Consider the following 57,671-nt stretch of genomic DNA (forward strand, 5'->3'; position numbering starts at 1 on the left):
ATATAAGTTAGGGATATTTTTTGAAGATTTATTTAATCCCAGAGCCTTCTCACATCTATTCCCGCTAATATATCTATTTCCATTTGAAAAAGTATGAATTGACAGTAAACAATTGTTTCCGCAACCTCCACACCTTGTCATCTTAGTATTGTAATTAAAATTGTTTAGATCTTCTATTTTTAACAATGAAGTTTCTTTTCCGTCTTCATATCGTTCTTTTGCTATCAGTGCAGCTCCCAGTGCTCCCATCAATCCTGAAATATCTGGTCTCACAACTTTTCTATGGGATATCAACTCAAAACTTCTCAATATAGAATCTCCATAAAAGGTTCCCCCCTGTACAACTATTTTTTCTCCCATTTCTTGAGGGTCCCTTATTTTTATTACTTTCTGAAGAGCATTTTTTATAACAGAATAGGAAAGGCCTGCCGCAATATCTCCTATAGTTGCTCCTTCTTTTTGAGCCTGTTTAACTTTTGAGTTCATAAATACAGTACACCTTGAACCTAAGTCCACGGGATTTTCAGCTAAAAGTCCTTCATTTAAAAAATCTTCTACCTTCATATTTAAAGATTGAGCAAAAGTCTCTATAAAAGAACCGCATCCGGAAGAACATGCCTCGTTGAGAAGTACACTGTCGATAACGCCGTTTTTAATCTTCATACATTTCATATCCTGCCCACCAATATCTAATATGAAGTCTACTCCCGGAAGATAAAATTCGGCTGCCTTATAATGAGCTATAGTCTCTACTTCTCCTACGTCTATTCCAAGAGCCTCTTTTATAAGATCCTCTCCATATCCTGTAACTGCAGAATAAACAATCTTACTCTCTGCAGGAAGAACCGAATAGATCTCCTTTAATATTTGTACTACCAATTCCAAAGGTTTCCCCTGATTATTATTATAATATGAATATAATATTTTATCATTTTCATCTATTAATACAGCTTTAGTGGTAGTTGAACCTGCATCAACCCCCAGGAAACACTTCCCTCTATAAGATCTGATATCACCTCTTAAAAGTTTTTTAGTTTCGTGATCTTTCCTGAACTTTTCCAACTCATCCCTGTTATTAAATAAAGGCTGTATTTTCTTTATACTCATATCTATAGGTCTGTCGAAATTTATTAGCTTGTCTATAAATTTTTTAAAGCTTATGGGTATCTCCTCAATAGATTCTATTGCTGCTCCTAAAGCAACAAATAGCTGTGAATTCCGGGGAACTATTATTTCATCATCTTTGAGCCTTAAGGTTTCAATATACCTTTTTCTGAGCTCGGACAAAAAATGAAGAGGTCCTCCGAGAAATGCTATTCTTCCAGTAATTGGTCTGCCGCAGGCTAATGTTGAAATTGTCTGATTGACTACGGACTGAAATACGGAAACAGCTATATCATTTTTTGATGCTCCCTGATTTATAAGGGCTTGTATATCTGTTTTAGCAAATACTCCACATCTGGAAGCTATAGGATATATATGCTCATAATTCTTTGCCAATTCATTCAATCCTTCTGCGTCTGTCTGAAGAAGAGATGACATCTGATCGATAAAAGCACCGGTTCCTCCTGCACATATGCTGTTCATTCTTTGCTCTACATTTCCTCTAAAATAGGTAATTTTAGCATCTTCTCCTCCAAGTTCAATCGCTACATCTGTCTTTGGAATAAATTTTCTGATTGCAGTAGTTGAAGCTACTACTTCTTGAACAAATGGAACATCAAGCCATTTATTAACGGAAAGTCCTCCCGAGCCTGTAACCATAACGGTTATATTTTCATCTTTAAACTTTTTATATGCTCCGAGGATAAGATTTTTTACACTACTTTTAATATCAGAAAAATGTCTCTTGTAATCACAAAAAAGAATTTCCAACTTTTCATTTAATACAACTAATTTTACGGTGGTTGAACCAATATCAATACCTAAATGTAATTTTTTCATACTATTGCAGTTCTCTGCTGCTTTTCCTCCTTTATATAATTTATACAAAAGACTATATACTTATATCTATTAGCAATATTATAATTTATACCCAACTGTCTCTATATAAATTATAACATAACAAAAATACTAAACAAACACTTCAATTAATGAAAAAAGTTTCTATTAAAACATTATAAATTAAGGATGCCTTTTTTGAAACCCATTTAACGGAAAGTTTATATTAAGGAATAATTTGACTTTCCTATGAATTATAGAAAAAAGTTCTTCATAAGTTATAAAATAAAACTGATACCTAATGAGGATAGGTATCAGTTTCATTTACCTTTTCATTTAGAAGGTACACAGATTTTCATTCCTACTGTAAAATCACTTGGTGCAAGATTTGGATTAGCTAACATTAAATCTGATATACTAATTTTAAATTTCATTGCAAGATGAGCCACTACCAATTTCTCCTGCGGAGCATCATGAGATGTAATCAAATAAGGATTTGTGCCAGAAGGACAAATTCCAGATTTATGAGGAGGAATACATAATTTCTGTCCTGCAACTATTTTATGCGGATCAAAATTAGGATTCACAGAAATCAGATCATTAACGGATATATTAAATTTTATCAGTATACTTCCAAGGTTATCCCCTTCCATTATCGTATATAATGTCCCTCCAGGACATGACGGTTGTGGAGGAGTCGGTGCCGGCATACATGGTATACATATTACTTGCCCTATCTGTAGATTGTTCGGATCTATACCTGGGTTTGCTTTCAATATGTCGTCCACGCTTACATTATATCTGTTAGCCAAATTATATATTGTGTCTCCCGCTTTTATTGTATATAACATTCCTCCTGGACATGACGGCTGAGGAGGAGTCGCTGCCGGTATACATATTACCTGCCCTATCTGTAGATTGTTCGGATCTATACCTGGATTGGCTCTTAATATGTCGTCCACGCTTACATTATATCTGTTAGCCAAATTATATATTGTGTCTCCCGCTTTTATTGTATATAACATTCCTCCTGGACATGACGGCTGAGGAGGAGTTGCTGCCGGTATACATATTACCTGCCCTATCTGTAGATTATTCGGATCTATACCTGGATTGGCCTTCAATATATCATTTACGCTTACATTGTATCTGTTAGCCAAATTGTATATTGTATCTCCTGCTCTTATTGTATATAATGTTCCTCCAGGGCATCTGGGTGCCGGTATACATATTACCTGCCCTATCTGTAGATTGTTCGGATCTATACCTGGATTGGCTCTTAATATATCGTCTACACTTACATTGTATCTGTTAGCCAAATTGTATATTGTATCTCCTGCTCTTATCGTATATAATGTTCCTCCTGGACATAAAGGTTGAGGAGGAGTCGCTGCTGGTATACATACTACCTGCCCTATCTGCAAATTGTTCGGATCTACTCCGGGATTTGCCCTTAATATACTCTCAAGGCTTACTTTGTATTGTATGGAAAGTTTATAAAACGTATCTCCTGCTCTTATTGTATGCAATGTTCCTCCAGGACATGATGGTTGTGGAGGAGTATGTGCCGGTATACATACTACCTGCCCTATCTGTAAATTATTCGGATCTACTCCGGGATTTGCTTTTAATATACTTTCAAGACTTACTCCATATTGTATGGAAAGTTTATAAAATGTATCTCCTGCTCTTATCGTATGCAATGTTCCCCCCGGACATGACGGTTGAGGAGGTACAGCCCCCGGAATACATATTACCTGCCCTATCTGTAAATTGTTCGGATCTATAAAAGGATTAGCTCTTAAGATATCTGTTACGGTAACATTATATCTATTGGCTAAATTATATAATGTATCTCCCGCTTTTATTGTATAATAAAATCCACCCGAGCATGGAGGTTTGGGAGGAGCAGAAGCAGGTATACATACTATTTGGCCTATTTGAAGATTATTTGGATTAATTCCCGGATTTATAGCAATTATCGCTTCTACTGTTGTATTGTATTGCTGAGCAAGTTTGTATAAGGTATCCCCTGATCTTATTGTATGGGAAATACTGCCCGAAGGACACTTACCGCTTAAACCATAGAAATCGTACATATTTACCACCTTTCTTTCTAAACTTTGTTCATTATATACTATGCAGTGAAAGCGATAATTGCTTATAGTTTTCATAATATTTTATGTTGCTTTTCTCTTTCCTGTCTCTTTTATTTTTAAGTACATTAGATTCCAGACAGGAATCAGATAAAGATAAAAAGCATAACCTTGATATCCAACACTGCTGATATTAAGAGTTCTTGTAGGAATAAGTCCTCCTATATTCCAAGGAATAAAAGGTGATAATACTACCGCCGTATTTTCTATACTTACTGCAAAATCAGAATTGCTGATATTAAGTTTCTCATATGTACTTCTCATTATTTCCGCCGTAAGGACAATGGCTATAGATTGATTTCCCCCGAAGCTGCTGACTATTATACTCACTAACAAAGTAGCCAGAAAAAGAATTGAATGAGTTGAGATATTATTAAAAATCTTGTATAGTCCATCTAACATATTGGAACTTTCAATTATTCCTGCAAGGCCACAGGATATCAATACTAAAAATGAGGATTTTGCCATAGAAAGAATACCTCCGCCCTTTAATATATTCTTTAAAAAAGTATTCTTATCGATTTTATATCCGAATATTATATATTTTACCAATTTGTAAAAAGATACTTTCTGGATAAACATGGCTATTATGCAAGCTGTAACGATACTCAAAATCATTGATTTATTCACGTTTACTTTAAAACAGCTGAGAAGCAGAATAACTATTGCAGGCAAAAGCATAAGAAAGTTTATAGTAAATAATTTCTCAATCTCAAAATTCAAATTGTTTTCTGCCAGTTTCAAAGGATTGTTCAATGAAATAATAAAATAAATAAAAAAAGAAACGATAAACGGAATTATTGATGTTTTAACCATATTTTTAATATTGGAATAAATATCCGTATCCGTTAAATTTCTGACTAAATGAGCACTGGAAGACATTGGAGAACACCTGTCTCCAAAATATGCTCCCGAAATAATGGCGCCTGATACAATATTAGGATTTAAGTTCCCTCCTTTCGCCATTACCATAAGTGCTACACCTACAGTTCCAACCGTTCCAAAAGCTGTCCCCAGCATATACGAAACAACAGTACATATTAAAAAAGTATATACTATGAAAAAATCGGGATTTATGATTTTTATCCCGTAATATACGATGCTTTGGACAGTTCCCGATGCCATCCACGAAGCTGTGATAATCCCTATCAATATAAGAATTTTCGCTACTACTAAGGACTTCTTTCCTCCTTCATATGCCATTTTCAATACTGATTTAAAAGAATATCCTCTTTTTAAAGCAATGATAAAAAATATAAAAAAACATATCAGAACGGAAAACTCAATATGAAAATCTTTATATAAAAAAAATATTAGTGCAAAAAATGAAAAAGCAATTCCAACAATAAGATCCATTTCCTATATCATCCTCATCTATATCTATTATTTTATAAAGAAGGCCTTTTTGAAACCCATTTCATGGAAAATCTATATTAATGTAAATAGGACTTTCCTATAATCTAAAATTATATCATGGCCAGTAGTTAATGGCATACTATTATATAAATTTAAAGATCATAATTCACTTGAAAAATTTACCCTGATAAGAATTTCTAATACTGAGTTCTTTGTCTATATCAGATAATACCTTTAGTTTGTCAAGGCTCCATTTAGGTTCTATAAGAAGAGCTTTTTTACCATCTCCCGTTAATCTGTGGATAATCATATCCTTTGGAATAATCTCTATACTGTCACAGACCATATTTACATATTCTTCTTGAGTCAATATATGAAAAGGATGTTCCATGTAGAATTTATGCAAATCCGTTCCTCTTTGAATATATAAAAGATGAATTTTAATTCCCCATGTATCCCTTTCGGATACATATTTTACTGATTCAAGAATATCCTGTTTGCTTTCGCCTGGAAGTCCAAATATAAGATGTGTTACAATCCTGATATTCCTCTTTTTTAATTCTTCCACAGTTTTCTCATAACAGCATAAATCATACCCCCGTCTTATAAAATTTGCGGTAGTATCATGGATAGTCTGCAGTCCAAGCTCAATCCACAGGTAAGTTTTTTTATTGATTTCCTCAAGCAAATCCAATGCAGAAGGAGAAATACTGTCGGGTCTCGTGGCTATAGCAAGTCCTACCATTCCTTTCTGAGAAATTCCAGCATAGTATTTCTCCTTTAAATATTCCGTATCCCCATATGTATTGGTAAAGTTCTGAAAATATGCAATATATTTTCCCGTAGCCCATTTCTTAGACATAAATTCCTTCTGCTTTGCTATTTGTTCTGGTATAGAAAGATTCTTTGAAAAAGTAAATTCTCCGGAACCTTCCTCTCCGCAAAATATACATCCCTTATCTCCAGCAGTTCCATCTCTGTTAGGACACGTAAATCCCCCGTCAACAGATAATTTCACTACTTTTGTTCCAAATATTCTTTTCAATTCATAATTTAATGAATGATATCTTTTATCGCCCCAAAGCAAATTATCACAACCTCTAATCCATATAAAAATTATTCTTTAAATTAATTTAAAATTTCTTAATATTATAAAGTGTTTCTTTTATTGCTCCATTGATTTCGTCGTAATTATCTTTATAAAGCAATCTAAAATAAACACTTCTTAAAAAGTTTCTAACGTTTACTTCTAAGTTCATATCTTCGGGATATTTACTTATTTTATTAATATTTTTAAAACTTCTTATCCAGTCTACAATATCTTTATTTCCCAATATTTTTCTATCTATTATGCTCACTATAGGAGTTGTCAATCTCTCATCTTCTCCGCTTATATAAGCATAACTATTAATAAAAATTTTCTTTTTAACCGCTTCCATTATTTCCAACAAATCCTTATATTTCATGTATCGACATTGTACCAGCTCATTTAACGCATCTCCCGTATGAGCTGCCGAATGTGCCCAGCCTTTACCTGAAATATATCCTCTTACATCTTTTTCTTCTGACATATATTTGATAAGCTTTTCTTTAATATTCCTTAAATCCTCTTCCAATCCCGTATTATGTATCCTATAGTAATAGATTATATCCGCAACTATTAAAACTGAAAATGATCTTGTAAAAACCGAATCCGTTCCTTCCTCGCCAATTTTATAAAATAAATGAGAACTATCAAAAATAATATTTAATAATTTACTTAATTGATCGGTTCCAAACATACCATCCATGATCCATCTGTCAAGAACTTCATAAATCAAATTATCTCTAAGGTCCGGATCAGGATCTCCGATATATTCAATCATATTCAGTGTAAAATCAAAAATACTTATGTCATCAGGTGATCTAAAATCATTATTCTTTATTTCTCTCAATCTTTCTTTTAACTCATATTTATCATACACCTTGATATCACCCCTTCATAAAAATTTAAAAAGCCTTATTGGATTTAAACTTTTACTCACATTTCCCCATCTTTTATATATAATTTATTTAATTCATTTTGAAAACAACTTTAAATCCCGATTTATTTTCAACTAATTTAAAAGCTTCTTCCCAATCATCCAAAGTAAAGGAATCAGTAATCATTCTTTCAATAATATGATGATTTTCCTTCATCAACTCCAGTGCTCTTATCCAGCTGGAGGGTTTAGAACTTTGGCTTCCAATCAAAGTAAGCTGACGTCTAAAAACTATTTCAAAATTAAATGGAATTTCTCCCTTCGGAAAGGACCCAAGGCCTATAATTCCATTCTTTCTTGCTAAATTTACCGCCATTTTAAGAGTATGTTCTGATCCAACACAATCTACAGTCACATCAGCACCGATATTATTCGTCATTTCAAATACCCTTTTTTTAACTTCTCCCTCTCCTCCGGATATAGTTTCTATACCTAATTCCGACGCCAATTTTAACCTGTGAGCACTGTGGTTGGTTCCGCTTAAAATAACTTTTCCTCCCAGAGATTTAGCAACTAAGGAAGAAAAAAATCCTATAGCTCCAGGGCCGATTATTAATACATTATCACCTTTTTTAACCTTTATTTGTTCTTCTATTAAATGAACAGCACAGGCCAATGGTTCCATAAGAGTTGCGGTTTTTAGATTTACGCCATCCGGCAATTTATGTAAGGATTCTTCAGGAACTATTACATATTCCGCAAAGGTACCATTTACCTTAGAACCTAATCCCTTACGGTTATCGCATATATTGTATTCTTTAGATTTACAAAACATGCACTTTCCGCATTTTTCAAAAGTAGTTTCAAAACAAACCTCGTCTCCTACTTTGTAATCCTTAATTTTACTTCCCGTTTCAACTATAATTCCGCTCCCCTCATGTCCGATGATAACAGGTGGAATAATCTTCGCTCCAGGACCCATTACCTGATTATAATATTTTATATCAGATGCACAAATACTGGAATATTTAATTTTTATTTTTACGGTATTATCAGATACAATCGGTTCAGGCATATCTTTTAATATCATGTCTCTTTCCTTACTTGTTCTTCTTACCAATGCTTTCATCAATAATATTCCTCCAGATTTTTATATTTAACTTTAAATTCATTTACAACTTTATATGACCATAATTTTGATTATCCTTTATAAGCCAAAGCGTACAATATAATCATACAAAAATTGGTATACAATATATATAAGTTTGTATACCAATTTCTATAAATACTTATTTATAATGCTTTCTTGTATATATTTAGAATATCTTCATAAGCCAAAGGAACAAAGGACCCAACTTTCCCATTTACACCTCTGTTTTTTACAGCTCCTTTAGCCATGTTTTCCAAATTTTCTTCTCCTATCCCTACTTCTCTCAAAGCAGAAGGTATCCCTAACAAATTGAAATACTCCTTTGTTTTTTCTATTGCCCTGTGGGCTATATTGTATTCATCTTCATTTTTATCGATATTCCATACATTTATACCATATTCAACAAATTTATATAATGTATCATCATTTAACACATATTCCATCCAATAGGGTGTAAGTATCGCCAATCCTATTCCATGAGTAACATTATAATATGCGCTCAATTCATGTTCTATAGGATGCACAGTCCATGATGCATCTTTTCCATAACTTAAAAGTCCGTTTATCGCAAGACTTGAAGCCCACATAAGATTTGCTCTTGCTTCATAATTATCGGGTTCCTTTACCGCAATAACCCCATATTTAATACAAGTCTTTAAAACACCTTCCGCTAACTTATCTTGTAAATATGCACTCTTCGTCCTGCTAAAATAATTCTCCAATGTATGACTCATTATATCTGCAGTTCCCGAAGCTGTTTGTCTTTCAGATACCGAAAAGGTATAAGTAGGATCCATTATAGAAAATTTAGGAGCTATTTTGGGGTCTTTCAATCCTATTTTCTGCTTCGTTTCCATATTGGTGATTACCGCCGTTGCATCCATTTCGGAACCTGTGGCCGCTATAGTCAATACCACTCCTACGGGAAGCACATCCTTTACTTTAGCTTTCCCAATCACAAGATCCCACGGATCCCCGTCATAATAATACCCTGCCGCTATTGCCTTGGAACAATCTATTGTACTTCCTCCTCCTACGGGAAGCAAAAAATCTATTTCATTTTCTCTGCACATTTTTATTCCTTTTTTTACAGTCTCTAAGGTTGGATTAGGTTCTACTCCGCTTAATTCTTCAAAAGGTATATTCTCCTCTTTTAATATATTCACTACTTGATCATAAACACCGCTTCTCTTAATGCTTCCCTTTCCATACACTAAAAGTACCTTTTTACCATACTTTTTAATTTCTTTTCTTAAAACTTCAATTTGACCCTTTCCAAAAAAGATTTCAGTGGGTATAGAATAATCAAAATTTAGCATATGATCATCTCTCCTTCATTAAATATTTTTTCTTATTCTTTTTATCTCTTCAGCCAAACTATTAACTTTATATTCTAACGATATAACAGGGTTTAAATCAAATTTCTCTAATAAATCACTCAATAATCTTATATTTTCTTCCATAGGAGGCTTATGTTCATCGTATACCCCGTTATTCCAATGGAAATGAATATACTTTATATCGTCTTTTAAGACTTTAAACCAATTTTTAACTTGATCCTCCCCACTCATCAGTTTAGCATGACCTATATCCAGACAGATTTTAACATTAGATAAATCTATAATATCTATAAGTTCTCTCAACCAGCTTGGATCTCCTTCAAATATATTTTCTATCACTATAGTCCCTTTAAAATTTCCTATTTCTCTTAATATGTCTCTAAAAAATTTCTTATTTAAATCATGATTAAGCTTTCTTATATAAGGCTCATTAAGAAAAGGATTGATTTGACTATGAAAAACTATGTATTGTGCCTTTAATTCCTTGGCAATGTTCAATGCAACTAAATACCTTCTATAACTTGCTTCCCTTATAGTTTTATCAGGACTTATAGGTTTTAAATCCAGAAATGGTCCATGAACTGAACATGCACCATTAAATTTCTCAAACATCATCTTATATTGAGAGACTACGTCTTCCCAACCCTTGTCCAATAAACTTGGCTCAACAAAATCCTGTATTTCAACCCCTATATTCAATTTATCAAATTCTTCTCCGTCAAATTCATCTATGGTACTTACGCATTTATTTATATTTCTTTCCGTTCTCCTCTCCCCTTTATTATTTAATCAATAATAATTATACCATAATACTCATATTTTAATAAATCACTATAATAAAGAATTTAATCCCAATAATTTTTTTGCTTAATAAGGATAGACTATTTCTTCTTTCGGTTTATCCGTAGGTTCAATGCTTTCCACTTTTATAATCGGATTTTTCTCTCCCGCAAAATCATAAGTTTCCAATATTCCTTTAACTTTTACCCATTCTTCCGACTTCAGTTCGGAAGTCTTATCATACTGGCATACGATTCCTACAGGCTGCATATCGGCAGCACAGCATACCATCATTAGCCGTGCAACTACAAATTCATTTTCCTTTAAGGATTCATCATCTTTATAAACAAATCCCACCATCTCTATATTTTTTCCCTCATATTTCTCAACATCATAATATAATTCCATAATCCAAGGTGCAAAATTACTGTCATCTACAATTATGTTATTACCTTCAATTTTCAGTTGTTCCGATCCATAATCCTCTCCGGTGCCGGCAATATTATTTTCATCTGCAGATACATCACCGTTATTTTGAGAAACATCCGAATTTGTACCGTTCGTAGTTGTATCGTCGTCAGTAGTTGTATCATCAGCAGTTATATCAATTGTATCATCAGATTTACTATTTGTATTATCCTTATAATCGGAGCCATAATTTATTCCGTTCACTCCGTTTCCTTTAATGACCGAAGAACTTAAAACTGCCGTTTTAGGAGGTATAACAAATGACAGAAAAAGCGGAATTAAAAAAAGAATATATTTTTTTAGGTTCATACCGGGGCCCTTTGTTCTAAAAATTTCTCCTATTGTAAATAATGAAATGGCTATAAATCCGGCTACAGCAAATTTCATATAAGGTATAATTCTGGGATGAACGTATTTTTTCACATTACCGGTCTTGATTAAAATTATAAAAAATACAGAAAACCCCAAAAAAACTATTAATTTAAATATAATTTCTATATTAATCCTATGTTTTCTCATTGTCTTCATGGAAACTCCCTCCTTCTAAAAAAATACCACCTTAGTAAAACACAAAATGGAAAATATCAAATTAAACACAATAAAAAATAACTTTATTATAAATCTCTTCTTAAAACTTCCCGAAAGCATAAGCATATTTTTTATATCAGCCATAGGCCCTAATACCAAGAATCCCAATACAGAAACAATTGGAATCTGCCTTGCAAAACTTCTGGCAATAAAAGCATCCGAAGATGAACATAAAGACAGAACAAATCCTGCGGCCATCATAATTAATATGAATAATATTTCCTTATTTGTACTTTTAAAAAATATATCCTGGGGAATAAAAGTTTGGGAAATACTTGCAATCAATGCCCCTATAACCAAAAATCTTCCTGAATTTAAAAACTCTTCCCCTGCATGTCTGAATACTATAACAATTTTATCCCATATCCCGATTTTTGATACATCATAACCACTGCAGTATATACAGTTACAAGTGTAATTATCGAAACCGGTAAAAATTGTTTTTTCATCTTCTGGAAAAATCATAAATATAATTCCTGTAAGAATAGCAACTATTATACCTATTCCTATTCTTAAAGCAACTATTAATTTTTGACCTTGGAAAGCATAAATTGTGGAAGCTATAACTATTGGATTAACTATGGGAGCCGCCAATAAAAATGTTACTGCAGCATACATGGGAACTCCCTTTTTGATAAGACGGGTAGCTACCGGAACTATAGCACAATCACATACCGGAAACAATAACCCACCCAGCGAAGCTACAATAAAAGATAATATCTTACTTTTAGGAAAATATTTAATTATCATTTCTCTTGTGATAACAACCTGTATAATTGAAGATATGAACACTCCAATAAGCAAAAATGGAAAGGCCTCTATTAATATACTTGTAAATATTGTACTGATTATTTGAAGTTTGGAGATATCAAAAACTACTCCTTCAGATTTTATAAACCTCATAATAGTAAAACTTAAATATATCATTGCAAAAATCAGGAGTATAATTGATAATTTATCTCCCGGATTTTTCTTTTTATTTTTCTGTTTAAACCTACTATTTTTTATCCCTTCATATTCCGTAAAATCTTTAGGAGTACTGATATTTAATATCTTTCCATACTTATTTATTGCTCTGATCTCTTTCTTTAAATCCTTAAATTTGTGCAGCAATATTTTATCGGAATAATTCAATACTATTAAATCACTATATAAAATATTCGTTATCATATTCTGTCCTACAATACTCATAAGGGAATCAAAATTTCTGCAGTCTATCACATTAACAATCGAATTAATGACACAATGCTTTCGTACTTGAAATTTGTCCAGTACATTTAATAAATCTCTTAAATCAGATATGCCGTTTTCTTCGATAATCATTCGATTAGGTAAAAATTCATTTAAAATTACCATTATATCTTTAATTCTTATCGATTCATCTTTTTTAAATTTTTTCAAAAGTACATTCTCATTATTTATGAACTCTTTATCTACTTCCTTTTCACCGGTCTCTCTCTGTATAACCGCTACCCGCTCATTAAATTCCATAGAATTTTTCAAAACTTCATTAATTAAAGAAGTTTTACCCGAACCTAAAAATCCGGTAAAGATATCTATATAAGTAACCATAGGCCTCACCTGTTTATTTTAAACAGAAAATAATTCAAATAATTTATTTTCGTTAATATTTTTCCCGGTTATCGAAAGTTTGCCTATATAATTGGCAGAAGTAGTTCTTATCTGAATTTCTCCAGGAACATAGTCAAATTGTAACCATTTGCCTCTTTCGCTTTGAAGTATTCCTTTACCTCTTACAATCATGCCAAAGCTATCAGCGTCATTTAACCGTTTCAACATATTTTTTAATTCTATTTTGTCAAAGATTTTAGCCGTTTCCATACTCCATGTTTTAAATATTTCATCGGCGTCATGGTCGTGATCATGATCGTGGTCATGGTCATGACCATGTTTTTCTTCATGATTACAATTTTCTCCATGTATATGTTCTATATGGCCTTCTCCCAATCCGATAATTTGCTCTCCAGTAAGCTGAGCCCAAGGAGTAGTCACAATATCGTATTTAAAATTTAAATTTCGTATGGATTTTATAACAGAGCTGATCTTCTCCTCATCAACCACATCTGTTCTGCTCAAAAGTATTACTTTGGCATTTTTTATTTGGTCTTCGAAAAATTCACCAAAATTATTTAAATACAAATCAAATTTTAAGACATCCACTATTGTTACAATCATATTAACTTCAACTAAATCCCTCAAGTTATTTTCCCTGCAAGCCCTAATCAATTCCGAAAGCTTTGCTACTCCCGAAGGTTCTACTATTATCCTTTGAGGACTAAACTTGTCTATTATTTCTCTTACGGATTCTCCAAAATCTCCGGCAAGGCTACAACAAATGCATCCGGAATTTATTTCTTTAATCTCTAATCCGGCTCTTTTAAGTAATGTTCCGTCTATACCAATTTCTCCAAATTCATTTTCTATAATCGCTATTTTTTCACTGTCTAATTTTTCCTTAAGAAGTTTTTTAATTAATGTAGTTTTTCCGGCTCCTAAAAAACCAGAAACAATATCAATTTTTACCTTCATTAACTCCATCCCCCTTTTTATCTCCCTTACATTCAGAACAGTATCCAAATATTTCAAGATGATGACCCATAATATCAAAATCAGTAGTATTCTCAATAAACTTTTCATAGTCACCCAAAGGGCAACCTTCAATAGGAATCATTTTTTTACATTTTAAGCATATAAGATAATGTTTATGCCCTACGGTTTTCAGTTCAAAAACTGCTTCATCACTATTCATAATATTTAATTTAACAACTATCCCCTTTGATTCAAAAACATTGAGTATTCTATATATAGTCGAAAAATTAATAGAATCGTCCATATTTTTGGCCCTAAAAAAAATTTCTTTTGAAGTAAGAGGATATTCCGCCTTTTTCAGTATATCCAATACGACATTTCTCTGTTTAGTATTTTTTATCTTAAAATAACTAAAAATTTCTTTATTTTCAAATTGCTTCAATCCGATCATCATCCTTTATAACTATAATATACAATATCATGATATCATAGAATAACTTCTTTGAAAAGTCAATTGATATGCAATCTCATATATTACTTTTTTAAAATAGCTAATTATTCGATTTTGTATGTTTTTTTAAAAAGATATATTTTAGAACGTCCTTATAAAAAATAACAATTATTAAAATTGCAATTCCAATTAACACTATTGTACCACCCGGTTTAAAATTTGCATAATAAGATATATATAATCCTGAAATAGTAGAAAAAACAGCAAAAATTATGGAAAGAATTACAGTCTGTTTATAGCTTTTAGTAATCTGCATAGCAGATGCCACCGGGAGTACTATAAGGGAAGATATAACTAATGTACCAACTGCTCTTGAGGATATAGAAATAGTAATGGCAGTAAGAAGAGTAAATACAAAATTTATTGACTTAACAGGAACTCCTGAAAATTTTGCAGATTCTTCATCAAAAGTCGTATAAAATAATTCCTTATATAATAATATAAAAACAAAAATAACCAAAACACTTAACCCAATAACCATAAAAAGTTCAAAATCAGTAATAGCTACAATACTTCCAAAAAGAAAACTGTTAAGGCTGGCGGCATTCTTTACAAACCCCGATAAAATACCGGCAATTCCAACTCCCATAGATGTAATTACAGCTATTGATATTTCTGAATATCTGGGAAAAGACTTTCTTATTCTTTCCATTCCAAAAGCCGACATTATTGAAAAAATTACAGCCGATGCAATAGGATTAATTCCAAAAGCCAAGCCGGCAGTTACACCGGCCAAAGAAGAATGAGAAAGAGCATCGCCAATCATGGACATCCTTTTTAGAACCACTATTACTCCAATACAAGGTGTAATTACTGAAATCAAAATTCCGACAATAAAAGCTCTTTGCATAAAAGAATATTGAAAAATACTAATCAACTCAATCCCACCTTTTATCTTTAAAATCAATTAAACTCTGTCCGTATATTTCCTTTAAAATATCTTCCGTCATGCCGTTTTTTAAATCCTGTTCGAGTAACCCATTTTTCCCTAAACAGATAATTCTATTTGCAATATGTGATATTTGAAAAATATCATGAGTGATCAGTATTATCGTCAACCCATGATTTCGATTTAAATCGGTAAGAAGAGAATACACTGTTTCTTCAGATTTAGCATCAATGCCTACAGTGGATTCATCCAAGAATAAAATTTCAGGGTTGTTGATTAATGCCTTTGCAATAAATACCCTTTGAAGTTCTCCGCCGGATAAATTCCCTATAAGGATTTTTCTATAACCCTCCATGCCTACTTTCTCCAATATCTGATACACCATTTCTTTATGGCATTTCTTAGGCCTTTTAAAAAGACCAATCTGAGAAAAAAGGTTGGCTTCAACAACTTCTTCAACAGTAGTCGGAAAACTACTGTTGAAGAAGTTCAGTTTCTGAGAAATATAGCTTATTTTGTTCCAGCTCTTTATATCCTCTATATTCTGTCCAAACATCTTTATGTTACCGCTCAAAGGAGTTAATATTTTTAGCATCAATTTCATAAGGGTACTTTTACCGGAACCATTAGCTCCGATTATGCCCAAAAAATCCCCTCTTCTTACCGAAAAACTTACGTCCTTTAATATAAACTTCTCCCCATACCCAAAACTTAAGTTGTTTACTTCGATTATGTTATCCATTGCTACAATTTTCCTTTCACTGTAACGCTTTTTTAAGTACCTCCAAATTTTCTTTCATTACGGAAATATATTCTTTTCCCGCCTTTATATCATCATCCTCCAAACCTTCCAATGGGTTAAGAACTTCTGTCTGTGCCCCTACTTCTTGAGCTATGGTCTCAGCGACTTTAGGGCTTACCAATTCTTCAAAAAATATATATTTTACATCATGTTCCTTTGCAAATTTTACTATCTCCGCCATTTTAGCCGGTGAAGGTTCGGCATCAGCAGTCAACCCCTCAATGGGAGTTTGCTTTAATCCGTAGGCATCGCACAAATATCCGAATGCCTGATGAGATACAATAATCTCTTTCTTCGTAAATGTAGCCACAGCGTCTTTATATTCTTGGTCCAACTCATCCAATTGTTTTACATATTCTTCATAATTTTTTTCATAATAATCCTTATTCGTTTCATCAGCTTTAACAAGTGCATCCTTTATAATTTCCATTTGTTTTTTGGCATTCATCGGATTGAGCCATACATGAGGATCATACTTTAAATTTTCATCCTCTTCATGTCCCTCTAATAGCTTTATATCTTTAGAAGTATCAACAATAACCAATTTATCATTATCCAAAGATCCGGATATTTTATCCAGCCATCCTTCCATTCCCGCACCGTTGCAAATAAGTAGATCCGCTTTTTCAAGGTTTGCAATATCTTTAGGAGTCGGTTCCCAGTCATGGGGTTCTACCCCTGAAGGGACTAAATTCACCAAATTTATTTTATCTCCTCCTACTTTCTTTGTTAAATCATACATTGCATAAAAGCTTGCATAGACCGAAAGTTTTTTGTTCCCATTATTATCATTTGTATTTTGTGTAACTTCACCTGTCTTTCCTTTGTCATCTTGTTTGCCGCAACCTGAAAACAACATCAAACCCATCACTATTGCCATTATTAAGCACAAAATTTTAATATTAAACTTTTTCATTGCACATCAGACCTCCTTAATTTTAAATACAAATGCGTCCCATTTGCATTTAGATTACTTATATAATATACATCAGAAGCCAAAAATATGCAATACAGTTTATAAATAAAATTTTAGAATACAAACTCCCCTTCTATTGTTTTCTTCAATTTATCTAATTCTTCTTTATTTTTTATTCTGTCTTCTAAAGAAAGACGATTTTTTATAATCCTTTGCACTTTAGTAGGTTTTTGGGTAAATATAGTAATATTATCTCCAAGGATTGCTGCTTCTTCAATATCATGAGTTACAATGATACATGTTTTATCTCTCGATTTTTTTAAATTCAAAAAAAATTTTGTAACAACTTCTTTAGTATTGATATCTAAAGATTTAAAAGGTTCATCCATTATAAGTATCTCCGAAGGATATATGAAAGCCCTTAATATACTGATTCTTTGTTTCATTCCTCCGCTTAAACTATTCGGATAATAGTCTTTATAATATTCCAATCCTACTAAATTTAAATATTTATTTATAATCTCCCTCCTGTTTTTTTTATCAATTTTTCCTCTTATAACAAAATCTATATTATCATAAACACTTTTCCATGGAATAAGCCTATCTTCCTGAAAAACAAATCCAATATTTTCATTTTCAAATCCAATCACTTTACCTTTATCAGCAGGAAGCATGCCGGATATGATATTAAGCAAAGTGGTTTTGCCACAACCGGACGGGCCTAATATACATGTAGTCATATTCTTTTCAAACTTAATGCTTACATCATCTAATACTTTTAAATCTCCATAACTTTTATGTATATTGCTAACCTCATATCCCACATTATCACTTCCATTTATTATTTCCGATTAATTTTCCCAAAAAGCTTAATACATAATCAAAAACATTTATAATCACTAATATAATTATAATCCACGCAAACACTCCCGGCGTATTGAGGTACATTTTTTGAAGCTGCAAGCTACTGCCTATGCCGTATTTAGGTTGGCCTAATACTTCTCCTCCTATTACCATCTTTAAACTGAGCCCCAATGTAGAAGTTAATACAGAATTAATATTAAAAAAAATGCTTGGAACATATATCTCTCTGACCATTGTAATTGTATCCACCTTATACAGCTTTGACATCTCAACTATTTTAAAATCTATATTTGATATGCCCTTTAGAACACTTTCATACAATATTGGAAATACCATAATAAATCCTACAAATACAGGTGCCGCTTCATTGGTAAGCCATATAAGTGCCAATATAATAATAGCCATAGTTGGTACTGATTTTAAAAATTTTAATACAGGACTCATTATATAATATACAGCTTTAAATATATAAGATAAAATACCCAATATTATTGCCGATATTAAAGAAATTAAGAAGCTTGCAAGGCTTCTTAATAATGTAGATTTTACGGTATTGATGAAATATTCCTCTTTCACTATATCTGTTAAACTAATAAAAGTATTTTTAATAGAAGGAATTATCACTTCATTATTTACATATTTTGACGCGATTATCCAAACAAGCAGAATAGATAATCCCGAAATAATAAAATATTTCCTATCTTTCAAAATACAACCCTTCATCAGGTAATTTTCCTCCTATAGTTTTAGGTTCAAAATTCATTAATACTTCATAATATTTTTCATATGCATCTTTACAATCTTTTGTTTCAGTAAACCTAATATTAAGTTTTTCTTTTGCATTAACTATTGCATTTTTTTCAACACTTATTCCCAATTCTTTTGCATAATCTCCCAATTGTCCTAAGTTTCCCATTGCCCAATCCGAACTCTCTTTATATTTTTCTAAAAATTTACTCACAAATTCCGGATCGTCTTTTATTAAATCTTCTTTAATTATTAAACTTGATTGAGGATATCCTTCATCAATCCCTGTTAAGTTTGCCCATTCCTTGTTTAAATCAAAAATTACTTTTGCATTCTCTTTCTTTGTAAGTATTGTAGTAGCTAAAGGTTCCGGCAAAACCGCTAAATTTGTTTTCCCGCTAAGAAAGGCCGGTCCTAATTCCGTAGCCGCATTTAAGTAAGTGATAGTTACATCTTTATCCGGATCTATACCATTTTCAGATAAAACATATCTTAAAACTATATCCGGAGTTAAGCCTTTTCCAATAGAATATATCTCTTTTCCCTTTAAATCTTCAAAAGAATTTATTTCTTCAGTACTTATCATATACAAGGAACCCCATGTAGACGTTCCGGCTAATCTATAAGCCATACCCTTATTAAAAGCCTGAGCCGCTAAGTTGGAAGGAACTATGGCTATATCTGGTTCCCCTTTTAAAATACTTGATACAAGTACATCGGGAGCTTTCAAAAGCTCATAATTTATAGTTACATTTTTATCTACAGCTGGATTCTCTTTATCAAGCTTTGCAGCCGTTAAAGCCGGAAGACCATCAGGAAAACTGAATTTCAGGGTTTTAGGCTGCTCCTGCTCTTCTTTAGGGGCTGTTGAAACTTCATCCCCTGCATTTTTATTGCTGCATCCGGAAACTATTGATAATATTAAAACTAAACTTAAAATTAACAAAAAGAATTTCTTTTTCATTACCAAAATCACCTCTTAGAAATTTTTGATATAAAATACCCTATAACAAATTACTCATAAATATTATACCATCTATTTTTATATATAAATCATTTTTTATGTTATTATTGAAAATAATTCTCATTTTCATAACACAAGGGGACGGTTCTTCTGTGCTATTTCCATCCCGCAGTTATGTGTATATATACAACAAGGGGATAAGTCAGAACCACTGAAGATGGTATTTTCTGCTTTTCCCCTTGTTCCTTATTTTCTTCTCGGATTTGCAACTTCTATATTTATTTTATTTCCTCTTATTTTCTTTTTTTGTAATCTGGTGAGTATTTCATCTTTTAATTCTTCAGGTACTTCGACAAAGGTGAATTTATCGTACACATCAATTTTACCTATCAATCTTCCCGAAATACCCGTTTCTTCAGTTATTGCTCCGATAATATGTCTTGGGCTTACATTTTTCTTCTTCCCAACATTTATATATAACCTTACCATCTTTGAAGAATCTACTTTAAACTTCTTTTCATTTATCTCATCATCTTTTTGTTGCTTATCTTCTCCTATATAAAGCTTCAGTACTGCAGAAGCAATATCTACGGAATCATATTCATCTTGTAACAGAGAGTCAACTATCTTTTTATAGTAGGATAATTCATCCTTCTCCATTATCTTCTTGATTTTTTCTATAAGGATATTTGTTCTTACTTCCTTAACATCAGTTAAAGTGGGAATTTCTTGACGAGTAATTTTAGTTTTAGTATACTTTTGAATATCTTTTAACCTGTATATATCTCTTCCCACTGCAAAACTAAATGCTTTTCCGGATTTTCCGGCCCTTGCTGTTCTTCCTATTCTATGAACATAATATTCTTCATCATGGGGAATATCATAATTAAATACAATATCTATATCATCTACATCTATACCCCTCGCCGCTACATCCGTTGCTACAAGAATATCAATATTTCCGCTCCTAAACCTACCCATAACCTTGTCTCTTTGAGTTTGCTTTAAATCCCCGTGAAGTCCGTCTACAAAATATCCTCTGCCTTGAAGTTCCATAACTAAATCGTCTACGCCTTTTTTTGTATTGCAAAAAACCAAAGAAAGTTTTGGATTATATATATCTATAAGCCTTGATAATACTTCTGTTTTCATATTCTGCTTTAATTCAAAATAATATTGTTCAACTTCAGGAACAGTGAGTTCCTTGTGCACTACCTTTATGAATTTAGGATCTTTCTGAAATTGCTTAGCAAATTTCATTATTTCATTGGACATAGTTGCGGAAAAAAATACGGTTTGCCTCTCTTCCGGCATCTTACCTAATATAAGTTCAATGTCATCTCTAAACCCCATGTCAAACATCTCGTCTGCTTCATCTAAAACCACCATTTTTATATTTTCAACTTTCAATGTATGTCTATTTAAGTGGTCTATAACTCTCCCGGGTGTACCAACTACTACCTGAACTCCTTTTTTCAAACTTTTAATTTGTCTTTCTATAGGTTGCCCCCCATATACAGGGAGAACATAAAAATCTTTTTTATATTTAGCAAGTTTTTTAATCTCTTCTGCTACTTGTATGGAAAGTTCTCTTGTAGGACACAAAACAATTGCTTGAAGTATTTTATCCTTTCCACTGTACATTTCAATAATAGGTATTCCAAAAGCTGATGTCTTCCCGGTTCCCGTTTGAGCCTGGCCTATCACATCTTTCCCTTCTAAAATATATGGTATTGCTTGGGATTGAATAAGAGATGCCTCCTCAAATCCCATATCAGATACTGACTTTATTACTTCTTCTGATAAATTTAAATCTTCGAATTTCATTTTCCTCATGTATAATTACAACTTCCTTCCTTGTTTATTCACTTAGTATAGTATAACTTTATTATTTCAGTAACACAAGAAAAATATTATAAATTCGTCTTACCCCTAAAATAATTAACTTATAGTTAACATAATTTTAAACGGGACTTAACATAAACAGATTAATATTATAATTGATAAAAATAAAAAAACACTTTCTAACATAACACAGGTAAACAAATAACCTACCTCCACTAAAAATATTATTAAAATAGATAGGGGCAAATCATCCCTATCTATTTTAATAAGTTTTCTACCTACGGTTTTCCCTGTAAAATCAATGGCTCTTTCTTGTATTAATCTGCATTAACTTTTTCACTGCCATCGGCAATTCTTTTGAGTTCCGATAAGTATACAAATTCTATCCCTCTATTTTTCATTTCCTTAGACATTTTATTTATGATATTTACCGTTACTTTTCCTCCCTGACCGCCTATATGTCCTATGCCAACAGCATAGCCTTTACTTTTAGCAATATCTTCTAATTTATCCATTGCCTTTGTTATCTCTTTTTCGGATTTTGAATTATCCAAAAATATATCCCTTTCAAAGTACATTACGTTTAATTTCTCCGATATATTTTTTGCAACGGTAATAGTTCCTGTTTTACTATCTAAAAAAAACAAATTATTTTCCTGGGCTACCTTCAATACTTCAGCCATGATTCTTTCGTCTTTAATAGATTTGGAACCCATATGGTTATTTATTCCTTTTGCCCATTTGATTTCATCAAGACCTTCATTAACCACATTTCTTATCTCTTCGTTTGTCATAGAAGAAGTAATAGGTTTAGGTCCAAGCCATTTTTTGTTTCCGGTTTCCGATTCCATTGGAAGATGAAGAATTACTTCGAACCCGACATTGTGAAAAAGTTCCGCATCCTCCTTAGAACATTCCAAAAACGGCATTACTGCTACAGTAACAGGAATATCCAACTTTAAAAGTTCATCTGTTCCGTCTCCGTGTTCTCCCAAGTCATCTATTACTAAGGCTATGTACGACTTTTTATTTGCATAAGTCGAAACTGCCTTATATTTAAAAATAAATTTTGGAATAAAAATTGACATTATAATTGCTATCACCATTATATATAGGACCTTCCTTTTAATATATAACATTAAAATAACCTCCTTATTATTATCAATAGTAAATTATATTAATGGTAATCGGGGTTATATGAAAATTTTTACAAACTATAAAAAAATCAAATATATAATGTAAACAATTAATATTTATTTAATAGGCAAAAATAGTAATTATTAAATCCTCAAAAAGTTGACTTTGCAAAACTTTTCCCATTATAATAAATATATAATATTATATAACTGAGAAGAATCAAAAAGATTAGTGAACGAATTACCATGATTGCAAAGAAGTCTAAAATGTTAATTTCCGTTTTACTTATCGCTATTTTTATCATTGCCATTGCAGCAGGGTGTAAAAAACAGCCTCTTACCGCTAAAGAAGCTGTTGACCAACTGATTCAGAGAATTACTTATAAAAATAATAAGATTACCTTTACTGTTCCGAAAAATTATCCCGAAAGTACACAGTGGAATATCATTATTGCCGGCAAATTGGAGGAAAACGGCTTCGGTATGAGCGTCCATCTGTCCAACGACAAAATGAAAACAAGTCTTGGGTTGGCAGACAAATGTATTCCATTGAAATAAAAATGGATATACCGAGCTTCTCATGTCTGTTTCTCTGCCTGATGAGGACGGTAACACCATTGAACGCAGCATCGATCTCTTAAATGTTGACGACATAGCTTGTTCAAAATAAAAAAAGTCACTTCATTTAAGGTTACTTTCCATAAGGATGTATTATGTTTTTAAGATTTGCCGTAGGATGGTTTGTTGTATCCTGCGGCTTTTCTCTTGTCCTAAACTCCGTCCATAAAGTTAAAAATCTCTCCTGTCGTTCGATTTTATCAAATCTTTATTTCTTTCGCTTGAATATTTTGCTTACAAGAAATATAATAAATAAAAAGATTATCCATTTAAGAGGAAACTATAATGGAGTATATAAGTATAAAAAAGTGACAGCCAAATGAGATTTTACCGTACGGATAGCGATTTATCATTGTGCAAGCTGGCATTTCCCTCACCGGCATGCAGCTTGAGGAAGTAGAGAAGATCACGGAGGGCTGGAAGTATGGTGCTGTACCTGCAACTGCTGTCCTTTATCGAAAGCGGCCGGTTTGAGAAAGGCGGTATGCGAAACCTAATCCATAAAGCACTGTGGAGCCAGCTGCCGAAACAGGAGCGGAAGCTTCTGCTGGTCATCCATCTTTCCATGCTTTTCTCTAATGCAGGCCACAGTTTAATCATTGAGCCTGACACGACATGGGCCTATGTGCTGAACAACGCCGACTAGTATATATACTAAGAAAACAAAGTAATATAGACACACAGTGCAGAACGTCCACAAGTTTTGACCTGTGGACGCTCCTTTGCCAGACGCTACAACAAATCATCAATCTTACTCATAAAAAGCAAATCCTCCAGTAAAGATTATTTACAATTCTTTCATAATCATTTTGCTGTAATGCAAAATAATTTTGATTCTCGTAAACATCTTTACTGGAGGACTGCCAAAATCAGTATCCTTTTTTGCTTAAAGTTCTACTCCTTGATATCAATAGGTTGCTAATAAGATGGTAACCTATCTTCCGAATCCTCTGCCATTATTTCTTTGTTGTTTTCTTTTTCTTCTACATTCGGGACATCTTTGGGGTTCATTCTCAAAACCTTTTTCCTTATAAAATGTTTGCTCTCCTTCTGTAAATATAAATTCTTTTCCACAATCTTTACATACTAAAGTTTTATCTGCCATTTCACCATTCCTCCTTTTACCTGGATTTAAGATTTAAAACCTAATCTACAAACAAATTCCTAATATGAGGAATGATGTGTAATGGTTTTAATCTTATATATAATAACACTTTAATCATATCATTTTTATTATTCATATACAATATATAGAATATAAATTTTTTATATCTTTTTCTCAATATACAATATACTGTTTTAATTTACTTTTGACTTATATAAATGTAAAATTAAGTTGAATTGGATAGTTTGGAGGAAAACGTTAAAATTATGTTTTCATTGAAATATAGATTAATATAATTGTATAAGGAGGAAAATATAAATGAAACCTGTAATTGACCACATTCATATAACCGTTTCTGATTTTGAACGGGCAGAAAAATTTTATGATCTTTTAATGCCTTTATTGGGATTTGATTTAAAAAATAAAGAAAAAGATGATATCCCTGATCATGAATACAAAATTATAGAATATCATCATAATAATTTTTCCTTTGGCATTGTAAATCCACGATCCCCATATGTTAATGAGAAAATAAGCAGAAGAAAACCTGGCTCTCTCCACCATGTCGCATTTTATGTGGACACTCCTTCTGATGTTAATATACTATATGAACAAATAAAAGAAATTGGAGCCACCGTTGTACACAAACCTCAATTTTATCCCGAATATTGTAAGGATTATTATAGTTTCTTTTTTAAAGATTCGGAAGGAATAGAACTTGAGATTGTAAATTTTGGAAGAACAAATTATTTCGTTTAATTTTATATTTCTATACGTGACATCAATTCATAGGTATATCTATAATTTTGTTATACATTTTATTATATTTTATTGAGTTGATATTTAACGTTAATTCCTCCCCTGTTCCATTAAATCTTAATGTTCTTGTATATGTTATCATACTTTCCTTATCATTTAAAATCTTCTTCTCATGTTTCCCCGGAATAGTTCCCTGAAGTTTCAAATCCTTATCATCAGCAGTCAAGTTCACCTTTGAAAGAGCCACATTTTCTTCTGTAGTAATATTGATATATGTTTCTCCGCCCTTTTCATATACTTTATTAATTTCAACTTTCTGGCCATTTATTTCAACAGATTGTGACTTTTCATTTCTTTCAAGTTTTACTGATTCAGAAGCATCATAATCTGCTTCAAAGCTAACAAGTTTTATCTGTAATTCTTTCAAATTCTTAGGAAGAGCATCGTATTCAAAGCTGAATTTCATTCCTTTTATATCAGTAGTCATTTCTGATCCTTGAATAGATACTTCTTTCCCATTAGCATATATTTTAATATCCAAATTATATGGTCTGATTCTTTCCCCTGTTATTTGATCTGCAGCCAATTCTATAATATTTTGAATCTTACCTTTTACAACTGTAGTAGTAGGAGATGCCGTAATAGACTGAAATCTTATAGTGGCATTATCTACTTTGACCTTTTCATTTAAATGCTTTTTTAATGTATAACCCATAGCCTTATTTCTATCCAAGACAAATGAGATTTCTCCCTTTTCATTTTCTCCCGATTTTTCTATTTCAAATTCCCATTTTAATCTCTTTTCAAAAAAATGAGGGGTACTAAAGGATGCTATCCACTTAACTTCGTTATTCTCCTTATCTATTTCTCCTTGAGCCGATTCCGTCATATATTCTCCTGCAATTCCGCTTATGTTGCTATTATCAACATTCAGGAATTCTAAAACATTGCCGCTCCTTATAGTGTAAAAAATCAAAAGCTGGTTTTCATCTAACATTACACCATCTAATGTGACTGCCGTTCCGTCCTCAAATGTATAACTCTTGCCTATTATCTGTCCTTTTCCCAGCTCATTTAGTTGACTTAATGTTCCGTTCATAACTCCTTCATATCCCACCAATTTTTTCCCATAGAATGCTAAAGTGTCAATGTTACTTCCTAAAATAATTGCTGCAACAATTATCGCCGCCCATTTTATTTTAAATTTTTTAGAATACTTCAAATGAGGAGGAGTATTATTTAAGGCAGATCTAAGTTTTAATTCCAATTCTTCCGGCACATTTATCATTTCCATCTCTATTCTTTTTTTTTCAAAGAATCTATCTAAATCATTCATTCATCTCCACCTCCACCATTCTTTTTAAATTTTTAATCCCGGCATTTATTCTTGATTTCACAGTTCCTATAGGAATTTTCAATATCTTGGCTATGGCCTTATAGTCCATGTCTAAAAAATATCTCATTTTTATGACTTCTTGATGTTTTCGACTAAGATGAGACATGCATTTTTCAATAATCATTTCTTCTTCCACATCTTTATCTTCAAAAACACTTTCCTTCTCAAATTCACTTTCTCTATTTATTAATATTGTTCTTCCTTTTATTTTTAAATATCTTTTACAGCAATTTACCAAAATAGTTTTACTCCAACTATAAAAGGAATCTTCTTTTTTTAATCTATGTATATTTTGATATAAAATCAAAATCATATCCTGCATAATGTCTAAAGCATCTTCTTCATTTTTTACATATATATACGCAAGTCTATAATATTCTGCTTTTCTGTCCATAATCAATTGAACTAATGCGTCTTTATCTCCATGCTGTGCTTTTTTTACCAATTCTGCCAAGTCCATATTTTCACTTCCTCTCAATATATAAGAGTACAAAAATAATGAAAAAGTTCATTTAAATTTAATTTCTCCATTATATTTTTTAATATCTTTTAAAATTTTTGTTTTTTGCAAGAGGAAATTCCTCACTTTTGCAAATTTTTTTCCTCACCCCATAGGTGGGGAATTTTTGATCATTGCAGCCATCTTTCAACTTTTTATTCTGCGGTTACTAAGCCGAAATACTTGATTCTCTCATCCTGTTGCTCTCCCCGGGGAAAAGCAGCAGGTGACAGTGGTGTAAAACTCTATCCAGTATTGCGGCTGTCATATCTTTATCATAAAAAACATTTATCCATCTTGAAAATTCAATATTAGTGTTTATAATCAGTGTTCTTTGTTCATAGCATTCGGATATAAGTTCAAACAACAGCCGGGCTCCTGTTACATCAAGGGGTACATATCCCCATTCATCACATATAATCAGTTCCGCTTTCATAATCTTTTTCATAAAACTGCTTAAGGTTCCTTCTTTCTTTGCTTCCGACAGTCTGTTAACTAATGCTGCCGTACGGTAAAAACGGGTTTCCATCCCTTTTTTACAAGCTTCTACTCCTAATGCTATGGATAAGTGAGTTTTCCCTGTACCTACATTTCCGTACATTATGATATTTGTTTTGCTTTCACAAAACTTTAACTCCTTTAAATACTCCGGTGTAACACCTGGAGGCAGGCTTATTTCATCAAACTTGAATCCGTTAAATGTTTTTATACTATAGAATCCTGCCTTGCTTATTAGTTTATCTATTCTTGCTGTTTTTCTGTGTTCTATTTCTTCCTGCAGTAGTTTAAGTAAAAATTCCTGATGATTTTCCCCTTCCGTTGTCTGTGCCTGTTCTGCCAGGTTTTGACTTAATCTGAGACGTTTACAGCATTCTCTGATTTCTTTATCTAACATGTCCTTTTACCCCATTTTTTCAATGCCTTATCATACTTTGATAAATCTGTTTTCGTAGGTTTCAGTCGGGGTATTCTGCTTTCTGTTTTCATCGGAGGTAATTCCCTTATCTCACTGCATAAATGCCTGTGCATGCTTATCAGGCTGTCTACATCCACTGCATCATAACATAGTACTTGGGTTACTGTTTGTGCTGCATTCTCAAAACCATTTTTCTCTGTTAATGAAGCTATTACGGATAGTATCTTCCCTCTCTCGCTTCTTTTACATTTATCCAGGTATTTCTTCATATCTTCCGGCATAATGTTATAGATACCACTATATTTTAGTGCCCCAGGACGTTTGGCAAGCTGCCTCAGATAGGGAAGCCACTTCATGCTTTGCTGTTTATGATCTCCGTATAATCTTTTGTGCCGAACAATTTCGTTTTGATTTTCATCCATAGGTATCACATATAAAGATGTAATTTTGATTACAACACGGGTATTTGCGTATTTTGGTGAAACGGAATATTCATGTAATCCATTGTTTAAATAAAATCGCCCATATCCGTTTGTATGTACTATATGATATCCTGCTGTATCAAACTCTGTTGCAGGCAGCGGTAAAAAATTCTTTTTATCTTCTTCAAACAATTTACTGATAAAATCTGCTTTCCTGTAATGCTCCCTGTTTCCGTCTTCATTACATTTGACAAGTAATTCCTCGTTATATTTCCTTAATTCCTGAAATCTCGGAATGGGGACTAACATATTTCTCCTGTGGTATCCTACTTTTGATTCAACATTCCCCTTTTCATGCCCTGCCTCAGGATTACAGAATACAGTATCAAAACCGTAATGTTCCCGAAATCTCATGAATTTTTCAGTCAGGTTACGGCTTCCTTCTTTCAGTATTTTGGTTACAATCGTCTTCGTATTGTCAAACCATAACCGGGTTGGAACACCTCCTATATATTCGAATATTGCTTTCAATCCTTCCAACAAACATTCAATATTTTCTCCATAGAATAACTGAAGATATCCCTGATTACTGTATGGGAAAGATACATTCAGATATTTTCCGTCATGAAGTACGCCATTTTCATAAAACTGTGCATCCCCGAAATCAACCTGTGCTTCACCCGCAGGGTGCTCCAACGGCAAATATCCTTCTTTTTCGGTATGAAAAATTTCCTTTTTCTTTAATGTTACAAAAGCCGCTACTGTCCGGTAAGAACAGTCAAAACCTTCGATTTCTTCTTTCAGTCTGTTATAGACCCTGGTGGCTGTATGACGTTGTTTCTTTTTTGCTTTCTTATCATTCTCCAGCCATTGGGTAATAATTGACTTGTAAGGATCAAGTTTAGAAAATTCCATATTTGTTTTAACTGCAGGAACAGGCTTGTTCCAATCATTTTTATTAATATACTCCCTTATTGTTTTTCTGTCATAACCGGTTTCACGGGATATTTGAGATATATTTTTCCCTTCCTCAAAGTAAAGTTTTCTGATATCATATATTTGTGCCATTGTTAGCATCTCCATTTCCTCCTTGCAATCTAATCAATTACAAGGATAATATATTGGTCAGATGTCTGCAATGGCATTTGCAATATTGGGGAAATTACCTCTGCAAAAGTGGGGAATTCTACTTTGCAATATTGGGTAATTTTATTTTACAGCAAACAAAAATTTTACTGCTCTTAAAATATATAAACGTAATGACAATATTTTCAGCTATTTAATCTTGCTCAAAACATATAAAACATGATATAAATAGAATAACTTATTATAAATGGAGGCAATTAGATGGATATTATAAGTAAATTCAACAATCAGGAATTAATATTTATATGGTATCTTTTAATAATAAACATAATCTCATTTTTTACATTCGGAATTGATAAATCAAAATCAGAAAAAGACAAATGGAGAATAAAAGAATCTACCATGATAATTTTATCCGTTTTTGGGGGTTCCTCCGGAGGCATTATAGGAATGATAATATTTAAGCATAAGACAAACAAAAAGAAATTTTATATAGGTATCCCTATTATATTTTTAATCAACAAAATCGTGGAATTATTTATATTCGGATGTATAAAATAAATGAAGGGGTTTTTCAACCTCTTCATTCAATTACATCATCCAATGCTGCTTTCGTAACTTTTTTCAAGTCTTCCACTTTCAGCTCGATTTGAACCCCTATTTTTCCTCCGCTGACTAAAATATTTTCTAAACTTTCTGCGGTGGAATTTATAAAGGTAGGATAAAGTTTTTTCATTCCAATAGGAGAACAACCGCCTCTAATATATCCTGTATACTTTTTAATGTCTTTAACGTGAATCATATCTATCTTTTTTTCACCACATACTTTCGCTGCTTTTTTTAGATCCAATTCTTTTTCTACGGGAATTACAAATATAAATATATTGTTATCCCTTCCCTTGGTGACTAAAGTTTTATAAACCAATGAAGGATCTTTATTTGACTTCTTGGCAACTGACAGTCCGTCAATCTTTCCATCTTTCGTTTCATAAGTAATAACATTATACAAAATATCGTTGGAATCAAGAATTCGCATGGCATTTGTTTTTATGTTGGACATATTTTCACCTACTCCTGAAATGTCTCTATTTTAGTTTTAACCCCTTTAGAGCATCTGCCAGTTCAGTATTAATAGGTTCTTTTTTACTATTTTTCTGTTCTCTTAAATAATTGGCTACTTCTTTTTTGGAAACTGTATTCTTCTCATTTTTTCTTCTATTATCAAAAGCAGAAAGTTTCTCTCTGTATCCACAGCCGCATACAAATATTTGATTGTCTCCTTCTCCCTGTAGTTCCATTTTCTTATGACAGTTAGGACATCTCGCATTTGTTATTCTTGAAACATTTTTTCTGTATCCGCAATCTCTGTCCTGGCAAATAAGCATCCTTCCCTTTTTCCCCTTTACTTCCAACATGAATTTTCCGCACTGGGGACATTTAATGCGAGTCATATTATCATGTTTAAATGTTTCGCTGCTGTTTTTTATATCACTAACGATTGATTTGGAATAATCTTTCATTTCTTTTACAAAACTATTGTCATCTATTTTCCCTTTAGAGATTGCCTCCAATTTTTGTTCCCACTGGGCTGTTAGCGCAGGGGATTTTAAATCATCCGGAACTAATCCTAAAAGTTGTTTTCCCTTTGAAGTAATGAAAATTTCTTTACCCTTTTTTTCTATAAGAAAGGTATTAAATAATTTTTCAATAATATCCGCTCTTGTAGCTACTGTCCCGATACCTCCCGTTTCTCCTATTATTTTAATTAAATCCTTACTTTCCCCTGCCATATATTTGGCCGGATTTTCCATAGCAGAAAGTAAAGTCCCTTCATTAAAAGGTGACGGAGGTTTAGTCTGCCCTTTAGTTTGTACGATAGAAGATATTTTTAATACATCTCCTTTATTAATCCGAGGAAGGATCTGCTGAGGAATATCTTCATTGGAATCATCTTCTTCATAATTATTAGAATAGACTTCTTTCCATCCTTGAGCTATAACCCTTTTACCCTTAGCTATAAAATTCTCTTCCCCTATTTTTGCTCTAATTGTAGTTTGCTCATATTCAAAGGGAGGATACAGTACCGATAAAAATCTTTTGACTACCAAATCATATATTTTCTTTTCTTTTTCATTTAACTCACTTAAGATTACCTTCTGTTCTGTGGGGATTATAGCATGATGATCTGAAACTTTACTGTTATCCACAAAGTTCTTATTGGGGTTAATGGGATTTTTTAAGGCTTTCGCTGCCGATTGTTTATATATTCCTACCCCGCAAGCCTCTATTCTCTCCTTTAAAGTATCAACTATGTCCGTAGTAATATACTTAGAATCCGTTCTGGGATAGGTAAGTATTTTATGATTTTCATAAAGCCTCTGCATTATCCCCAAGGTCTCTTTTGCAGAATATCCGAAAATCCTGTTTGCATCTCTTTGTAATTCCGTCAAATCATATAATTTAGGAGAAAAAGACTTTTTATTTGCCTTTTCTACATCTGCAACTATTCCATCTTTTCCTCTAATATTTGATATTATTTCATCACATCTCTTTTTATCAAATATCCTCATATCCTTCGTTTTACTATCCTGCCATATTAATTTTATATTCTTTGCTAAAGCTGCAATCCCATAAAAATCTTGTGATTTAAATTTTTTTATTTCTTCCTCTCTCTTTGCTACCATAGCCAAAGTAGGAGTCTGAACTCTCCCGCAAGAAAGTTGGGCGTTGTATTTACATGTTAAGGCACGAGTTGCGTTGATGCCTACAATCCAGTCAGATTCAGCTCTTGCAACAGCCGCTCTATAAAGATTTTCATATTCCCTTCCGTCTCTGAGTTTATCAAACCCTTCTTTTATTGCTTTGTCCGTAACGGAAGAAATCCAAAGTCTTTTTAGGGGTTTATGACTATGAACCTTTTCTATAATCCATCTTGCCACAAGTTCTCCTTCCCTTCCCGCATCTGTGGCAATTATAATTTGAGAAACATCTTTTCTGTTCATCTGTTCCTTTACAATATGAAATTGCTTACTGCTCTGTTTGATAACTACTAATTTCATCTGAGAAGGGAGTATCGGAAGGTCATCGATTCTCCACGTCTTATATCTTTCTTCATATTGTTCCGGATCGGCCAAAGTAACTAAATGTCCCAAAGCCCAAGTTACAATATATTTATTTCCTTCCAAATATCCGTTCCCTTTCCTGTTACATTTTAAGACTCTTCCAATATCTCTCCCCACCGACGGTTTTTCAGCTAAAACCAAAATTTTATCCATAAAAACATTCCTCTCATATTAAATAAAAACATCCTGATATCACTATAGGATGTTTTCTTATTATCTTTTATTTTAAATAAATTATATCTCTATAATAAAGAAAAATCAAATTACAGAGTTTTCTTTATTATTTCCGGTGTAAAAGTAATTTTATTCGAAATATATTCCTTGAAATTTATTGTCTTCTGCATTATAATTAATGTAAGGTAGTAAAAATGGGGAATTAGCTCAGCTGGTCAGAGTGCTACGCTCACATCGTAGAGGTCGTTGGTTCGAGCCCAATATTCCCCACTCTTTTATTTTGGGGGTATAGCGCAGTTGGGAGCGCGTCTGCTTCGCATGTAGAAGGCCAGGGGTTCGAATCCCCTTATCTCCACTAAGTTATAAGCTACATTTTTGTTGGTAATAAACCAATGAGGATGTAGCTTTTTAATATAATTTTAAATTCATTCTTGTGTTTGGTTTATATATTACGTACAAAAACAAACCTATTTTTAATGTTAGTCAAAAATGGGATTGTTAGTGTAAAATTACAGTAGGGAAATAGAATATATTTCCATATATAGTTGAAAAGAAGATATCATCCTATTAAAATATAAGTTGAAACACCAATAAATTAAGAAAGGATGATATCTTCTATGTATAATAGTATACAACATTTTAATGAGTTTGGAGTAAAAAAAATTGAAAATGAGATAAAAAATTTCATGGAAGGGAATAAAAATATTGTTGGTTTAATACTTGCCTTACAAAAAATTTTATTTGAGCTTGGAAGAGATATTATAACAGAAGTATTGGAGAATATGGATGAATATCTACGTAACAGCGGAGTTAGAAAGAAAAAATGGGAAATAGTAAGAAAAGATAAAAATAGGATTTTAACAAGTTTTGGTATTGTAACATATGAAAGAACGTATTTTAAACCCAAAATGGGAGGAAAAAGGCATCATCTTGTTGATGATATGGTTGGAATAAAACCGCATGAAAAAATGAGTGAGGATGTAATAATAAATGCAGTCGATGAGGCAGCGGAAAGCAGCTATAGAAAAGCGGGAGAAAAAGCATCATATATGAATGAAATAAGTAAACAGGCCGTGATGGATAAAATACACAACCTTGATTTTACAACAACAGAAACTAAAAAATACAAGAAGAAGGATATAAAAACATTATATATAGAAGCGGATGAAGATCATGTGCATCTACAGCAAAAAGGAATTAACAAAAGCAAGTATAATATAGCAATGCCAAAGATCGTTTATGTACATGAAGGAATAGATGCAGAAAAAAGCAGTAAAAGCAGAAAGAGGTTAAAGAATGTAAAATATTTTGGAGGGATGTATGAAAATACGGAAAAATTATGGCTTGAAGCAGCAGATTATATAGACAAACAATACAACATGAATTATGTAGAGAAAATATATATATCGGGAGATGGAGCATCCTGGATACGCCAAGGAGTAAAGTGGATTGAAAAGAGTAAATTTGTGCTTGACGGATATCATCTGAAAAAGTGTATAATAACAGCAACCGCGCATCTAAATAATGAAATAATAAGACAGGAATTGAAAGATGCGGTTGACTGGCCGGACAGAGAAGAAGTAAAAAAAGTATTTAAAGAGATATTGAGCCTTACAGAAAATAAAACAAAGAAGGGAGCAGTAAAAAGAGCAGAACAATATATATTAAACAATTGGGACGGAATAGAGATAAGAGCAGAAGAAGGGATAGGAATAATAGGATGTAGTACGGAAGGACACGTAAGCCATATATTTTCAAGCCGTTTGAGCAGCAGACCAAAAGGATGGTCAAAAATAGGAGTCGGTAAAATGTCGAAGTTATTAATTTACAAAGGGAACGGAGGGAAAGTATATGATTTAGTAATGGCGCAAAAGATGAAAAGGGAAAAAGAAGAGAAAGAACAGATACAAGATGAATTAATAAAAGAAGCAAGAAGTATTGCGAACAGGTATAATGATACTTGGGACATTAGGCCGACAGCAATAGTGAGAGGAGAAAAGACAGGATTATATAACGAAATAAGAGCAATAATGGGTAGAATTTAAGTAAAGTAAAATAAGAGGTAAGAATAGTTGTAGCAAAAAATAAAAGTTATATAATAGAGTTATAAAGTTAGCATATTAGTTAGAAAACCATAGAGATAAAAGATTTGGCGTAGCGGGCCATTGATATGGAGTAGCCTGCATGGTAACCTGTAAAGGAGGGTGGTACGTTTATCTATGGGTTACCCCCTTTATGTACACAAACCATGCAGGCAGAGGCTCCATGTCAATAGCAAATCGGCAACGAAGTAATAAAAAATTTTATACCAAAAGAAATAAAAGGAGAACTTATTTTACAAACATAGGGAATAATTGTATAAAACAATTTATTTTTTAAAATATGGATGATATCTATATATTTTTTCCCTACAGTAACTTGACTCTATCAATGGGATTGCTTTTGATTGCCAAAAATTTTTAAATGATATATAATAAATTTATAGGTAAGACTTAAAAATTAAAGAGAAATAGGAGGGAAAAATGCCGACAATAAGTATGTTTTATGGAATTATAGTTAGAATGTATAGAGAGCTTGGAGGAAGACACCATGTACCTCATATACATGTTTTGTACTGTGAAAATGAAGCAATATTTGATTTTGACGGAAACATAATTGACGGCAATATCCCAAGAAAACAGCAACAATTAACCATTGCCTGGATATTAATACATCAGGAAGAATTGAAAGCTAACTGGCAGCTTTTATTAAATGGTGAAGAATTTTTTAAGATTGAACCCCTAAGATAGAAATGGAGGCGCGCTATGTATCCAAGACCTAAAGAAGTTGAATATATTAATGAGTATAAATTACTTGTAACTTTTGATAACATGGAAAAGCGTATATTTAATGCAGAAGAACTGTTAAATGACAAGTGGTTTGTTTCATTAAAAAACAAAGGTATATTTAAGAATGCAAGAATTAAATATAAAACGTTGGAATGGCCAAACGGTGTGGACATATGTCCAGATGATTTATATGAATTAAGCAAGCCTTTCATTAATTAAAAATACTGTGTGAACGCTGACTTCATGCAGTACGAAAGAATATTCCGAACTGCATCTATTTTGTACTAATGACACAAGTTATCAGACCGAAGAAGATAAACTGTTTGTCTTTTTCGGTCTGATTTTTTATGTTATACTAATTTATAAACGAGTAATATAACAAATAAATAAACAAGAATTTGAAGTACATATTATCTATATAACAGGAGGCGAATAAATATTGCTTGTATTAGTAAAACTCAGCAACGAATATCGTACTCATTTAAATGAAATGATGGATGAATGGTTCTTGGCAAAGGAAAAGATTGTCCCTTATTCAATTAGACGAATAGACTATAAAGATTTTGAAAAATATCTTCAAGGCTTTGAAGAGGAGGAACATGGTGTTCCCGGCTTTGTTCCCGCTACAACTTTTTTTGGGTTAGATACGGAGCGAAATATATTTATAGGTGCTGTGAATATTCGTCATCATCTTAATGAGTCGCTTCTTCTAAATGGAGGTCACATTGGAGATGGCGTCAGACCATCCGAAAGACGAAAAGGATATGCTACAAAGATGATTGCATTAGCATTGGATGAATGTAGAAAATTAGGAATTGATAGAGTGCTAATGGTTTGTGATAAAAGCAATATTGGTTCTGCTAAAAGCATCATAAACAACGGCGGTGTTTTGGAGAATGAAATTGAAATTGATGGCAATGTTGAGCAGCGATACTGGATATCTCTTATATAAATGCATTGGTTCTCATTGTGTGGATGTAGTAGAATAATATCACTTTTCAATCCTTGTATTATTTGTATATGTATAGATAAAAATATTTATTTATAGGGAAGGATGAATACTTATGGGAGATATGTTAAAATTTGTAAATGAGCAAGAAAGAGTAAAAAGCATCCCCCTTTTGACTTAACAATGTGGATCTTGATTGCTGGCTGGTGCGGCAGTATTCTGATTTCTTATTATTTCCGAAGCAAGGATGTCAGTGAAGAAATTCGAAATAAGCTTATGCCTCACTGTTTCTATTATATTGGAATTGTATTTTTAATTGGAGGAACATTATTTAGAGATTTATCAGTGTAGACACTAAAAAGAGCATTTACTTTGAATGTACAGACAGACAAAGAACAGCAGCTTATTCAAATCGGTCCCTATCGTATTATCAGAAACCCTGCATATACCGGAAGTATCATAAGCTTGTTAGGTATATCTTTTTGTTTAAGGAGTGTTTATTCACCTTTGATAGTTTTAGCTTTATGTCTGCTGTGTTATGGGATACGAATAAGAAAAGAAGAAACTGAGTTAGCAAATCATTTTGGAAAAGAATTTCAGGAGTATGCAGAAAGAACGTGGAGGCTGTTTCCTCTTATTTATTAGTCGTAACTATTTCAATTTAATTTTTTATAATAAAAAGTTAAATTGAACAAACGATACATATGTTTCACCAAAATAAGTCAATTACAATTGTAATTGACTTATTTTGTATGCCCGACATTGGACGATAAAAGTCCGTTATAGGGCCTGGCAGTCGCAATCAAAAGAAGGTGTAAAAGTAATTTTCTTTTTACTTACATAAATTTTACACATTCTTTATAATAATGTGATATTAGATCTTAGATTTCATTGATATTATTTATTTGATTACCAGTAAGATTCAATATAAAAAAGGAAGGGATGAAAAATAAGAATGAAAAATCAAAAATCAAAAACTACATCCATTTTAGCGAAAGTACTGATTTGTGTTATGGTGCTCGGCATTGCACAAACTGTCTTGGCAGCTACCGTTCATTACAATGACGGCAGTACCGTAGGTAGCAGCGCCGAATGGCAGGCATGGACTGAGGAATGGAAGAGCGTAGCCGTGGACTTCACGAAAGTTTCCCTCACCCCAGGCACTAATGAAACCGAGCTCAACTTTGCTTGGTACAGCAAGGACGATGGCAAACCAGCCACTCCTGTGGTTCATTTTGGAACCAGTAAAACCGATCTGCAGTCTTTCACCGGGACTTCATCTACCGTAGATACCAGCCTTACCAACAAAGTGGCATATGTCTATAACCACGTGGTCATTACCGGACTTAAGGAAAACACCACTTACTATTACACTGTTGAAAAAAATGGCGTTCAGACTGATCCTGCGACCTATAAGACCGGCAGCTTCTCCACCGTACGTATGCTGTACGTAGGTGATCCTCAGATCGGCGCTTCTAAAGGCCAGCCTCAGGGCAGCGACAAACTGGTGGCCGACAGCGGCGTAGCCAACACCGCTGCTCGAAACGACAGCTTTGGCTGGAACAGAACACTAGAAATTGCCACCGTTCAGAACCCGGACCTTAACTTTATGATTTCCGCCGGTGATCAGGTCAACAAGACAGGAAACCCAAAGGAAGAGGAATACGCAGGCTATCTGTATCCTGAGGTACTTTCTGGTTTACCTGTGGCCACTACCATTGGCAACCACGATTCCTTGAATCCCGACTATACTTATCACTTCAATAACCCCAACGCCACGAACTACGGCGTCACCCAAGCCGGCGGCGATTACTATTATTCTTATGGCGACGGCCTGTTCATCGTTTTAAATACCAACAACTATAACGGTGCCGAACATGAAAAAGCCATTGCCGAGGCTGTGTCCTCAGATCCCGACGCTACTTGGAGAGTGGTAACTATCCATTAGGATATATATGGCTCCGGCTATGACCATTCTGACACCGACGGCATGATTCTCCGTACCCAACTTACTCCCATCTTCGACAAATATGACATCGATGTGGTGCTCCAAGGTCACGACCATACCTACAGCAGGTCCAAGCTACTCTACAGTGACGGCCTCACCCACGACAATTACTCTATGCCTTTGAATGCAGAAGGCACCGACTACGACTGGGATCATGCTCAGAACACGGCCACTGGCGAACTCTACACCTTATGGCCTGAAAAGGACAAAGCTGAGCAGGCTGCTTCCAAGAAAAAATTTGTGGACGGCAGCAAGTGCTACACAATCGAGACCACCGCAGGCAACACGGTCATCGATCCCAAGGGAACCTTGTATATGACTGCCAACTCCGCCTCCGGTTCCAAGTTTTATGAACTGATTTCCTCCCAGCAAGACTTCATCGCTGCCAGGAGCCAAAACTGGCTGCCCAGTTACTCCGTTATCACCATGACCGGCGACAGTTTTTCTATCGACACATATCAGATTCTTGATACCGACAAGACGGAAAAGATTGACAGTACCTTCACCATTCAGAAAACCGGCACTACCACATCTTCTGACACCGCTCTTACCCGTGCTGAAGCCGTCACCCGCCTTTACAACACAGCCGGCGCTCCTGACGTATCTGCAGCGGCTTCCTTCACCGATGTATCATCAGACACTTCATATACCAAAGCTGTGACCTGGGCCAAATCCAATAACATCTTGAAAGGCGTGGCTTCTGGCATCTTTGCACCCGACCAGAAACTCACCCGTGCGCAACTTGCTACTATATTATACCGCTATGCGCAGGCAAAGGGCATCTCTACATCTGTATCTGGCACGAAGTTTTCTTCCAGTTCCGATGCAGCCTCCGTTCCCGCTTGGGCTAAAACAGCTCTCCAGTTCTCTATGGATGCCGGGCTATTAAATGGCTCTACTGTAAACGCAAATGGAGACGTTACCGCCACTGCCATGGACTTTGCCCTAACCAAGTTGGGCGAGCAATAATTTTCTTTTGTACCAATAAGGAAAAAAAGTTTCTCTAAAGGTGGACTCGTCTGCGGAGAAACATCTTATTTTCAGACGGCTGGGCAGCCTTTGCCACCCAGCCGTCTAGTATTCTTTCACAGAAAGCGAGGAGATGCACATGGAACGCAAAAATATCAAACGTTTTGGACTGCGATGGGGACTGCCTGTTCTGCTGGCACTGGTTCTGATTCTGCTGGTGGTCCGACTTAATCAGGTAGAAAAAACGGAGATAATTTCCCGGGCTGGCCAGACATTTGAAACCGGTGTGGTCACGGAAATTCTTGAGGACAATATGCAGGAGGATGGCACCCGGGTCGGTCAGCAGACGGTGGTAGTTCGGATGACCAGCGGCGTGAAAAAAGGTCAGCTGCCTCCGGCGTTACCGGCTGGAACGTATTGGATATTGAGAATCTGCTTACGCTCTGGGAAACCAATGAGATTCAGGTGGGCGAGCTACTGTTCTCCGGTCTGCTCATTTCTTCCTTGGGTTCGGTGATAGACATCGCGGTGTCCATTGGCAGCGCTATGTACGAACTGTGCGTCCAGAACCCAAATATCCAGCGGCAAGAGCTGTTCCACGCTGGTATGCGGATCGGCCGGGACATGATGGGTACCGACAGCAACACTCTAATTCTGGCTTTCGCCGGCAGCAGCATCTCCATGTTGGTGCTGGATTACGCTTACGATCTTCCTTGGTTGCAGATTATAAACTCCAACAACATCGGTATTGCCATCATGCAAGGCTTATCCGGCAGCTTCGGCATCATTTTGAGCGTACCTGCCACCGTACTGCTGGCGTCATACATCTACACGGGAAAAAGAAAAGCAGGAAATGCCAAGGAAGATTAGTGACGCGGCATCTTTTTTATCCAGTTAGCCCGAAAATAGAGCAAAAGGGCTTACCCCTCGTGATTCGAACCCAACAAAATATTTTATTTAAAGAAGCCAATTCTTAAGGGTTGGCTTCTTTTGATTTATATAGTAAAATAGCAAATATATTGCAATTGGTACTGTATGCTGTCGTTCCACTTTTAGGATGTATGGTAACTACACTTTGGTCTATCCGAAAGTGTAAACGGAATGTACTGCAAATCAGTATTATAGTGTGTTTAGGTACAAGCATATTTGCCGATTGCTTAGCTCATTGGACACCTAGATTGTACGAATTATCCGCGCTTGGACTATGGATGGTCACTTTTATTGTATTTACTTGTTTTTTTGTCAGAGAAGTCTATCTTCTGATTAAAATTAGAAAGGATGGAAAAATGTATAGAACTATCGCTTGACCGATTGACAAAACAATTTGGCCCTAAAATTGCTGTTGACTGTATCACTGCCAGCTTATCTCCGGTGGTTTATGGGTTGTTGGGAGCGAATGGAGCGGGTAAAACCACTCTGATGCGTATGCTATGCGGGATACTGGAGCCTTCGTCCGGTGAAATCCTATTTAATGGGCAAAACATTATAGATATGGGACCTCGGTATCGAAATATTCTCGGCTATTTGCCGCAAGATTTTGGTTATTATCCAGATTATATGGCACAGGAATTTCTGATGTATATTGCAGCACTGAAAGGTATACAACGTCGAGCAGCCAGTAAGCGTTCAGAAGAATTGTTAAACATTGCAGATTTGAGCAACGTATCTGGAAAGAAAGTTAAAACATTTTCAGGTGGAATGCGCCAGCGTCTTGGGATTGCACAGGCTCTCTTAAATAATCTTAAAGTATTGGTTCTGGATGAACCAACTGCTGGACTTGACCCCAAAGAACGTGTTCGTTTTCGTAATTTGATTGCTGACTTTGCCAGCGATAGAATTGTTCTGCTGTCCACGCATATCGTATCGGACATTGAGGCAATTGCAGATAAGGTGTTTCTCATGAAAAAGGGAATCTTTTTGCTCCAAGGCACTATCCCGGAGTTGGTTCAAAAAGCTGATGGAAAGGTCTAGAAATTAACGATTTCTGCACAGGAAGCAAGAAAATGGGAAGGAACTGTTACCGTTGCAAATCTGCGACATAACAAAGAACAGGTCGTTCTTCGAATTATATCCGCAACACAGCCAGCGCCGGATGTTATGCCTTGTGAAGCTACTTTAGAGGACTTGTACCTGTACTATTGCCCAACCGAGGATGGAGCGAAATAAAGGTTGAAAAGCAATTTTTCCTCGTTACTGGCAAGTTTAGCGGTGGTATATGTTCCAATGGCAATCGCTCAGTTTATCCCGTTGTGGGCACAAAAGTTACTCGATTTACTTCCTTTTGTGGGGAATTCTACTGATATATTCCGTACAAACGCATATCACCTGTTTGGAAAAATAGTATGGTCGCCCTACTTGCTGATAATCGTCCCTGTATGTATAGGTCTGCTGTGCATTCCCATTACTATCAATCGTTGGTCACAGAGAATAAAGGTATGACGAAAGGCAAAGCCCTTAGCATGATAAAAAACATAGTGGGAATAATCTTCGCACTCATTCGAGAATCTATCCTGACTTGCAGGATATGTTCGATAACGCCAGGGCTGATGGAGTATATACCTAATAGTGGAGGCCAGGTGTTGTTGTAAATGTAGTTGAAGAAGCTGCAGATAGCAGTTATAGAAAAAGAGGAGAAAAAGCATCATATATGGACAGAATAAGTAAACAAGCCGTATAGTACAACCTGAACTTAAAAAATGTAAAGGGATATAGAGTTAAATAATGTAAGTAACATTTACTTAAATAACTAAGACGGAAATGGTATAATAAGAAAATGAAGAACAATATAGTTTTTAATATTTTGTAAAAACAAATCTCTATTTAATTTATGATGATTTCTGTCTTTCAAATTAATTGATGATATTGAACAGGCGGACAAAGAATGTGGTAGTTTCGGATGTAATTTAGATTAGGAGGTGTATCTTATGACACGAAAAATTACGGTATTTTTAGTGAGTTTAGTGCTGTTAGTGAGTTTTACCGTCCCCGCGTTTTCAAGTACGGATTTCGGTGATATTTTATATCATTGGGGGATACCTTTCATTGTAGAAATGAAAAATCTTGGCATTGTGAGAGGCTATGAGGGCGGCAATTTTTATCCGGATAATACTATAACTCGGGCAGAATTTTCGGTGTTGCTGTCAAGACTAATTAAAATTCCGGCGTCATATGAGCCTGCAAGCAAATTCTATGATGTTGGCGGTAGAGATTGGTTTAATCGTGAAGTGGTATTTTTAGCAGACAATGACATATTAAATGACGAACCAGAAGGTTTTGGAATGAAACCGATGTTTAGACCGAATGACAACATAACTCGTGAAGATATGGGGATTATTCTTAATAGATTTGGCAATAAGTATATTCTCCAATGGGGCAATGCCGTTGGAACCGATGTTAATGTATATAACGATGTTGGGGATATTTCTCCTTACGCATTGGAAAGTGTGCAAAAGGTTATTGATAATGAGTTGATGACAGGTTATGGTTGTGTTGCTGATGGCGATTTTATGTGGAAACCTAAAAAAGAAGTAACTCGTGCAGAAGCAACGAAAGTTATTGCAGAACTATACCATAAATTGAATGCTATTTCTAATTATACAATCGAAATTCCCGATGAAATAAGGGACATTGTAACTACAAAAACTTATGTTGACAGCTGGAATGGCAGTGGCGAAGCCATAATATCTGTTTATCATAAAGGGACCAATGAGAAAAACCACGAAATGGGATTTGTTTTCGATATTGTAAGACATAAGCATAACGAGCTTGATAAAATTACTGATATAGCAGAAAATATCGGTGGTATAACGCCTTTCGCTTACGATGATAATTATTACTATTCCTTGGAAATTCCAACTGACGTGCAATTTGATATAAATGTGCTCTTCGGCAAGTAAAATACCTACATCCATTTCGTCAGTATCAGATAGTGAAAAAGTCCTCCATGAAGAGGACTCTTTTTTATTGACCTGAATAGCCAGGTCCCTGGTACCGCTAAACATATGTCACGAGTCGAACCGACACTTATTTTTTCTTTTTCTATTCAGCTTTTTAGACTATAATATTTATTTTGGGAGGTACGAAACCATCTGATGTCAACATGCAAACGCAAAGACAACCTGTTTTGTATGCCCATTCTAAAGTCTGCATTTAAAACGAATTAAGTATAAATTACAGTATACTATCAATAATTCAAATAAAAATCAATAATATTGTCTACGAGACTTTCACGCTGCTGTTGGTTATGAAAATCAATTCCAATTTCTTTCTTAAGTAATGTACTGCGTAAAAACAATGACTGAAGCGTCAAAAGCATAAAATATGTCCTTTGTTTTACCTCCTGATCATCTATATCATCGGAGATGGCTTGCCGTACCAACGGCAGATAGGCCGCTAATGTTTGAGAAGTATTATCATTTTGATTAATAGTGGTTAAATCGGTAATGATGGAAATTCGCGATATGTTTTCATGAGTCTCAAGAAATGAGCAGGTATATTTCACCATTATACGCAACTTTTCTTCCGGAGTCATTTTCGGAAGATTCTTATAAACATCTCCAGTTTTCTTGATTATATCACTGATTATTTTCTGAACACACTGTGCAATAAGATTTTCTTTTGTTTGGAAGTGATAATTTACCAACCCAGCTCCTATCCCAACCCGATTGCATATATCACGAACAGTAATTTCATCAATATTACTTCCTTTTTCATTGATCAACTCTATAGTGGCTTTAATAATATCTTCCTTCACGTTTTTTCTCATAACTATCATCCTCTATCATCTTATTATTAAGTGGCCAAATCGAGCTATAACTGACTTTACAAGCATCGCTATGGCCAAAGTAATCAAAGCCGTTTGAGGATTATCCAATTTAGGAACATTCCACTTGAATAGCTGTACCATAAAAGCTAATATGGCAATTATTCCAAAGATATATCCCAAGATTGACAATGGATGAGCTGGAGCTGATGCAATGAACTTGCCTACACTCAACGTACATAATAGCATCCCGATAATTCCAAGTACAATTGTCGCCGACCTTGCTCCCTGTATAAATAGAATCCTTTTTCTTGATAGTCAAATAAAAACTAAAATTGTTATTATTGCTATTTCAAAAACAAGAATAGAAGAATTTTTCATAAATCAAAACCTCTCTTTCAATAATTGAATTTTGTTTTGAACGCTATTCAATTATATCTTGTTTACATTATATTGTCAATATCGCTCCGTAACAATCAGCTAACTTTTTACATATAACTTAAATAACTGATATAAATAATTTATCAAAGGAAACAATTGATTTGTATTAATTAACTCCCTTTTATATTTATATGATATTATAAATATAAAAGGGAGTTAATTAAATGGAGGTAATAATATATGTCGGAGAGAGAAATATGGGATGCGTATGGTTCAAATGGAAACAAATTAGGTTATGATTTATACAGGGATGAAAGCTCCTTAATTCCAGAAGGAGTGTATCATATTGTTGCCGAAGTATATACGATTACGCGGGATAAGGAGGTTTTAGTAACGCAGAGACATCCTGACAAACCGTGGCCTTTAAAGTGGGAAATAACAGGCGGTTCAGTCTTGAAAGGCGAAACCCCTATAAAGGGAGCTTTGCGTGAATTAAAAGAGGAAACCGGCATTCTTACTCAGGAATCCGATTTGCGGTTCGTTTATTCTTACCTTATGAAAGGGATTCCGGCAATTTATTACTGTTACATGATTGTTATAAACAAAAATAATACGGAAATCAAACTACAACGTGGTGAAACGATTGATTACCGTTATATTGCATATGATAAGTTCAAAGAGTTTATTCAAACAGAAAAATTTGTGGATACGATAAGAGATCGCTTTAACATTCATGCGGGATTGTTTGACAATATCGTTTCTTCAATCTGAAAGAGACTGTTAGCTTATATATTTAAGCATAATTCAAAATTGATTAATTAATCTTTTTTGTCTAACTCTTCAAGCTCAAGATAATAAAAAAATTTAAACCCCTGTAATTTAAGTTTTTCCTCTAATTATGATATACTTAACACTGACTATTTATAAACTGTTTACAAGATCAAATTTCAAGGGAGGAATACTATGATTGTAATGGTAACAAAAGATAATTTAGTACAGGCAGCTACGATACACTCTGTGTCTTGGCAAGACTCCCATAAGGCATTTTGTTCCGAAGAATTTATTGCATTACATAATGTTGAGCATCAAATTAAATATATCCAAAATGAAATGAATCAGGGAAAAATTTTTTATATGTTTATTACTTCAAAACCTGTTGGAATTGTTTCCGTATGCGATAATTTGATTGAAAATCTATATATTTTGCCTGAAGAACAACATAAAGGGTACGGTACAGAACTTTTGAACTTTGCAATTGCGAAATGCGATGTCCCAGCTTTATGGATTTTAGATAATAATGAAAAAGCATATAATTTATATTCAAAACATGGGTTTATATTGACTGGAAATGAAAATAAACTCTCGGACACAGTCAAGGAAATTGAAATGAAAAAATAAGATGAATATGTAATATATCTATCTTAATCAAACATTAAAACTGAATATCACTAAGTAATTAGGAGAACATAAACAAATGGATGAAAAAATCAAAAATGTAATATATAATTTACAGCAAAACAACATGGCCGGATACTTTGTAGGGAATAAAAATGAATTGATTGACTTGCTTACCACATTGATCAATCCTGGCGATACAGTTGGCTGCGGCGACTCCGTTACATTAGAATCAACTGGTGTATTCGATTTCTTAAGAAATGGAAATTATGTCTTTTATGATAAGCATCGTCCTAACTTAACAGCAGAAGAAAAGCGGAAAATCTATTTAAGTAATTTTTCTGCGGATACCTTTATAACTGGTACAAATGCTGTTACCGCTGACGGCAAATTATTTAACATTGATGGAAACGGAAGCCGAGTTGCACCTATATTATACGGGTCGAAACAGGTTATAGTTGTAGTAGGAATTAACAAACTGGTAAATACAGTGGAAGATGCAATTTTACGAACAAGACAGATTGCAGCCCCATTGGATGCTAAACGCCTTGGGAAAAAAACACCCTGTACTTCTCTTGGCAGATGTATAGATTGTAGACATAAGCAAAGAATTTGTAACGATTTTGTTTTGATTACCGGACAATTTGTCAAAAATAGAATTAAAGTAATTATAATAAATGAACCCTTTGGTTTTTAATTGCGGGAATATTTTTTAATTCTGACTTGGCAAAAAAATAAATCAAGTAATTAATCTATAATAGTAGATAGCCCTATTTTTTAGCATTGATTAAAAAAATAGGGTTATCTTTTTGGATTACATCATATCTGCGGTATAAAACAGACTAAAAACTGAGCAAAATATTTATAGCAACCTTTTTCAGTCACTTACGTGTAATAATATGAAAGGCACAAAGGCGGTGAGGTTTTGGATGAGTATTCTTTAATTCTATCAGCACAGAATGGTGAAAAAGAGGCATTTCAAAGTCTCATCACCTTCTACTATCCATATGTTTCAAAATTTCTTTTAAAAATGTGTAATAACACAGTGCTGAGTGAGGACTTGACACAAGACACATTTTTAAAATTAGTACAGGGAATAGATAAATTCGATATTTACGGAAAGGCATCCTTCTCAACTTGGGTGATAACAATTGCCAAAAACTGTTATCTTGACCATTTGAGGCGAAACAAACAAGAGATGATAAGCATAGAAGAACAGAATATGGCATCTCAATTCAATCTACAAGACGTTGTGCTTAACCATTTACAGGCAGATGAAATACTAAAAGCTCTGGAAAGTTTACCCCCTGAACAGGCCACTGCCATCAGGTTGAAATATATAGAACAACAAACGCTTGAAGAAATTGCCCAGCGGTTTTCCTGTAAACCGAAAACAGTGAAAAGCCGCATCCACAATGGCATGGTTAAACTTAGAAAAATGCTGAAAGGAGATTTCTATCATGGATAAAAACATAAATAAGCTGCTTTGCGTGCTTGACAATGAAATCGACAGAAAATGCTTTGAAATCAAACAAAGGAAGAGGAACAAAATATTACAATCAGTATTTATTATCACTTGTGTTTTATTCATTATCGTACCTATGATGTTTGTTTTTTTCGGAATCAGCCTTTGGACGTTTTGCGTCCCGGCAATACTTTTCTTTACTATTTGTTTTTGCCTTCTATCACCTATTGTATTTAGCAATAAATCGGGAGGGTCAGAATTATGAATCGTTTTGATATTTTTGCTGAAAAATTCAATTTTAAAAGGGCAGTTATCATCTATCTGATTGCTGCGATTCTTACCGGAATCTTATCGGCCGGTTTTTTAGCCTATACATTTCGTGATAAGATCACTTTTGTATATAAGTATCACCGCATCAATGAGAAAGCAAATGATAATAAAATCGGGTTTGAAAACTTGGAACCTGAATTAATCAATCTGGCTAATTCGTCATCGGATATTGTAGATATTCTTATTTTAAATAGGCAAAATCAAATACTGTTCAGTGCAAAGAATTCGAATTTATCAAAAAATGGAATCTTAGACTTAGCAGAAATTTCAGGTAAAAAAAGTCATTTTCTTGCTGATCAGAAAAATTCCAATGTGTATTTCCGATTGATGAAAGGCGATAAACTTAAATTTTCGATGGCTATGCTTGGAATTGAAAACGAAGTAGAACAGGAATATGCGGACTACTATTTCTACGAAAAGAATTATAATGTCAAAAAAGTATATTTGCTTTCTTATATTACTGATAAATTGAGCGGAGACAAAGTTTATTTTATCAGCGATATTCGACCCATTGTAAATGGTGAATTCTATGTAAAAATCGTAGCTGTTCTTGCAATATTGTTTTTCATGCTCTATTGGGTCTTGTTAGCTTTTTGGGTTTACGCTCAGGCACTCAAATCGAAGCTTAACTCAGCTATGTGGGGAATCATTACTCTGTTTACTAATTTGGCCGGATTGTTCGTTTTTCTCATATACAGGCAAGGACACCAAACCTGTTATAAATGCGGTGCCCTGCAAAATAAATCAAACTTATATTGTACCTTCTGCGGTACAAGACTTGGTTTTGTTTGTAAGAAATGCAATACGATCGTAAGTGAAAAAGATAACTATTGCAAAAATTGCGGCAGTGTACTAAAGGGAGAGCGGAAACAGAATGAATAGACGAAAAATATGGTTCGTAATAGTACCAATCATTTTGTTTGTAATGCTGGCAATATGCCTTAAGGCAGAAATTGTTACTCGTTTTGAAGGGTGGGCTTATGAAGAAGCATCGGAAAATATGTCATCTGCTTTAACTCTGGTGATGAAAGGCATTACACACTTAGGCGATCCGGCCGTTATCATTATATTTTGCCTTACATTATTTATCAGATCGAAAACAAGAAAAAACATAGCCCTACCTGTTTCAATAGCAGTAATGTCTTCTGCTGTGCTCAATATTACACTAAAACATATTTTTGCAAGAAGCCGTCCAAATATTTTACAATTAATAAGCGAAACAGGTTACAGTTTTCCCAGCGGTCATGCAATGAACAATGCTTCCCTTTATGTCATGTTGATTTTGCTGATTTGGAAGTATGACGAAAGTACTTCCCTGAAGATAATCTTCTCCTCAATTTGTATTATTCTTACAGTCCTGATTGGATGGAGTCGAATTTATTTAGGTGTACATTATGCAAGTGATATTTTGGGTGGTTGGCTGTTTGGATTTGCATTATCAACGTTTGTTTATTTCCTATGGAATAATAAGTTATCCAGATAAGAGCATAAAATACAGCTTATCTAAGAAGGAAGGAAATTAGAATATGCAGAAATGGATTATTAACTTTATGAATCAGTTCGGATACTTTGGCGTTGCACTACTCATTGCAATTGAAAATATATTTCCTCCAATCCCTTCCGAACTGATTTTGATTTTCGGTGGTTTTATGACCACATACACCAGTATGAATATCTGGATGGTATCATTGTTTGCTACCTTTGGTTCTGTGGCCGGTGCAATTATTCTCTATGCTATTGGGCAGCTGCTGTCCATAGAAAAAATGGAGTATATCATTGGAAAATGGGGATATATTTTTGGACTTAAAAAGGAAGATGTGAAACGAGCAGAAAACTGGTTTGTTCGACGTGGTGCTTCTGCCATTTTTTTCTGTAGATTCATTCCTATTGTCCGAAGTCTTATCTCCGTTCCTGCAGGAATGTCACGTATGCATAAAGGTACATTTCTTCTATACACTGCTATCGGTACCGCTATTTGGAATGTGGTCTTAGTATGCCTCGGTGCTTTTGCCGGAGCTGAATGGGAACGCATTAATAAATACATGAATGTCTATTCCTATATAGCGTTTGCTGCTATGGTAATCATCGGAATTATTTTTACTGTTTGGCTTTTAAAGAAAAGAAATTTTAACAGTAAATCAAACAATCAAGGAAAGTAGAACAACTTAAGGTAAACAATAAAAATAAGAATTAAATTTTCTACCAAAATATCAAACAGATTTCTTAAGTGGTAAAAAATAACATGCTATGCACAACATGAGCCTGGCTGGCAGACATTTATTCTTAATTCATTTTTCTTGATGCAGTTCCTCGACCATTCTATACCCCACTCCTACTTCCGTTAGAATATATTTAGGTTCCGCGGGGTTTTCCTCCAACTTTCTACGAATATTTGCCATGTTGACGCGAAGCGTATGACTATCATTGGTATATAAGCCCCATACCTCTCTCATGATATAATCATGAGTAAGCACTTTCCCTGCATTTCTTGACAGCAATGACAGTATTTTATACTCAACGGGTGTCAAATGAACCCTTCTCCCGGAAAGAGAAACCCTTCGCTTGCTGTAATCAATTTCAAGCTCTCCAATAGTTATCTTTTCCATGCCATTAGATTCTCCTCCAGTACTTTTAGGGCTGTGCCGTATTGCTGTCCGTATTCGGGCAAGCAGTTCTGAAGTCCCGAAAGGTTTAACAATATAATCGTCTGCGCCCAAATCAAGAGCTTCCACTTTTTCACGTTCGTATCCGCGGGCCGAAACCACCACAATAGGTGTTTTGGACCATTGACGTATATTCCTCAACACCTCAATACCATCTATATCAGGCAGTCCCAGATCCAGCAGTATGACGTCTGGAGAGTAAGAAGCAGCCATAGATATTCCTTCTTTTCCCGTACTCACTTTTGTAACTTGATAACCATTAGCATTTAAAATTGCTGAGATAAAATTGCATATAGTGTCCTCGTCTTCAATGATAAGAATCAGAGGCTTTATATCCATGTTTATTCACTTCCTTTCAGCGGGAGGCTGAATCGAAATACTGAACCGCCTTCTTTTCTATTTTCAGCTTCCATTCTGCCGTTATGGGCTTTTATAATAGTCATGCATATAGACCAGTCCAATCCCCATTCCCCTGGAAGAGTCGGGACTTTTATTTCCATTGGGAATATAACTCGTAAAGAGATAAGGAAAATCCTCCTCATACAATGCTGCATACGGTCAGCAGCATATCAATAAGCTTAATCGCAATGAAAGGTGCTGCAATTCCTCCCAAACCATAAATCAGCATGTTCCTTTTCAACAATTCTCCTGCAGGCACTTCACGGTATTTTACACCTCTCAGAGCCAGCGGAATGAGTGCGATAATAATCAGCGCATTGTAAATGATAGCAGACAAAATAGCACTGGTGGAACTTGTAAGCCCCATGAAGTTTAAATCCGTAAGCAGGGGATAAATTCCAAAGAACAATACCGGAATAATCGCAAAATACTTAGCTACATCATTTGCTACGCTGAAAGTGGTAAGGGAACCTCTCGTCATCAGTAGCTGCTTACCAATCCGTACGATATCAATTAGTTTGGTAGGGCTGGAATCTAAATCCACCATGTTTCCTGCCTCCTTGGCTGCCTGGGTTCCGGTATTCATAGCTACAGCTACATCTGCCTGAGCCAGTGCCGGAGCGTCATTGGTGCCGTCACCGGTCATTGCAACCAAATGTCCTTTAGTCTGATAGTCCCGGATTAGTGTCAGTTTAGTTTCCGGCGTTGCCTCTGCCAGAAAATCATCCACACCAGCTTCCACAGCTTCGATAGCACGCCCACTCATTGCCAATACATTAGCCTGATTCAAACGGCTCATGCCTGCAATACCTATAGATGAAAGAAGTGCGCCGATAGTGGTAGGAGCAAGGCAAACCAGAAGGGCAATAACATTAGTAATAGAAATAGAAGAACCCGTTCCTGCCTGAGTGCTTGCAAATCCCGAGAAGGGCAATAGCGTCGCTGTTACAACAAGGAATATGATGGTAAGAGTCACCAACAGAATTTGCAGGGCAATTTCATTGGGCGTCTTCTTTCTGGATGCGCCTTCCACCATAGAAATCATTTTATCGAGAAAGCTTTCCCCAGCCTCTGCCGTCACTTTGATAACCAGCCAGTCAGATACCAATGTCGTTCCTCCGGTAACTGCGCTTCTATCGCCTCCGGATTCTCGTATTACAGGAGCAGACTCACCGGTAATTGCACTTTCATCCACCGAAGCGGCTCCATCAATTACCTCGCCATCCATGGGAATTTGCTCTCCAGTTTTTACGTAGACAATATCGCCTTTCTTTAAATCTGCGGATAAAACTTCCGTATATTCCTCCACATTATCCTCCGACTTTAATTTTTTTGCCTTTACATCCTTTCGTGCCTTACGCAAAGTTGGCAAATAGCACCGTAAACCACAAAATAAGAGAAATAGCCAAAATATAACTACTATTTTCATCTTTGATTCCGGCAAAAGACAGAAAATAAAGGGCTGTCGTGAGTATTGCGCCTATATATACAACCAGCATGACAGGATTCTTCACCTGTACACGGGAGGAAAGTTTTACAAATGACTGTTTCAACGAATCCATAAATATATTTTTTTTATTGAAACTTTTCTTTTCCATTTCAATCACCTCTTTTTATCGCATCGTAAAGTAGTCCGCAATCGGACCAAGGGCTACCGCCGGTAAAAAACTCAATGCACCTATGATGAAAATAACTCCGATTAAGAGTCCGACAAACATAGCATTGCTGGTAGACAATGTTCCTTCACTAACGGCTACCATTTTCTTTTTCGCCATACTTGCCGCCGTATTAAAAGCCAGATGCCAGCTTGTGCCTTCCATTCCTTCCGGATTAAACGGCAGAAAACCCTGCAGCATTTGCAGAATCCAAAGGAATACAAAACCAATTGCGCTGAACAAAAGAGCCGAAAGGGCATACTTCTTTGCCCCCATTTCCTCATCACTCTTAACCCCCATTACTTTATAGATTCCTTTTTCCACGGGAGCAAGCACACGTGTTAAAAATACCTTTTGCCCAGTCATTATCTTATAAATATATATGCCCAATGGAATGGACAATACAATCAATATTACAATATAAAATATATCCTGCAATATAATATAACTCATAATTTTTCACCTCGAAATAATACATAAAATAAATAGATCAGTAAAGCAAGACCGATTAACCCCACGATTATTAATACAACTCTCATGTCCTCATCCCTCTCCTAACTTTTCTAACCGTACCATTTACTATAAGCCGATTCTACATAATAAAAATTTTGCGTATAACTTCTCCCCATAGCTTACCATTTTTCTCCTTAATTATTATGTCCAAATTGCAATCCGGCAATATCTCCTGCTGCATTTAAAATGATATCAGAAAAAAAGTCAATGATGTGTCAATTTAGCAGGATAAGATGTCAAGAAAACGGCAAGATTTTATATCTGCCACTTTTTAAAACGTTTTTCTCATGAATCAAAATGTTGTGAATAACCAGCATAACCATTCGTAACATTCTGAGAACACAGACACAAATAAAAGAAAGAATATTGTATACTGAAAAAAAGCATAACGGAGGTGTATTAATTTTGATATATCAGGATTTAATTTCCGGTATGGAGAAATTCGGCTCAACAAAACGAGATATTTGTATACACGGGATAGGAATATCACCGGAAAAGGTACATGAAAATGTGATTATTGCACCTTGGTGGGAACCTTCGCATATTTCAAGTATCGGAACGGCAGAATATTTAAGTACATCGGATTTTTCAAGCATAAAGGTTTGGGATATCACTTCCGATACAACCAAAATGACTTACATCAAAACCTGAATCGGAGCCCCTGTATTGATGGATGCGCTTTTAACTTTAGGGGTCACATCATGTCAACAAATCATTTTCATTGGTTCCGTCGGGTCCTTGGATGATAATATCGGCATAGGTGATATCGTTATTCCCGAATATTCTGTTTGTGGTGACGGAGCCAGCCGCTATATATCTTCAGATTCACTTAACAATGGTGATGTCTTCGGAGAAAAAATATATTCGAATATAGATTTATTCAATAAATCTAAAACAGTAACCGAACGCATTTGCAAGGAAAAAACGTGAAGTGGCACTTAGGAAAAACATTTAGTATAGATACAGTGTTTGCTCAATTTATACATCTTGATGAAATATTGAATATAGGATGCAATACCATAGAAATGGAAACGGCTTCGGCTTTTAGAGCTGCAAGACTTATGAATGTCCCGATTATGGCTCTTTTTAGTATCCCAGATAATGTTATGGTGAATAAATCTCTGATAAGCGGCCGAACTCAAAAAGAAATGGAATATAAAAGATATGTGCGTCATGAGCTTTTTCCGAAAATTATATTGGATATTTTTGAGAATAAAATTGAGGTATCTCTTTCGACCTAAAAACCATAGGCAAAAGACGGTGTTGCTTTAAATCATATTGACAAATTGGATAAAGAAGGCAATTCTGCAGAATTGACAGGTGGTTTGAGTATCGATGATATGTTTGACAATGTAGTGAAATCCCAGACACTTCAGGTGGATGTTATAAACGGAGCAACGCTTACCTCGAAAGTTCATCTCAAAGCCCTTGAAAATGCGTTAAAACAAGCGCAGATGGATTAATTCGTTTTATGGATATTTCAAAACGTTCCATCCCCTCACTCAGTACGGAAATAAGTGAGGGGATTCTTCTATTTTTCATTTGGCTTTTGAAAATTTTATATCCAGGAGTTTAAGTTTATATGATACGTATAAAGACACAAAAAAGGTATTTGGTGAGAGATATTAATTGTATCTGTATTTCTTGACAAAAATAATTTTTCATCTTATAATGTAACTAGTATTACATTTATAAAAACAAGGTATGATATGGATAATCATGAATGGCCAATAATCAATTATATGCTTTCCAAGGAATCTTTACGTCCACGGGATGATGTTATTCTCCTACCCATATTGATAACTTTAAAGGGAAAACTGATTTTCCATGAAGTATTCAGGTAGTGCTAAAAGGAGTTCAAAAGACTATAAATTAGGATAAAAGTAAAAATTGTATTAGGAGGAGATAGTGTTATGTGGAATGTTATTTTATTAGGACTTGTCAGTTTCTTTTCAGATATCAGTGCGGAAATGGTTTATCCAATTATTCCACTTTATTTAACCTCTGTGTTCGGTGCAACCCCAGCACTTGTGGGAGTTATTGAGGGCATTGCCGAGAGCCTTGCCAGCCTTTTGAAAGTGTTCAGCGGCTACGTCACGGACAAATACCACAATAAAAAACCCGTTGCCTTTATTGGCTATGCCACAGGGTTAATTTATAAGGTTGCTCTCATTTTCGCCAATTCATGGGTCGGCATTTTGGGCGCAAGGGCCATTGATCGCATCGGAAAAGGCATCCGAACCGCTCCAAGAGATGTTATGGTAAGTGAAAGTGCAGATAAAGAACAAATGGGAAAAGCATTTGGTATCCATAAGGCATTGGACATGGCCGGTTCATCTATTGGTATCTTTATCAGCTTTCTACTGCTAAAAAACGCCGGCGAAAATTTTGCATATAAAAAATTGTTTGCAATTTCTACTATTCCGGCATTTTTGGGACTTATTATGTTCTTCTTCATTAAAGAAAAAAACGAGCATAGTGCCGTTTTAAGAAGAAAGCCGTTCTGGCAAAATATAAAACAACTGGACAGGAAACTTAAACTATATATTATGGTGGCCTTCCTGTTCACCCTTGGAAATTCCTCGAATACATTTTTACTGTTACGGGCAAAAAGTGTCGGGTTCGACGATACAAGTGTGATATTATTATATTTCATCTTTAATCTTACCGCGTCCATTCTTTCCATTCCTCTTGGAAAGTTATCGGATAAAATAGGAAGGAAAAAATTGCTCGTTTCAGGTTATTTTGTTTTTTCTTCTGTGTATCTGGGCTTTGCTTTTGCCTCCAGCCAATCTGTTATAGTTATCGTCTTTGTACTTTATGGCATTTATACTGCCATGATTACCGGAGTAGAACGAGCATTTATTGCAGAAATATCCCCTGAAGAATTAAAGGGAACAATGCTGGGAATGCATTCCACTGTTGTAGGGATCGCTTTGTTGCCAGCCAGTGTCATAGCCGGATTGTTGTGGAATGGATTCGGAGCATCAGTGCCTTTTTTATTCGGCTCAGGCATGTCGCTGCTCGCGGCTTTGATACTGCTTTTTTTTATGTAAATAAAAAAATACCTTATAATCCCACTCAATGGGTTTAAGTAATAATAATAAATAGAGATTTTTAACCAAAATTATGATAAAATTTAGGAAATATGAGAGTGAAACGAATTTATATAATGGGAGGGAAGGCAGTATGAAAAAAGCAGCGGTCATGATATATCCACAGTTCTGTATGCAGGAAATTAGCTGTCTGACAGAAATATTCAAATGGTATGATAAAGAAATAACAGTATTTTCTTCATCATTAAAACCTGTTAACAGTGAAGATGGATTCACATTTTTACCGCACAAAACATTCGATGAATTTCAAAAGGAGGAATTTGATTGTGTTATTCTCCCTGGAATTTGGGATTTCAGAGAAGCGTTAAATGATGAAAGAAACATTACGTTTCTTAAACAATTTAAAAATGATGAAAACATAATTATAGCAAGTATTTCTAGTTCTCCTATACTACTTGCAAAGGCAGGTATCTTAGATGACAAAAAGTTCTGTTGTGGGTTATTTGAAGAAGTTATAGACGAATATACCTTTATTCCAAGAAACAATTTACAGCGTAAACCTCTCTGCACAGATGGTAATCTTGTTACGGCAATTGGATTCGCATTCAAAGAATTTGCTATTGAAGCAGCTAAAAAAGCAGGAATTAAATGCAGTGATAATATATTCGAAGGAATAACAAAAGAATATACTGAAGAGGAATTAACTTTTCATATCACAGAAGAATTTATCGATTAAATATGTGAAACAATCAGCTTCCTACATAGAATTATATTAATCCAAAAAATAAACCGTTTGTGTATAAAAATGGTGATTGTTAAGGAGATGTAAATAATGCAGATATTTGAATTAACGAAAGAGAATGCACCACTGGTAGCTAAATTTATGGCCAAAATAAAACCCGAATGGTGGGATTATGATGGTGCAATAGGACAGTTAACAGATATTAATACTGTATTTGGTACAGTTGGTTAGTTCATCGGCAAAGATAAAGAACACTTAAAAGGTTGGATGTTATGCAGAGAATTGCGTTGTTACAATTCAATTGAACTTGAATGTTGGGAATATGACGATAACGGGGTATTTTCTTTAGAACATAAATTAAAAGATTTATTCGATACAGCCTGTGAATATGCAAAGTCTAAAGGTTATTTGACCTTCAGAACCGCAATGGGATTCAACACAGTTTAACATTCATAATAGGCCTTTAGGTGATATATCAGAAGAGATTAAAAATTT

The 57,671-nt window shown here is 34.4% G+C and carries 63 protein-coding genes, 2 tRNA genes and 2 pseudogenes (1 of these 67 running past the window's edge); 32 read left to right on the forward strand and 35 right to left on the reverse strand.

The window, feature by feature from the left end; translation table 11 throughout:
• The 20 genes from EQM13_RS16995 to EQM13_RS17095 all read right to left on the reverse strand — a co-directional run.
• Window positions 1-1,944: the 5' portion of a 2-hydroxyacyl-CoA dehydratase gene (locus EQM13_RS16995; RefSeq protein WP_128753325.1), read on the reverse strand. The gene continues 2,319 nt to the left of window position 1, outside the view; 1,944 of the gene's 4,263 nt are visible here — the first part of the coding sequence; the start codon lies at window positions 1,942-1,944; its stop codon lies beyond the left edge, outside the window.
• A 329-nt stretch (window positions 1,945-2,273) separates the two neighbouring features.
• A complete protein-coding gene (locus EQM13_RS18785) occupies window positions 2,274-4,115 on the reverse strand; it encodes a LysM peptidoglycan-binding domain-containing protein (protein ID WP_240662958.1) in 1,842 nt (613 codons plus the stop codon).
• Window positions 4,116-4,121: 6 nt separating this feature from the next.
• Window positions 4,122-5,453, reverse strand: coding sequence for a Na+/H+ antiporter NhaC family protein (locus EQM13_RS17010; protein ID WP_071139368.1), 1,332 nt, complete (start codon window positions 5,451-5,453; stop codon window positions 4,122-4,124).
• Between the two features lie 166 nt (window positions 5,454-5,619).
• A complete protein-coding gene (locus EQM13_RS17015; protein WP_071139369.1) occupies window positions 5,620-6,540 on the reverse strand; it encodes a TIGR01212 family radical SAM protein in 921 nt (306 codons plus the stop codon).
• Between the two features lie 46 nt (window positions 6,541-6,586).
• Window positions 6,587-7,417 (reverse strand): DUF2785 domain-containing protein, encoded by an 831-nt coding sequence (locus EQM13_RS17020; protein ID WP_071139370.1) that lies wholly within the window; start codon window positions 7,415-7,417, stop codon window positions 6,587-6,589.
• An 88-nt stretch (window positions 7,418-7,505) separates the two neighbouring features.
• The gene (locus EQM13_RS17025) at window positions 7,506-8,543 is read right to left on the reverse strand and encodes a zinc-dependent alcohol dehydrogenase (protein ID WP_071139371.1); all 1,038 of its coding nucleotides are present in this window, start codon (window positions 8,541-8,543) and stop codon (window positions 7,506-7,508) included.
• A 164-nt stretch (window positions 8,544-8,707) separates the two neighbouring features.
• Window positions 8,708-9,883: an iron-containing alcohol dehydrogenase gene (locus EQM13_RS17030; protein ID WP_071139372.1), complete on the reverse strand. Its 1,176-nt coding sequence runs from the start codon at window positions 9,881-9,883 to the stop codon at window positions 8,708-8,710.
• 18 nt (window positions 9,884-9,901) lie between these two features.
• On the reverse strand, window positions 9,902-10,603 hold the full coding sequence (locus EQM13_RS17035; protein WP_071139373.1) for a sugar phosphate isomerase/epimerase family protein: 702 nt from the start codon (window positions 10,601-10,603) through the stop codon (window positions 9,902-9,904).
• A gap of 168 nt (window positions 10,604-10,771) precedes the next feature.
• A complete protein-coding gene (locus tag EQM13_RS17040; RefSeq protein WP_128753326.1) occupies window positions 10,772-11,680 on the reverse strand; it encodes a TIGR03943 family putative permease subunit in 909 nt (302 codons plus the stop codon).
• Window positions 11,681-11,695: 15 nt separating this feature from the next.
• Complete coding sequence (locus EQM13_RS17045) at window positions 11,696-13,312, reverse strand: permease (RefSeq protein ID WP_128753327.1); 1,617 nt, start codon at window positions 13,310-13,312, stop codon at window positions 11,696-11,698.
• An 18-nt stretch (window positions 13,313-13,330) separates the two neighbouring features.
• Complete coding sequence (locus tag EQM13_RS17050; protein ID WP_128753328.1) at window positions 13,331-14,290, reverse strand: CobW family GTP-binding protein; 960 nt, start codon at window positions 14,288-14,290, stop codon at window positions 13,331-13,333.
• The gene (locus EQM13_RS17055) at window positions 14,274-14,732 is read right to left on the reverse strand and encodes a Fur family transcriptional regulator (protein ID WP_161567298.1); all 459 of its coding nucleotides are present in this window, start codon (window positions 14,730-14,732) and stop codon (window positions 14,274-14,276) included. Before EQM13_RS17055 ends, EQM13_RS17050 begins: the two co-directional genes overlap by 17 nt.
• Before the next feature lie 109 nt (window positions 14,733-14,841).
• Window positions 14,842-15,651, reverse strand: coding sequence for a metal ABC transporter permease (locus EQM13_RS17060; protein WP_114219560.1), 810 nt, complete (start codon window positions 15,649-15,651; stop codon window positions 14,842-14,844).
• A 28-nt stretch (window positions 15,652-15,679) separates the two neighbouring features.
• Window positions 15,680-16,432, reverse strand: a complete 753-nt coding sequence (locus EQM13_RS17065; protein WP_128753330.1) for a metal ABC transporter ATP-binding protein — start codon at window positions 16,430-16,432, stop codon at window positions 15,680-15,682.
• A 16-nt stretch (window positions 16,433-16,448) separates the two neighbouring features.
• The gene (locus EQM13_RS17070) at window positions 16,449-17,408 is read right to left on the reverse strand and encodes a metal ABC transporter substrate-binding protein (RefSeq protein WP_071139381.1); all 960 of its coding nucleotides are present in this window, start codon (window positions 17,406-17,408) and stop codon (window positions 16,449-16,451) included.
• Window positions 17,409-17,521: 113 nt separating this feature from the next.
• On the reverse strand, window positions 17,522-18,232 hold the full coding sequence (locus tag EQM13_RS17075) for an ABC transporter ATP-binding protein (RefSeq protein WP_128753331.1): 711 nt from the start codon (window positions 18,230-18,232) through the stop codon (window positions 17,522-17,524).
• Between the two features lie 4 nt (window positions 18,233-18,236).
• The gene (locus EQM13_RS17080; RefSeq protein WP_071139383.1) at window positions 18,237-18,995 is read right to left on the reverse strand and encodes an ABC transporter permease; all 759 of its coding nucleotides are present in this window, start codon (window positions 18,993-18,995) and stop codon (window positions 18,237-18,239) included.
• Window positions 18,970-19,983 carry an ABC transporter substrate-binding protein gene (locus EQM13_RS17085; RefSeq protein ID WP_071139384.1) on the reverse strand — a complete coding sequence of 338 codons (1,014 nt, stop codon included), beginning with the start codon at window positions 19,981-19,983 and terminating at the stop codon, window positions 18,970-18,972. Before EQM13_RS17085 ends, EQM13_RS17080 begins: the two co-directional genes overlap by 26 nt.
• Before the next feature lie 246 nt (window positions 19,984-20,229).
• Complete coding sequence (locus tag EQM13_RS17090) at window positions 20,230-21,810, reverse strand: DEAD/DEAH box helicase (protein WP_206172742.1); 1,581 nt, start codon at window positions 21,808-21,810, stop codon at window positions 20,230-20,232.
• Between the two features lie 335 nt (window positions 21,811-22,145).
• Window positions 22,146-22,967, reverse strand: a complete 822-nt coding sequence (locus EQM13_RS17095; protein ID WP_128753333.1) for a divergent polysaccharide deacetylase family protein — start codon at window positions 22,965-22,967, stop codon at window positions 22,146-22,148.
• A 243-nt stretch (window positions 22,968-23,210) separates the two neighbouring features.
• On the opposite strand from EQM13_RS17095, the gene EQM13_RS17100 reads away from it, so the two are divergent.
• Both EQM13_RS17100 and EQM13_RS17105 read left to right on the forward strand, forming a co-directional pair.
• Window positions 23,211-23,522 carry a hypothetical protein gene (locus EQM13_RS17100; RefSeq protein ID WP_128753334.1) on the forward strand — a complete coding sequence of 104 codons (312 nt, stop codon included), beginning with the start codon at window positions 23,211-23,213 and terminating at the stop codon, window positions 23,520-23,522.
• 484 nt (window positions 23,523-24,006) lie between these two features.
• A complete protein-coding gene (locus EQM13_RS17105; protein WP_128753335.1) occupies window positions 24,007-24,228 on the forward strand; it encodes a hypothetical protein in 222 nt (73 codons plus the stop codon).
• 288 nt (window positions 24,229-24,516) lie between these two features.
• Here EQM13_RS17105 and EQM13_RS17110 read toward each other — a convergent pair whose 3' ends face one another.
• Window positions 24,517-24,687: a zinc-ribbon domain-containing protein gene (locus EQM13_RS17110; RefSeq protein WP_071139390.1), complete on the reverse strand. Its 171-nt coding sequence runs from the start codon at window positions 24,685-24,687 to the stop codon at window positions 24,517-24,519.
• 318 nt (window positions 24,688-25,005) lie between these two features.
• Here EQM13_RS17110 and EQM13_RS17115 point away from each other — a divergent pair, with 318 nt between their 5' ends.
• Complete coding sequence (locus EQM13_RS17115) at window positions 25,006-25,446, forward strand: VOC family protein (RefSeq protein WP_114219603.1); 441 nt, start codon at window positions 25,006-25,008, stop codon at window positions 25,444-25,446.
• Between the two features lie 22 nt (window positions 25,447-25,468).
• Here the strand turns inward: EQM13_RS17115 and EQM13_RS17120 are convergent, their stop codons facing one another.
• The 4 genes from EQM13_RS17120 to istA all read right to left on the reverse strand — a co-directional run bounded on the left by EQM13_RS17120 (window position 25,469) and on the right by istA (window position 29,747).
• Window positions 25,469-26,782, reverse strand: a complete 1,314-nt coding sequence (locus tag EQM13_RS17120) for a DUF4179 domain-containing protein (protein ID WP_128753336.1) — start codon at window positions 26,780-26,782, stop codon at window positions 25,469-25,471.
• Window positions 26,775-27,302 carry an RNA polymerase sigma factor gene (locus tag EQM13_RS17125; protein WP_128753337.1) on the reverse strand — a complete coding sequence of 176 codons (528 nt, stop codon included), beginning with the start codon at window positions 27,300-27,302 and terminating at the stop codon, window positions 26,775-26,777. Before EQM13_RS17125 ends, EQM13_RS17120 begins: the two co-directional genes overlap by 8 nt.
• A 208-nt stretch (window positions 27,303-27,510) precedes the next feature.
• Window positions 27,511-28,236 carry an IS21-like element helper ATPase IstB gene (gene istB, locus EQM13_RS17130; protein ID WP_128751668.1) on the reverse strand — a complete coding sequence of 242 codons (726 nt, stop codon included), beginning with the start codon at window positions 28,234-28,236 and terminating at the stop codon, window positions 27,511-27,513.
• Window positions 28,230-29,747 carry an IS21 family transposase gene (gene istA, locus EQM13_RS17135; RefSeq protein WP_406565237.1) on the reverse strand — a complete coding sequence of 506 codons (1,518 nt, stop codon included), beginning with the start codon at window positions 29,745-29,747 and terminating at the stop codon, window positions 28,230-28,232. The genes istB and istA overlap by 7 nt, the downstream gene beginning before the upstream one ends.
• 279 nt (window positions 29,748-30,026) lie before the next feature.
• Between istA and EQM13_RS17140 the strand changes: the two genes are divergently transcribed.
• Complete coding sequence (locus EQM13_RS17140) at window positions 30,027-30,326, forward strand: DUF1294 domain-containing protein (protein WP_071139394.1); 300 nt, start codon at window positions 30,027-30,029, stop codon at window positions 30,324-30,326.
• A 22-nt stretch (window positions 30,327-30,348) separates the two neighbouring features.
• Here the strand turns inward: EQM13_RS17140 and ybaK are convergent, their stop codons facing one another.
• Window positions 30,349-30,825 (reverse strand): Cys-tRNA(Pro) deacylase, encoded by a 477-nt coding sequence (ybaK, locus tag EQM13_RS17145; protein WP_071139395.1) that lies wholly within the window; start codon window positions 30,823-30,825, stop codon window positions 30,349-30,351.
• 25 nt (window positions 30,826-30,850) lie between these two features.
• Entirely contained in the window at window positions 30,851-33,040 is a 2,190-nt protein-coding gene (locus EQM13_RS17150) for a DNA topoisomerase III (RefSeq protein WP_128753338.1), read from the reverse strand.
• Between the two features lie 217 nt (window positions 33,041-33,257).
• On the opposite strand from EQM13_RS17150, the gene EQM13_RS17155 reads away from it, so the two are divergent.
• The 13 genes and pseudogenes from EQM13_RS17155 to EQM13_RS17205 all read left to right on the forward strand — a co-directional run bounded on the left by EQM13_RS17155 (window position 33,258) and on the right by EQM13_RS17205 (window position 43,711).
• Window positions 33,258-33,331: transfer RNA gene (locus EQM13_RS17155), tRNA-Val, on the forward strand.
• 12 nt (window positions 33,332-33,343) lie between these two features.
• Window positions 33,344-33,416 (forward strand) — tRNA-Ala (locus EQM13_RS17160).
• A gap of 262 nt (window positions 33,417-33,678) precedes the next feature.
• Complete coding sequence (locus tag EQM13_RS17165; RefSeq protein ID WP_206172679.1) at window positions 33,679-35,106, forward strand: ISLre2 family transposase; 1,428 nt, start codon at window positions 33,679-33,681, stop codon at window positions 35,104-35,106.
• Window positions 35,107-35,583: 477 nt separating this feature from the next.
• The gene (locus tag EQM13_RS17170) at window positions 35,584-35,850 is read left to right on the forward strand and encodes a DUF4160 domain-containing protein (RefSeq protein WP_114219609.1); all 267 of its coding nucleotides are present in this window, start codon (window positions 35,584-35,586) and stop codon (window positions 35,848-35,850) included.
• A 15-nt stretch (window positions 35,851-35,865) separates the two neighbouring features.
• Window positions 35,866-36,108 carry a DUF2442 domain-containing protein gene (locus tag EQM13_RS17175; RefSeq protein ID WP_114219610.1) on the forward strand — a complete coding sequence of 81 codons (243 nt, stop codon included), beginning with the start codon at window positions 35,866-35,868 and terminating at the stop codon, window positions 36,106-36,108.
• A 220-nt stretch (window positions 36,109-36,328) separates the two neighbouring features.
• On the forward strand, window positions 36,329-36,841 hold the full coding sequence (locus tag EQM13_RS17180) for a GNAT family N-acetyltransferase (protein ID WP_234958821.1): 513 nt from the start codon (window positions 36,329-36,331) through the stop codon (window positions 36,839-36,841).
• 180 nt (window positions 36,842-37,021) lie between these two features.
• A complete protein-coding gene (locus EQM13_RS18340) occupies window positions 37,022-37,189 on the forward strand; it encodes a hypothetical protein (protein WP_161567299.1) in 168 nt (55 codons plus the stop codon).
• 12 nt (window positions 37,190-37,201) lie between these two features.
• A pseudogene (locus EQM13_RS17185) lies at window positions 37,202-37,483 on the forward strand (methyltransferase family protein); the annotation flags it as partial.
• A 310-nt stretch (window positions 37,484-37,793) separates the two neighbouring features.
• Entirely contained in the window at window positions 37,794-38,786 is a 993-nt protein-coding gene (locus EQM13_RS18600; RefSeq protein ID WP_206172743.1) for a fibronectin type III domain-containing protein, read from the forward strand.
• A 42-nt stretch (window positions 38,787-38,828) separates the two neighbouring features.
• On the forward strand, window positions 38,829-39,815 hold the full coding sequence (locus EQM13_RS18605) for an S-layer homology domain-containing protein (RefSeq protein ID WP_206172744.1): 987 nt from the start codon (window positions 38,829-38,831) through the stop codon (window positions 39,813-39,815).
• Between the two features lie 402 nt (window positions 39,816-40,217).
• Window positions 40,218-40,685, forward strand: a pseudogene (locus tag EQM13_RS18610) (YibE/F family protein); the annotation flags it as partial.
• A 441-nt stretch (window positions 40,686-41,126) separates the two neighbouring features.
• Window positions 41,127-41,786, forward strand: a complete 660-nt coding sequence (locus tag EQM13_RS17200) for an ATP-binding cassette domain-containing protein (protein WP_240662959.1) — start codon at window positions 41,127-41,129, stop codon at window positions 41,784-41,786.
• A 953-nt stretch (window positions 41,787-42,739) separates the two neighbouring features.
• Window positions 42,740-43,711, forward strand: a complete 972-nt coding sequence (locus tag EQM13_RS17205) for an S-layer homology domain-containing protein (protein WP_128753340.1) — start codon at window positions 42,740-42,742, stop codon at window positions 43,709-43,711.
• Window positions 43,712-43,998: 287 nt separating this feature from the next.
• Here the strand turns inward: EQM13_RS17205 and EQM13_RS17210 are convergent, their stop codons facing one another.
• Together EQM13_RS17210 and EQM13_RS17215 are read right to left on the reverse strand one after the other, a co-directional pair.
• Window positions 43,999-44,580 (reverse strand): TetR/AcrR family transcriptional regulator, encoded by a 582-nt coding sequence (locus EQM13_RS17210; protein ID WP_071139407.1) that lies wholly within the window; start codon window positions 44,578-44,580, stop codon window positions 43,999-44,001.
• A 15-nt stretch (window positions 44,581-44,595) separates the two neighbouring features.
• A complete protein-coding gene (locus EQM13_RS17215) occupies window positions 44,596-44,826 on the reverse strand; it encodes a hypothetical protein (protein WP_161567300.1) in 231 nt (76 codons plus the stop codon).
• A gap of 372 nt (window positions 44,827-45,198) precedes the next feature.
• Between EQM13_RS17215 and EQM13_RS17220 the strand changes: the two genes are divergently transcribed.
• From EQM13_RS17220 to EQM13_RS17250, 7 genes are all read left to right on the forward strand, one after another.
• Window positions 45,199-45,729: an NUDIX hydrolase gene (locus tag EQM13_RS17220; RefSeq protein WP_071139409.1), complete on the forward strand. Its 531-nt coding sequence runs from the start codon at window positions 45,199-45,201 to the stop codon at window positions 45,727-45,729.
• Between the two features lie 192 nt (window positions 45,730-45,921).
• On the forward strand, window positions 45,922-46,356 hold the full coding sequence (locus EQM13_RS17225; RefSeq protein WP_128753342.1) for a GNAT family N-acetyltransferase: 435 nt from the start codon (window positions 45,922-45,924) through the stop codon (window positions 46,354-46,356).
• 76 nt (window positions 46,357-46,432) lie between these two features.
• Complete coding sequence (locus EQM13_RS17230) at window positions 46,433-47,050, forward strand: lactate utilization protein (RefSeq protein WP_128753343.1); 618 nt, start codon at window positions 46,433-46,435, stop codon at window positions 47,048-47,050.
• 228 nt (window positions 47,051-47,278) lie between these two features.
• Window positions 47,279-47,821, forward strand: a complete 543-nt coding sequence (locus tag EQM13_RS17235) for an RNA polymerase sigma factor (protein ID WP_128753344.1) — start codon at window positions 47,279-47,281, stop codon at window positions 47,819-47,821.
• A 258-nt stretch (window positions 47,822-48,079) separates the two neighbouring features.
• Entirely contained in the window at window positions 48,080-49,030 is a 951-nt protein-coding gene (locus EQM13_RS17240) for a zinc ribbon domain-containing protein (protein ID WP_128753345.1), read from the forward strand.
• A complete protein-coding gene (locus tag EQM13_RS17245) occupies window positions 49,023-49,631 on the forward strand; it encodes a phosphatase PAP2 family protein (RefSeq protein ID WP_128753346.1) in 609 nt (202 codons plus the stop codon). The genes EQM13_RS17240 and EQM13_RS17245 overlap by 8 nt, the downstream gene beginning before the upstream one ends.
• 67 nt (window positions 49,632-49,698) lie before the next feature.
• Complete coding sequence (locus EQM13_RS17250; protein WP_206172746.1) at window positions 49,699-50,307, forward strand: DedA family protein; 609 nt, start codon at window positions 49,699-49,701, stop codon at window positions 50,305-50,307.
• Between the two features lie 129 nt (window positions 50,308-50,436).
• On the opposite strand, the gene EQM13_RS17255 is transcribed toward EQM13_RS17250, so the two are convergent.
• Genes EQM13_RS17255 through EQM13_RS19085 form a run of 6 tightly spaced genes read right to left on the reverse strand, consistent with a single transcriptional unit; the run spans window position 50,437 to window position 53,404 of the window.
• Window positions 50,437-51,150: a response regulator transcription factor gene (locus tag EQM13_RS17255; RefSeq protein ID WP_128753347.1), complete on the reverse strand. Its 714-nt coding sequence runs from the start codon at window positions 51,148-51,150 to the stop codon at window positions 50,437-50,439.
• A gap of 2 nt (window positions 51,151-51,152) precedes the next feature.
• Window positions 51,153-51,311: a hypothetical protein gene (locus EQM13_RS17260; RefSeq protein ID WP_206172747.1), complete on the reverse strand. Its 159-nt coding sequence runs from the start codon at window positions 51,309-51,311 to the stop codon at window positions 51,153-51,155.
• Between the two features lie 38 nt (window positions 51,312-51,349).
• The gene (locus EQM13_RS17265; RefSeq protein WP_240662960.1) at window positions 51,350-52,519 is read right to left on the reverse strand and encodes an HAD-IC family P-type ATPase; all 1,170 of its coding nucleotides are present in this window, start codon (window positions 52,517-52,519) and stop codon (window positions 51,350-51,352) included.
• Window positions 52,520-52,565: 46 nt separating this feature from the next.
• Window positions 52,566-52,808 carry a hypothetical protein gene (locus EQM13_RS18790; RefSeq protein ID WP_240662961.1) on the reverse strand — a complete coding sequence of 81 codons (243 nt, stop codon included), beginning with the start codon at window positions 52,806-52,808 and terminating at the stop codon, window positions 52,566-52,568.
• A gap of 15 nt (window positions 52,809-52,823) precedes the next feature.
• On the reverse strand, window positions 52,824-53,318 hold the full coding sequence (locus tag EQM13_RS17270; protein WP_128753348.1) for a potassium-transporting ATPase subunit KdpA: 495 nt from the start codon (window positions 53,316-53,318) through the stop codon (window positions 52,824-52,826).
• The gene (locus tag EQM13_RS19085) at window positions 53,315-53,404 is read right to left on the reverse strand and encodes a potassium-transporting ATPase subunit F (RefSeq protein WP_128753349.1); all 90 of its coding nucleotides are present in this window, start codon (window positions 53,402-53,404) and stop codon (window positions 53,315-53,317) included. Before EQM13_RS19085 ends, EQM13_RS17270 begins: the two co-directional genes overlap by 4 nt.
• Window positions 53,405-53,783: 379 nt before the next feature.
• Between EQM13_RS19085 and EQM13_RS17280 the strand changes: the two genes are divergently transcribed.
• The 8 genes from EQM13_RS17280 (at window position 53,784) to EQM13_RS18620 (ending at window position 57,623) form a co-directional block, all read left to right on the forward strand.
• Window positions 53,784-54,029, forward strand: coding sequence for a hypothetical protein (locus tag EQM13_RS17280; protein WP_128753350.1), 246 nt, complete (start codon window positions 53,784-53,786; stop codon window positions 54,027-54,029).
• Window positions 54,030-54,047: 18 nt separating this feature from the next.
• Entirely contained in the window at window positions 54,048-54,308 is a 261-nt protein-coding gene (locus EQM13_RS17285) for a phosphorylase family protein (RefSeq protein WP_128753351.1), read from the forward strand.
• Window positions 54,305-54,619, forward strand: coding sequence for a hypothetical protein (locus EQM13_RS17290; protein WP_128753352.1), 315 nt, complete (start codon window positions 54,305-54,307; stop codon window positions 54,617-54,619). Before EQM13_RS17285 ends, EQM13_RS17290 begins: the two co-directional genes overlap by 4 nt.
• A gap of 45 nt (window positions 54,620-54,664) precedes the next feature.
• Window positions 54,665-54,841 (forward strand): FMN-binding protein, encoded by a 177-nt coding sequence (locus EQM13_RS17295; protein WP_206172748.1) that lies wholly within the window; start codon window positions 54,665-54,667, stop codon window positions 54,839-54,841.
• A gap of 450 nt (window positions 54,842-55,291) precedes the next feature.
• Complete coding sequence (locus EQM13_RS17300) at window positions 55,292-56,434, forward strand: MFS transporter (RefSeq protein WP_128753353.1); 1,143 nt, start codon at window positions 55,292-55,294, stop codon at window positions 56,432-56,434.
• A gap of 133 nt (window positions 56,435-56,567) precedes the next feature.
• Window positions 56,568-57,170 carry a DJ-1/PfpI family protein gene (locus EQM13_RS17305; RefSeq protein WP_161567302.1) on the forward strand — a complete coding sequence of 201 codons (603 nt, stop codon included), beginning with the start codon at window positions 56,568-56,570 and terminating at the stop codon, window positions 57,168-57,170.
• Between the two features lie 96 nt (window positions 57,171-57,266).
• Window positions 57,267-57,407 (forward strand): hypothetical protein, encoded by a 141-nt coding sequence (locus EQM13_RS18615; RefSeq protein ID WP_206172749.1) that lies wholly within the window; start codon window positions 57,267-57,269, stop codon window positions 57,405-57,407.
• A gap of 36 nt (window positions 57,408-57,443) precedes the next feature.
• The gene (locus EQM13_RS18620) at window positions 57,444-57,623 is read left to right on the forward strand and encodes a hypothetical protein (protein WP_206172750.1); all 180 of its coding nucleotides are present in this window, start codon (window positions 57,444-57,446) and stop codon (window positions 57,621-57,623) included.
• The last annotated feature ends 48 nt before the right edge of the window (window positions 57,624-57,671 follow it).

Origin of the sequence: Acidilutibacter cellobiosedens (genome assembly GCF_004103715.1) — a bacterium.
In the GTDB taxonomy this organism is placed as follows: domain Bacteria; phylum Bacillota; class Clostridia; order Tissierellales; family Acidilutibacteraceae; genus Acidilutibacter; species Acidilutibacter cellobiosedens.

Coding starts and splice junctions, on each gene's coding strand:
- EQM13_RS17215 (WP_161567300.1), bottom strand. CDS start 44,826: ATGCTATTATGTACGTTGAGTGTAGGCAAGTTCATTGCATCAGCTCCA.
- EQM13_RS18600 (WP_206172743.1), top strand. CDS start 37,794: ATGAAAAATCAAAAATCAAAAACTACATCCATTTTAGCGAAAGTACTG.
- EQM13_RS17270 (WP_128753348.1), bottom strand. CDS start 53,318: ATGAGTTATATTATATTGCAGGATATATTTTATATTGTAATATTGATT.
- EQM13_RS17240 (WP_128753345.1), top strand. CDS start 48,080: ATGAATCGTTTTGATATTTTTGCTGAAAAATTCAATTTTAAAAGGGCA.
- EQM13_RS18605 (WP_206172744.1), top strand. CDS start 38,829: ATGATTCTCCGTACCCAACTTACTCCCATCTTCGACAAATATGACATC.
- istB (WP_128751668.1), bottom strand. CDS start 28,236: ATGTTAGATAAAGAAATCAGAGAATGCTGTAAACGTCTCAGATTAAGT.
- EQM13_RS17210 (WP_071139407.1), bottom strand. CDS start 44,580: ATGAGAAAAAACGTGAAGGAAGATATTATTAAAGCCACTATAGAGTTG.
- EQM13_RS17080 (WP_071139383.1), bottom strand. CDS start 18,995: ATGAAGGGTTGTATTTTGAAAGATAGGAAATATTTTATTATTTCGGGA.
- EQM13_RS17105 (WP_128753335.1), top strand. CDS start 24,007: ATGGTGCTGTACCTGCAACTGCTGTCCTTTATCGAAAGCGGCCGGTTT.
- EQM13_RS17300 (WP_128753353.1), top strand. CDS start 55,292: ATGTGGAATGTTATTTTATTAGGACTTGTCAGTTTCTTTTCAGATATC.
- EQM13_RS17040 (WP_128753326.1), bottom strand. CDS start 11,680: ATGAAGACAATGAGAAAACATAGGATTAATATAGAAATTATATTTAAA.
- EQM13_RS17025 (WP_071139371.1), bottom strand. CDS start 8,543: ATGAAAGCATTGGTAAGAAGAACAAGTAAGGAAAGAGACATGATATTA.
- EQM13_RS17010 (WP_071139368.1), bottom strand. CDS start 5,453: ATGGATCTTATTGTTGGAATTGCTTTTTCATTTTTTGCACTAATATTT.
- EQM13_RS17100 (WP_128753334.1), top strand. CDS start 23,211: ATGATTGCAAAGAAGTCTAAAATGTTAATTTCCGTTTTACTTATCGCT.
- EQM13_RS17165 (WP_206172679.1), top strand. CDS start 33,679: ATGTATAATAGTATACAACATTTTAATGAGTTTGGAGTAAAAAAAATT.
- EQM13_RS18785 (WP_240662958.1), bottom strand. CDS start 4,115: ATGAAAACTATAAGCAATTATCGCTTTCACTGCATAGTATATAATGAA.
- EQM13_RS17175 (WP_114219610.1), top strand. CDS start 35,866: ATGTATCCAAGACCTAAAGAAGTTGAATATATTAATGAGTATAAATTA.
- EQM13_RS17090 (WP_206172742.1), bottom strand. CDS start 21,810: ATGAAATTCGAAGATTTAAATTTATCAGAAGAAGTAATAAAGTCAGTA.
- EQM13_RS17255 (WP_128753347.1), bottom strand. CDS start 51,150: ATGGATATAAAGCCTCTGATTCTTATCATTGAAGACGAGGACACTATA.
- EQM13_RS17045 (WP_128753327.1), bottom strand. CDS start 13,312: ATGGTTACTTATATAGATATCTTTACCGGATTTTTAGGTTCGGGTAAA.
- EQM13_RS17230 (WP_128753343.1), top strand. CDS start 46,433: ATGGATGAAAAAATCAAAAATGTAATATATAATTTACAGCAAAACAAC.
- EQM13_RS17170 (WP_114219609.1), top strand. CDS start 35,584: ATGCCGACAATAAGTATGTTTTATGGAATTATAGTTAGAATGTATAGA.
- EQM13_RS17070 (WP_071139381.1), bottom strand. CDS start 17,408: ATGAAAAAGTTTAATATTAAAATTTTGTGCTTAATAATGGCAATAGTG.
- EQM13_RS17250 (WP_206172746.1), top strand. CDS start 49,699: ATGAATCAGTTCGGATACTTTGGCGTTGCACTACTCATTGCAATTGAA.
- EQM13_RS17095 (WP_128753333.1), bottom strand. CDS start 22,967: ATGTTATATATTAAAAGGAAGGTCCTATATATAATGGTGATAGCAATT.
- EQM13_RS17060 (WP_114219560.1), bottom strand. CDS start 15,651: ATGCAAAGAGCTTTTATTGTCGGAATTTTGATTTCAGTAATTACACCT.
- EQM13_RS18790 (WP_240662961.1), bottom strand. CDS start 52,808: ATGGAAAAGAAAAGTTTCAATAAAAAAAATATATTTATGGATTCGTTG.
- EQM13_RS17125 (WP_128753337.1), bottom strand. CDS start 27,302: ATGGACTTGGCAGAATTGGTAAAAAAAGCACAGCATGGAGATAAAGAC.
- EQM13_RS17220 (WP_071139409.1), top strand. CDS start 45,199: ATGTCGGAGAGAGAAATATGGGATGCGTATGGTTCAAATGGAAACAAA.
- EQM13_RS17115 (WP_114219603.1), top strand. CDS start 25,006: ATGAAACCTGTAATTGACCACATTCATATAACCGTTTCTGATTTTGAA.
- EQM13_RS17050 (WP_128753328.1), bottom strand. CDS start 14,290: ATGAAGGTAAAAATTGATATTGTTTCTGGTTTTTTAGGAGCCGGAAAA.
- EQM13_RS17245 (WP_128753346.1), top strand. CDS start 49,023: ATGAATAGACGAAAAATATGGTTCGTAATAGTACCAATCATTTTGTTT.
- EQM13_RS17140 (WP_071139394.1), top strand. CDS start 30,027: ATGGATATTATAAGTAAATTCAACAATCAGGAATTAATATTTATATGG.
- EQM13_RS18340 (WP_161567299.1), top strand. CDS start 37,022: ATGTGGATCTTGATTGCTGGCTGGTGCGGCAGTATTCTGATTTCTTAT.
- EQM13_RS17150 (WP_128753338.1), bottom strand. CDS start 33,040: ATGGATAAAATTTTGGTTTTAGCTGAAAAACCGTCGGTGGGGAGAGAT.
- ybaK (WP_071139395.1), bottom strand. CDS start 30,825: ATGTCCAACATAAAAACAAATGCCATGCGAATTCTTGATTCCAACGAT.
- EQM13_RS17225 (WP_128753342.1), top strand. CDS start 45,922: ATGATTGTAATGGTAACAAAAGATAATTTAGTACAGGCAGCTACGATA.
- EQM13_RS17305 (WP_161567302.1), top strand. CDS start 56,568: ATGAAAAAAGCAGCGGTCATGATATATCCACAGTTCTGTATGCAGGAA.
- EQM13_RS17065 (WP_128753330.1), bottom strand. CDS start 16,432: ATGGATAACATAATCGAAGTAAACAACTTAAGTTTTGGGTATGGGGAG.
- istA (WP_406565237.1), bottom strand. CDS start 29,747: ATGGCACAAATATATGATATCAGAAAACTTTACTTTGAGGAAGGGAAA.
- EQM13_RS17085 (WP_071139384.1), bottom strand. CDS start 19,983: ATGAAAAAGAAATTCTTTTTGTTAATTTTAAGTTTAGTTTTAATATTA.
- EQM13_RS17285 (WP_128753351.1), top strand. CDS start 54,048: ATGGATGCGCTTTTAACTTTAGGGGTCACATCATGTCAACAAATCATT.
- EQM13_RS19085 (WP_128753349.1), bottom strand. CDS start 53,404: ATGAGAGTTGTATTAATAATCGTGGGGTTAATCGGTCTTGCTTTACTG.
- EQM13_RS17120 (WP_128753336.1), bottom strand. CDS start 26,782: ATGAATGATTTAGATAGATTCTTTGAAAAAAAAAGAATAGAGATGGAA.
- EQM13_RS17030 (WP_071139372.1), bottom strand. CDS start 9,883: ATGCTAAATTTTGATTATTCTATACCCACTGAAATCTTTTTTGGAAAG.
- EQM13_RS17110 (WP_071139390.1), bottom strand. CDS start 24,687: ATGGCAGATAAAACTTTAGTATGTAAAGATTGTGGAAAAGAATTTATA.
- EQM13_RS18620 (WP_206172750.1), top strand. CDS start 57,444: ATGTTATGCAGAGAATTGCGTTGTTACAATTCAATTGAACTTGAATGT.
- EQM13_RS17205 (WP_128753340.1), top strand. CDS start 42,740: ATGACACGAAAAATTACGGTATTTTTAGTGAGTTTAGTGCTGTTAGTG.
- EQM13_RS18615 (WP_206172749.1), top strand. CDS start 57,267: ATGCAGATATTTGAATTAACGAAAGAGAATGCACCACTGGTAGCTAAA.
- EQM13_RS17260 (WP_206172747.1), bottom strand. CDS start 51,311: ATGGAAATAAAAGTCCCGACTCTTCCAGGGGAATGGGGATTGGACTGG.